The organism is Rhizobium sp. 21-4511-3d (genome assembly GCF_053522545.1).
On record NZ_JBNWCF010000009.1, the window covers coordinates 283,375 to 331,058 of the forward strand.

Below are 47,684 nucleotides of genomic sequence, written 5' to 3' on the forward strand. Positions count from 1 at the left end.
TCACCAAAGACAAGGCTGGCTGGGTCGAGAATGCCGCTCAGGAGCCGGCGCTGGTCGCCGCCATGAAGGGCGGACACTCGATGACGGTGACCGCCGTTTCGCGCAAGGGCACCGGTACCTCCTACGCCTATTCGCTGTCGGGCATCTCGGCAGCGCTGAAGCAGATCGAAAGCTGCAAGTAAGCTTCTCCGCTTCATCATGGAATTCAAAGGCCGGCCTTGCGCCGGCCTTTGCCGTTTCCATCTATAGTGACGTGCGGGGAAAATGATGATAAAGCCCGGCGCAACAGCGGAACGAATGCGGCCTTGATCGCAGCTCCGCATTCAACTTTCTGCGAACTGCCGATGCCGCCCGCCAAGTCTTCCGGCTTTCCGGGACGCGTCCAGTTTTGATTTCGGGATCGAAGAACTATGTCCGTCATGGATGCTATGGCCGTTACCAAGCCGCAGGCGCCGCGCGCTCCGATCGGCGATGAAAAGCCCTCGCTGATCGGCCTTTCGCGCGAGCAGATGGCCGAGGCGCTGCGCGAAAAGGGCGTGCCGGAAAAGCAGATCAAGATGCGCGTCAGCCAGTTGTGGAACTGGATCTATGTGCGCGGCGTCTCCGATTTCGATCACATGGCGAATATCTCCAAGGATATGCGCGAGACGCTGAAGCAGCATTTCACCATCGCGCGTCCGGAGATCGTCGAAGAACAGGTTTCCAACGACGGCACCCGCAAGTGGCTGCTGCGCTTTCCGCCGCGCGGTGCTGGCCGCCCCGTCGAGATCGAAGCCGTCTATATTCCCGAAGAGGGCCGCGGCACGCTCTGCATTTCCAGCCAGGTCGGCTGCACCCTCACCTGTTCCTTCTGTCACACCGGCACGCAGCGCCTGGTGCGCAACCTGACGGCAGAAGAGATCCTGTCGCAGCTGCTACTGGCGCGCGACCGGCTGGGCGATTTCCCGGACCGCGAGGCGCCGCAGGGCACGATCATGCCGGCCGAGGGCCGCAAGGTCTCCAACATCGTGATGATGGGCATGGGCGAGCCGCTCTACAATTTCGATAGCGTCAAGCAGGCACTGCTGATCGCTACCGATGGCGACGGCCTGTCGCTCTCGAAGCGCCGCGTCACGCTGTCCACATCCGGCGTCGTGCCTGAGATCTTCCGCACCGGCGACGAGATCGGCGTGATGCTGGCGATCTCGCTGCACGCGGTGCGCGACGACCTGCGCGACATCCTCGTGCCGATCAACAAGAAGTATCCGCTGAAGGAACTGATCGACGCCTGCCGGAAATATCCGGGTCTGTCGAATGCCCGCCGCATCACCTTCGAATATGTGATGCTGAAGGACGTCAACGACAGCCTGGAAGATGCCAAGGGGCTGATCCAGCTTCTGAAGGGCGTGCCGGCGAAGATCAACCTGATTCCGTTCAACCCCTGGCCGGGCACGAACTACCAGTGTTCCGACTGGGCGCAGATCGAGAAATTCGCCGACTTCATCAATTCGGCCGGCTATGCCTCGCCGATCCGCACGCCGCGCGGCCGCGACATTCTCGCCGCCTGCGGTCAGCTGAAGTCCGAATCCGAGCGTATGCGCAAGACCGAGCGTCTCGCCTTCGAGGCGATGATGATCGCCAATCACGGCGCGGACGACTGATCAGCAAGTTTGATCCTTGTAACAGTTCTTTGCGATTGATCGGGCGCTTCTCTTTTTCTAGAAGCGCCTTGATCATTTGATGGAGGACAAATATGCGTTCGATCTTGCTCGCCGTTGCGGCGACCCTCGCCCTTAACCTGCCTGCCAAGGCTGCAGACGTGACTGTTGCCGTGACGGCGATCGTCGAACATCCGGCGCTCGATGCCGTGCGCAAGGGCGTTCAGGACACGCTGGCGGCTGCCGGCTACAAGGAAGGCGAGAACCTCAAGTTCCTCTTCGAATCCGCGCAGGGCAACCCGGCGACCGCCGCGCAGATCGCCCGCCAGTTCGCTGGTGAAGATCCGAGCGTCATCGTTCCGATCTCCACGCCGTCGGCTCAGGCCGTGGTTTCCGCGACGCGCGACATTCCCGTCGTCTTCACCGCCGTTTCCGATCCGCTCGGCGCGCAGCTCGTCAAGAACATGGACAAGCCCGGCGGCAACGTCACCGGCCTCTCGGACATGTCGCCGGTTGCCGAGCATATCGCGCTCATCAAGGAAATCCTGCCGAACGTGAAGTCGATCGGCTATCTCTACAATTCGGGCGAAGCCAACTCCGTTTCGCTGCTCGCCGTCCTGAAGACGGAAGCAGCGAAGGCCGGTCTGACGGTTGTCGAGTCGGCTGCGACCAAGTCTGCCGAAGTTCAGGGTGCCGCCCGCGCGCTCGTCGGCCGTGCCGACGTCATCTACGTGCCGACCGACAACACGATCATCTCGGCTCTCGAAGGCGCGGTTGCCGTTGCCGAGGAAGCGAAGCTGCCGCTGTTCACCGCCGACACGGATTCCGTCAATCGCGGTTCGATCGCGGCTCTAGGCTTCAACTACTACGACGTCGGCAAGCAGACCGGCGATATCGTCGTTCGCATCCTGAAGGGTGAGAACCCCGGCGATATCGCGGTGAAGGTTGCTGCCGGCAGCGACCTCGTCGTCAACAAGAAGGCTGCGGAAAAGATGGGCGTGACGCTGCCGGAAAGCGTGCTGAAGCGCGCCAACCGCGTCGTCGAATAACGCTTATTCCACGCATCTGATATTGCGTTAAGCCGCCCCTGTTTCTAAACGGGGGCGGTTTGATATTTTAAGACCCGAGGAAACACGGGCACAAAGAAAGGCGGGGGCCTTGAGTCAGATTGCATTTTGGGGAGCCGTGGAGCTCGGGCTGGTCTATGCCTTCGTCGCTCTCGGCGTCTATCTCGCGTTCCGCGTTCTCGATTTCCCGGACCTGACGGTCGACGGTTCCTTTCCGCTCGGCGCTGCCGTCACGGCCGTGCTGATCACCGCCGGCGTCAATCCCTGGCTTGCCGCACTGGTCGCGATGATTGCGGGTTCGGCCGCCGGCATGGTGACGGCGCTGCTCAACGTCCGTTTCAAGATCCTCAATCTGCTCGCCTCGATCCTGACGATGATCGCGCTGTTCTCGGTCAACCTGCGCGTCATGGGCAAGCCGAATGTCGCGCTGATCAACGCCGATACGATGATCAGCCCGTTCTTCGGCCATGGACTTCGCGATTTCTACGTCCGGCCGCTCTTCGTCGGCGTGCTTGTCATTGTCGCCGTCATCGTCGTCTGGCGCTTCCTTGAGAGCGATGCGGGACTGGCAATGCGCGCGACGGGCGCCAATGCCCGCATGGCCCGCGCCCAGGGTGTCGATACCAATCGGCAGATCTACCTCGGCATGGCGATTTCCAATGCGCTTGTCGCCTTTGGCGGTGCGCTTTTTGCGCAGACCAACGGCTTCGCTGATGTCACCTCCGGTGTCGGCACCATCGTTGTCGGCCTTGCGGCCGTCATCATCGGCGAGACGCTGCTCGGACGGCGCGGTCTGCTGATCGCGCTGATCGGCTGCGTGCTCGGCTCGATCCTCTACCGCATCGCCATCCAGCTGGCGTTGTCGACCGATTTCATCGGCCTGCAGGCTTCCGATCTCAATTTCGTGACGGCGGTTCTCGTGACCTTCGCGCTCATCCTCCCCCGTCTTCGCCGCGGAGGAGCCGCATCGTGATCAGCGTCAAGGATGTAAAGGTCGTCTTCGGGAAGGGGACGCCGCTTGAAAAGAAGGCACTCAACGGCGTCAGCCTGACGATCGAGCAGGGTTCGTTCGTCACCGTCATCGGCTCCAACGGCGCCGGCAAATCGACGCTGCTTGGCGTGCTTGCCGGCGATGTGCTGGCCAGCGAAGGCAAGGTCACGATCGGCACCACCGATGTGACGCGCAAGCAGACGGCGGCGCGCGCCGGTCTCGTTGCCCGCGTCTTCCAGGATCCGCTGACTGGCAGCTGCGGCTCGCTTTCGATCGAAGAGAACCTCGCGCTTGCCGCCCGTCGCGGTGAACGCCGCGGTCTCGTTGCAGCACTTGGTCCGCGCCGCCGCGAACATTTTCGGGAGCGCATAAGCGAGCTCAATCTCGGGCTCGAGAACCGCATGGCCGACCGTATGGACCTGCTTTCGGGCGGCCAGCGGCAGGCGGTCTCGCTCGTCATGGCGACGCTTGCCGGTTCCGAGGTGCTCTTGCTCGACGAGCATACGGCAGCGCTCGACCCCGGCATGGCGGAATTCGTCATGGGGCTGACCGACAAGATCGTCTCCGAGCGCAAGCTGACGACGCTGATGGTGACGCATTCGATGCGCCAGGCGCTCGACTACGGCCATCGCACGATCATGCTGCATGGCGGCGAGATCGTGCTGGATGTCAGCGGCGACAGCCGCAAGGATCTCCAGGTCGAGGATCTGATCGCGATGTTCCGCAAGATGCGCGGCCAGACGCTCGACGATGATGCGCTGCTGATCGGCTGATCGCGGCGTCAGCGTCTTCCGAGAAATATTTCTGCGGCGATGTCGATCCGCTTGCATCGCGTTCGTTATCCGTCACCATCGCAATGGAGCGATGGAGATCTGAGGAGACGGACGATGAAATATATGGCGCTGATCTACATGGACCCGAGCACGCGCACGCCACCGGATTCTCCGGAATTCGGCAAGATGATGAGCGGCTATGCGACGGCGACCGAGACCTACAAGAGCGATGGCATCTGGGTTGCCGGCGATGCGCTGCAGCCGGTAACGACCGCGACCACCGTCAGGGTGCGCAACGGGAGGACCGAGACCATGGACGGCCCCTTCGCCGACACCAAGGAGCAGCTCGGCGGCTTCTACATCTTCGACTGCGACAATCTCGATGACGCCATCAAATATGCGGCGATGATCCCGCATGCGGCGATGGGCTGCGTCGAGGTGCGGCCGATCATGGTCTTCGACCGCTGATGAGCGAGGTTCCGGCCGCCGCTCCGATTGCCGAAGCGATCGACAGGATCGCCCGGCGCGACGGTGGCCGTCTCCTCTCCAGTCTGGTGGGGTCGCTGCGGGATTTCCAGCTGGCAGAGGACAGCCTGCAGGATGCGCTGGAATCGGCGCTCATCCACTGGAACCGGAACGGCCTGCCGGCCTCGCCGAATGCCTGGCTGGTGCAGGTGGCCCGCCGCAAGGCGATTGACCGGCTGCGGCGCTCGGCCAACTTCCGGCAGAAGTCGGCGGAGATCGCGCATCTGATTGAGCTTGAAAACACATCCTCTGTGGCGGATGAGACGGATCCGATCGGCGACGAGCGGCTGAAGCTGATCTTTGCCTGCTGCCACCCGGCGATCGACCGGAAGACCTGCGTGGCGCTGACCTTGCGTTCCGTTTGCGGACTGAAGACCGAGGAGATCGCCGATGCCTTTCTCGACCGGCATGATGCGATGGCGCAGCGGCTGGTGCGCGCCCGCGACAAGATCGCCAAGGCGGGCATAGCCTATGAGGTCCCGGGACCGGATGGCTGGGCGGCGCGGCTCGAAAGCGTGCTCGCCGTTGTCTATCTGATCTTCAATGAGGGCTATGCCTCCGGCAGCGGCAGTCATATTCGCGCCGATCTCTGCGACGAGGCGATCCGCCTCGGGCGGCTGCTGACGGCGCTGCGGCCGGATGAGCCGGAGATCGAGGGGCTGCTGTCGCTGATGCTCCTGCACCATGCCCGGCGTGCGGCGCGGATCGGTGAGGGTGGCGGGATACTCACGCTCGAAATGCAGGATCGCAGCTTGTGGGATCGCGCGGTCATAGACGAGGGTGTTGCGTTGATCGAGCGGGCGCTCAAGCGGGGCTGTCCGGGACCCTATCAGCTGCAGGCGGCGGTTATCGCCGTGCATGCGGAGGCGCGGAGTTTCGCAGACACGGATTGGCGGCAGATCGCCCTGCTCTATGGTGAGCTGGCCCACACCGCCGATAACCCGGTCTATGAACTGAACAGGATCGTCGCGCTTTCCTATCTTGAGGGGGCGGGTGCCGCGCTCGCCCGTCTTAAGCCGATCGCCATGGCGCTGGCGCAATATCAGCCCTTCCATGCCGTACAGGCGGATCTTTTAGCGCGCGATGGCCAGATCGACCAAGCGAGGCTTGCTTATGCGAGGGCCATCGAGCTCTCGCAGTCGGATGCAGAAAAGCTGTTCCTGAAACAGCGGCTGAGCGAGATCGCCTAGCGGCCCTGCGTCATGAAGATCTTCACGGCGAAGATCGAGAATACGCCGGCGAAAGTATAGTCCATGCCGCGCAGCACCTTCCTGTTGTTCTGCAGCCAGCTTGCCAGCCCGTCGGATGCGAGTACGACGAGCGCGTTCACCGGCATGCCGATCAGGATGAAGAAGAAGCCGAGGAATAGCAGCTTGTGGGTGACCGCGGGGTCGCCGGCGGTGACGAACTGCGGCAGGAAGGTCATGAAGAAGATGATGACCTTCGGGTTCAGCAGGTTCACCCAGAAGCCGCTGGAGATGTTGGAGAGCGGTGTGCCCTTGGCTTCATCGACCTTGCCGACGGTCAGCTTCGAGCCGAAACGGATCGCTTGGACGGCAAGCCAGAGAAGATAGGCGGCGCCACCGGTCTTGAGGATGAGGAAGGCGGTGGGCGAAGCGGTGATCAGCGCCGAGATGCCGAAGGCGACGAGCATGGTGTGGACGACAATGCCGAGGCTGGTGCCGAGGACGACGTAGAGCGCCGGCTTCTTGCCCTGCGACAGCGCGCGGCTGATCGAGAGCGTCATGTCAGGCCCCGGCGTTGCCGCCAGAAGCAGGCTCGCAGCGGAAAAGGCAAGAAGCGTCGGCAGGGTCGGAAGGAAGTCCATGGCACACTCTGAAAGCCGGAAAGGGAATTGCCTTTCTCTTACCCGGCTTTCAGGAAATTACCAATCAAACCTTCTGATGCGGCCGATCGCTTCGGCTTACTTGCCTTCAAGATAGGCCTTGAACTTGTCGGCATAATCCTTGTGCCAACGCGACAGCGGCGGGCGGTTTTCGATGATATCGCCGATCGCCCAGGCCATGCGCCGCTCGTCGACGGGGCGGGCAACATCGTTGTCGGGGCAGAGGATGTAGAAGTCGCCCTTCGCAAGGCTCTCGACCATGAAATCGACCGTCTGTTCCGGCGTCCAGGCCGCAGCCGGCTTTTCGGCGCGGTCGCCCTTGGTGAGGCCGGTGAAGACGAAGCCGGGGATCAGGAGGTGGGCCGAGATCTGCGAGCCTTCGGTGTTGCGCAGCTCATGTTCGAGGGCTTCAGTGAAGACCTTCACGGCGGCTTTCGAGACGTTATAGGCCGGATTGCCGGGCGGCGTGGTGATGCCCTGCTTGGAGCCGGTGTTGATAATCAGCCCGGGTTCGCCATGCTTGACCATGGCAGCGCCGAAAGCGCGGGTACCGTTGATCACGCCCATCATGTTGACGCCCAGGATGTTGTCCCAGCCGGCGTCGGCGCTGAAGATCGAGGTTTCCGGCCCGATGCCGGCATTGTTCATCAGAACGTGGACACGGCCGAAGCGCTGGATGACAGCACGCTCCAAGGCTTTAAGAGCCGCCTTGTCGGAAACGTCGGTCTCCGAGGCAAGCACATGTTCCTCACCGGCGATGGCTTCAAGCTCGGCACGCGCCTTGGCCAGTTTCTCCTGGCCGAGATCGGCGATCACGACGCTCATGCCCGCCTTGGCAAAATGCTTTGCGGCCGCCAGCCCGATACCGGAGGCGCCGCCGGTGATGACGGCAACGTTGGATGGTTTGATAATATTGGTGAGATCGGTCACGGCTCTGGCCTTTCGCCCGGGATTGTTCGCTCGCAGCCAGATATGGTAATCTCGGAACTCAAGTCAAACCCGCAGGAGCCTGGCATGGGCAGGTTGGAAACCATCCGCATCGACGAACAGATGGAAGCGTTCATCGACGCGCAGGTGCGCGACGGCAACTATGGTTCCGTCGAGGAGGTTGTCGGTGCGGCTCTGCGGGTGCTGAGGCATCAGGCCGAGCTGGAGGCAATCGAGGCGGCCATTGCTGAAGCCGAGGAATCCGGCCCTCCGCGGCCGTTTGATTTTGATGCTTTTATAGAAGCGAAACGAGCGCGACGCGCTCAATGACGAAGGAACTCGTCTTCAGCGATCCTGCGATCCGCGACATTGACGAGATATACGACTACACCGAAGATAATTGGGGTTTCGAGCAGGCAGAATACTATGTCTTCGCGTTGAGAGAACAATGTGTTTCGTTAGCGAATGGGACGCGAAGCGGACGAGCGCTCAAGTCCAGGAAAGAGGGCTACAAAGCGCTGACATTCAGGTCGCATTTCATCATCTACACCGAAAGCCTCGATGAACTTACTATCGTGCGCGTCCTGCACCGCCGCATGAACATCTCAAACCACCTCTAGTGACCGGGCTTCTTGGCCGCCTGCCCTTGCGTCGTGTGACAATCTCGCTAAAAGTGCCCGCGACAACGGGCTTTGCGGGTATGCCGCCGCCCATATGCAACGGACCTCATCATCATGGCATCTAAGAAAGACGTGAAGAAAGTCGTGCTTGCCTATTCGGGCGGCCTCGACACCTCGATCATCCTGAAGTGGCTGCAGACCGAGCTCGGCGCCGAAGTCGTGACCTTCACGGCCGATCTTGGCCAGGGCGAAGAGCTGGAGCCGGCGCGCAAGAAGGCCGAGATGCTCGGCATCAAGGAAATCTACATCGAGGACGTCCGCGAAGAATTCGTGAGAGACTTCGTCTTCCCGATGTTTCGCGCCAATGCCGTCTATGAAGGCGTCTATCTGCTCGGCACTTCGATCGCCCGTCCGCTGATCTCCAAGCATCTGATCGACATCGCCCGCAAGACCGGCGCCGATGCGATCGCCCATGGCGCCACCGGCAAGGGCAATGACCAGGTTCGTTTCGAACTCTCGGCCTATGCCCTGAACCCCGATATCAAGATCATCGCTCCGTGGCGCGACTGGAATTTCAAGAGCCGTACGGATCTGCTGGCCTTCGCTGAACAGCACCAGATCCCGGTTGCCAAGGACAAGAAGGGCGAAGCGCCGTTCTCGGTCGACGCCAATCTGCTGCACTCGTCGTCCGAGGGCAAGGTTCTGGAAGATCCGGCTCAGGAAGCGCCTGAATATGTGCACATGCGCACGATCTCGCCGGAAGCCGCTCCTGACAAGGCAACCGTCATCAAGGTCGGCTTCAAGAAGGGCGATGCCGTCTCGATCAACGGCGTTGCGATGTCGCCTGCGACCCTGCTCGCCGCGCTCAACAACTATGGCCGTGACAACGGCATCGGCCGTCTCGACCTCGTCGAAAACCGCTATGTCGGCATGAAGTCGCGCGGCGTCTATGAAACCCCCGGCGGCACGATCCTGCTGGCGGCACACCGCGCGATCGAGTCGATCACGCTCGACCGCGGCGCTGCGCATCTCAAGGACGAGATCATGCCGCGCTATGCCGAGCTGATCTATTACGGCTTCTGGTTCTCGCCGGAGCGCGAAATGCTGCAGGCCCTGATCGACAAGAGCCAGGAGCATGTCGAGGGCGAAGTGACGCTGAAGCTCTACAAGGGCAATGTCATGGTCATCGGCCGCGAGAGCGACAAGTCGCTCTATTCCGACAAGCTGGTCACCTTCGAGGACGACCAGGGCGCCTACGACCAGAAGGACGCGGCCGGCTTCATCAAGCTCAACGCGCTGCGTCTGCGCACGCTCGGCAAGCGCAATTTGAAGGGCTGATTGCAGCTCTACCGCTTTTCGAAAGGCCCGCCTTGTGCGGGCCTTTTTCGTTGGCGCGCCAGGCCCTTGACGGCATTGCGCTTTGGCATAGTCTGCGCACACCATCCGCGGAGCATTTCATGACGCAGTCGCTACTTCTCGGCGCCTTTCTGGCAGCCCTCTTCTATGTGCTCATTCCCGGTCCCGCGTTTCTGCAGCTGCTCGGTATCGGTGCCGGGCAGGGACGCAAGGCAGGCGCGTTTTTCCTGATGGGCCATCTGGTCGGCGACACGATCTGGTCTGCCCTGGCGCTGATCGCTATTGTCGGCGCGAAGATCATCGGCACCTTCGTTTTCGATCTTCTCGGCCTGCTCTGTGGCTTCTATCTCGCCTGGATCGGCTGGAGCGCCGTCAGTGCCAAGCCCAAGGCCGACGGTCAGGCGCTTGTCGTGGTCGAGCGTCCGTTCCGGCGCGGCCTGATTTTTGGCGTCACCAACCCAAAGGGTTATCCGGTCGCGCTGGCGACGTTCACCGCGCTTGTCGCGGGTTCGTCTGGCGCGCTGGATTTCGCCGCCCTGCCGCTGATGCTCTGTGTGTCCTTCGTCGGCTTTGTCACTGCCGACATCATCTTGGTGACGATCATCGGCGCCGGTGCCGTGCGACGGTTCTATCGCGCCCATGAGCGTCTGATCGTCCGTTGCTCGGGCGTGCTGTTCATGGGTTTTGCGGTGCAGGCCCTGTGGCATGCGACGCCTGGCCTGCTCGGCTGGCGGAAGGCCTGATCAATCAGCTTCCGATGAAATCGACGATCGACTGCAGCGTCTTCGCGCCATTGGAATCGCCGAGCGATTTCGCGATCTGCAGCTGATTGTCGTAATAGTCGCGGAAATTGAAAGCGGTGCCGTCGGTGATGCCTGTCAGATCCAGAATATTGCCCTGTGCATCGATAGCGTGCATCGGCAAGGGCTCGGAGATGGCCGCGTAGGTCTGCTGATCGAGCGCGCCCGAATCGTAGCTCTGGCGCGCATAGCTGCGCAATTCACCCGGGCTGACCGATGTGAAGTCAGGGCTATCTGCAGGTTTGTCGTCCTCCAGCCTGAAGCCGGTTTGTGCAGACGTACCAGTATCGAATTCAATATCAGAGGTCTTCGAAGACTTTGCGTTATTATCGCTGTTTTTAAAAAGCAAACTCTGAGAAGACCGCATAGAAAATATTTCCATGACCCATGTCCCCTTACGAAAAGAGTAAGAGGAAACTAGCCTTTGGGCCGCGGCGGTGCAATCGTTAACAATTGGTTAATTTTCGTCTATCAGTTCTTGTGGATCAATTCTTTGGTGGCCGGCAAAAGACGAATTTGATCAGCAACATACCAATGCCGCGATGGGTCACCTATATTGCCTTTCACCTGCCTTGCGTAAAAGGATCTCAGCATGCCTTCCACACCAGAATTCAATCCGGCGCTCGTCAACTGGAACGGGCATCACGGCCTGCCGCGCTTCGATGCGCTCAATGACGGCGATTTCGCCGCCGCCTTCGATGCGGCGCTTGCGTCTCATGAGAAGGAGATCGATGCGATCGCCGGGAATCCGGATGCGCCGACTTTCGAGAACACCATCGTGGCGCTTGAAATTGCCGGCGATGAGCTTTCGCGGGTCTCGGCACTGTTCTGGAACCGGGCGGGTGCTCATACCAATGAGGTCATCCAGGCGCTGGAGCGGGAAATATCGCCGAAGATGTCGCGGCACTATTCGAAGATCGGCATGAATGCCGCGCTTTTCGCCCGCATCGATGCACTCTGGGAAAAGCGCGAAGAGCTCGGCCTAACGCTCGAACAGACGCGCGTGCTGGAGCGGCATTGGAAGGGCTTCGTCAAGTCCGGTGCCAAGCTGCCGAAGCCGGAGCAGGAGAAGCTCGCCGGCATCAACGAGAAGCTGGCCGGCCTCGGCACCAATTTCGGTCAAAACGTGCTCGCCGACGAGAAGAGTTGGTCGCTCCTTCTCTCCGACGGGCCGGATCTTGATGGCCTGCCTGAATTCCTCAAGGATGCAATGGCGGCTGCAGCGCGCGAGCGCGGCGAAGAGGGCAAGTTTGCCGTCACGCTGTCGCGCTCGATCATCGAACCGTTCCTGACCTTCTCTGAAAAGCGCGATCTGCGCGAGCAGGCTTTCAAGGCCTGGGTCGCCCGTGGCGAGAATGCCGGTGCCACAGATAATCGCGGCATCATCAAGGAAACGCTGGCGCTTCGCAAGGAAATGGCCGCGCTTCTCGGCTACGGCAATTTCGCCGAATTGAAGCTCGACAACACGATGGCGAAGAAGCCCGAAGCCGTCGATGAGCTGCTGCGCGCCGTCTGGACGAAGGCTGTGGGGCGTGCCCGCGAGGAAGAGGCCGACATCGCCAAGCTGATTGCCGAGGATGGCAAGAACCATGAGGTGATGCCCTGGGACTGGCGCTTCTATGCGGAAAAGATCCGGGCACAGAAGTTCAATTTCTCCGAGACGGAGCTGAAGCCCTATCTGCAGCTCGAGAAGATCATCGAAGCCTGCTTCGATGTTGCGAACCGCCTCTTCGGCATCCGCGCGGTCGAGAAAAAGGGGATCGCCGCCTATCATCCGGATGTGCGCGTGTTCGAGATCCGCGATGCCGGTGACACGCTGGTGGCGCTGTTCCTCGGCGATTACTTTGCCCGCGGCTCGAAGCGCTCGGGCGCCTGGATGAGCTCGTTCCAGTCGCAGCACAAGCTGACGCTGAAGAACGGCAACAAGGGCGAACTGCCGATCATCTACAATGTCTGCAATTTCGCTAAGCCTGCCGAAGGCAAGCCCGCGCTGCTGTCGCTCGATGATGCCCGCACGCTGTTCCACGAATTCGGCCATGCGCTTCACGGCATGCTGTCCAACGTGACCTATCCGTCGGTCTCGGGCACTGGTGTTTCGCGCGATTTCGTCGAGCTCCCCTCGCAGCTTTACGAGCACTGGCTGACGGTGCCCGCGATCCTCAAGCAATATGCGGTGCATTTCGAAACCGGCGAGCCGATGCCGCAGGCGCTGCTCGACAAGGTTCTGGCGGCGCGCACCTTCAACGCTGGTTTCAACACGGTGGAGTTCACCTCCTCGGCGATCGTCGACATGGAATTCCATACGCGCGATGCGGTCGATGATCCGATGGCGGTCCAGGCCGAGGTGCTTGCCGAGCTCGGCATGCCGAAGTCGCTGGTCATGCGCCATGCCTCACCGCATTTCCAGCATATCTTCTCGGGCGGTTATTCGGCCGGCTACTATTCCTACATGTGGTCGGAAGTGCTCGATGCCGATGCTTTCTCCGCCTTCGAGGAAACCGGTGATGCCTTCAATCGCGAGATGGCGGCAAAGCTGAAGGACAACATCTATTCGACCGGCGGCTCGATCGATCCCGAGGATGCCTACAAAGGCTTCCGCGGCAAGCTGCCGACCCCGGACGCGATGCTGATCAAGAAGGGGCTTTCGACCTTCAAGGAATTGTCCGGCAGCGACGCGTAACAAAACTGTCGCTGAAGTTTCGGCAAACCGTCATGCGGTTTTCAAGAGACTGACATGACGGGTGCCCAAGGCTGGGGCGGGACGATTCGATCCCGCTCCTGAAGGGCCTTGGGATGATCTTGAAGCAAACGACGCGCCGCCGGTTCCTGACATCGGTGGGTGCAGTCGGCGGCTTTGCGGCGGCAAGCCTGGCAATGCCCTATTACGCCCGCGGCTCGTCGAGCCGGCCGGTCTTTACCTCGGGCGTGCAATCGGGCGATGTCGATGCGGCCTCGGGTGTCGTCTGGACGCGGGTCGACCGGCCGTCGCGGCTGTTCATCGAATATTCCACCACAGACAAGTTTGCCAACGCTGTGCGGCTCGCGCCCTTCGACGTGACGCCGGAGACCGATCTTGCCGGCAAGCTGCTGGTGACCGGTCTGCCGCCGGATCAGGAGATCTTCTATCGCTTCGTCGCGGCTGACCTGCAGGACATCAACAGCCGTTCCGAGCCCATTCGAGGCGAATTCCGCACGGCGCCGGTCTCCAGACGCAATCTCCGCTTCGTCTGGTCGGGCGATACGGCGGGGCAGGGCTGGGGCATCGATGACAAGGGGATGCGGACCTATCGGACGATCGCCTATCACCGGCCGGATTTCATGATCCATTCCGGTGATACCATCTATGCCGACAACCCAATCCCCGATGAGATCGCGCTCCGCGGCGGCGGGGTCTGGAAGAACCGGATCGTCACCGAGGAAAAGCGGACGATCGCCCAGACGCTGCCGGAGTTCCGCGGCCAATGGAAATATAATCTGCTCGACGAGCATGTGACCGCGCTCAATGCCATCTGCCCGGTCTTCCACCAGTGGGACGACCACGAGGTTCTCAACAACTGGTCGCCATCGACCGATCTCAGCGCCGATGACCGCTACAAGGAAAAGTCGGTCGCCGTGCTTGCGGTGCGCGCCAGCCGCGCCTTCCATGAGATGACGCCGATCCGCTATATCGCCGCGGAGCCCGGCCGCATCTACCGCAAGGTCTCCTATGGCCCGCTGCTCGATGTGTTCTTCGTCGATCTCCGCTCCTATCGCGGACCCAACACGCATGGTCTCGATGAAGAATTGACGCCGCAGTCGCGGATTTTCGGCGAGGCGCAGGTCGCGTGGCTGAAGCGCGAGCTGGCGCGATCGACAGCGACATGGAAGGTGATTTCCTGCGATCTGCCGATTGGATTGGTGATCTGGGACGACTACGGCAAGCGCCGGGGCAGCGAATCCATATCGAACGGCGATAACGGTGCACCGCTTGGCCGCGAGCTGGAATTTGCCGATCTGCTGCGTTTCATTCGCGACGCGGCGATCGGCAATATCGTCTGGCTGACGGCGGATGTGCATTACACGGCCGCCCATTATTACGATCCCGGCAGGGCGAAGTTCCAGGATTTCCTGCCATTTTGGGAGTTCGTATCCGGACCACTCCACTCCGGCACATACGGGCCTCAGGAGCTCGATGGCACGTTCGGGCCAGAAGTGCGCTTCATCAAGGCGGCACCCGGCGGCATCGAGTCGAACCTGCCACCATCGGCAGGGATGCAGTTCTTCGGCCTCGTCGATATCGACGGGGAAAGTGAGCAGATGACGGTGCGGCTGATGGACCGCGACGACAACGAATTGTGGCGGACTGTCATCGACCCGCAACGTGTGAGTTAACCTGGAATGGCGCTTCGGACCTCTTACCCCTTTCGCAATCGCGAAAAACACTGTATGAGCGCGCCAAACGTAATAGGCGCCTCCCTCCGACGTAGCGCCCCAGCCTCAGAGATTTGACACAATGGCACTTCGCAACATCGCGATTATCGCGCACGTTGACCATGGCAAGACGACACTGGTGGACGAGCTGCTCAAGCAGTCCGGCTCCTTCCGCGAGAACCAGCGCGTTGCAGAACGCGTCATGGACTCCAACGACCTCGAAAAAGAGCGTGGCATCACCATTCTCGCCAAGGCGACCTCGGTCGAGTGGAAGGGTGTCCGCATCAACATCGTCGACACCCCCGGCCACGCCGACTTCGGCGGTGAAGTCGAGCGTATTCTCTCGATGGTGGATGGCGCGATCGTTCTCGTCGACGCTTCCGAAGGCCCGATGCCGCAGACGAAGTTCGTCGTCGGCAAGGCGCTGAAAGTCGGCCTTCGCCCGATCGTCGCGATCAACAAGATCGACCGTCCGGATGGCCGCCACGAAGAAGTCATCAACGAAGTGTTCGACCTCTTCGCCAACCTCGACGCGACCGACGAGCAGCTCGATTTCCCGATCCTCTACGGTTCGGGCCGCGATGGCTGGATGAACGTCAACCCGGAAGGTCCGAAGGACCAGGGTCTCGCACCGCTTCTCGACCTCGTGCTCGAGCATGTTCCGGAGCCGACGGTTCACGAAGGCCCGTTCACGATGATCGGCACGATCCTCGAAGCCAACCCCTTCCTCGGCCGTATCATCACCGGCCGCGTCAATTCCGGCTCGATCAAACCGAACCAGGCCGTCAAGGTTCTGCATGCTGACGGCAAGACCATCGAAACCGGCCGTATTTCCAAGATTCTCGCATTCCGCGGCATCGAGCGTCAGCCGATCGAAGAAGCGCATGCAGGTGATATCGTCGCGATCGCCGGCCTCTCCAAGGGCACCGTCGCCGACACGTTCTGCGATCCGTCCGTCAGCCAGCCGCTGCAGGCTCAGCCGATCGACCCGCCGACCGTCACGATGTCCTTCATCGTCAACGACAGCCCTTACGCTGGCACCGAAGGCGACAAGGTCACCTCGCGCGTCATCCGCGACCGTCTGTTCAAGGAAGCCGAAGGCAACGTTGCGCTGAAGATCGAAGAGTCCTCCGAAAAGGATTCGTTCTTCGTTTCCGGCCGCGGCGAACTGCAGCTGGCCGTTCTCATCGAAACCATGCGCCGTGAAGGCTTCGAGCTTGCCGTTTCGCGTCCGCGCGTCGTCATGCACAAGGATGAAGCGACCGGCCAGATGCTCGAGCCGATCGAAGAAGTCGTCATCGACGTCGATGAAGAACATTCCGGCGTCGTCGTTCAGAAGATGTCTGAGCGCAAGGCTGAAATGACCGAGCTGCGTCCGTCGGGCGGCAACCGTATCCGTCTGAAGTTCCTCGCGCCGACGCGCGGCCTGATCGGCTACCAGTCGGAACTGCTGACCGACACGCGCGGTACGGCCGTCATGAACCGCCTGTTCCACGACTATCAGCCGTACAAGGGCGAAATCGGCGGCCGCGTTAACGGCGTTCTGCTCGCCAACGAAGCTGGCGAAGCCGTTGCCTACGCCCTGTTCAACCTCGAAGATCGCGGCCCGATGATCATCGACGCCGGTGAGAAGGTCTACATGGGTATGATCATCGGCATCCACAGCCGTGACAACGACCTCGAAGTCAACGTTCTCAAGGGCAAGAAGCTGACCAACATCCGCGCCGCCGGCAAGGATGAAGCCGTCAAGCTGACGCCGCCGATCCGCATGACGCTTGACCGCGCCCTCTCCTGGATCCAGGACGACGAGCTGGTCGAAGTGACGCCGAAGTCGATCCGTCTGCGCAAGATGTATCTCGACGCCAACGACCGCAAGCGGTTCGAAAAGTCGAAGGCAGCGCTCTAAGCCCTGCTCAAACACATCAAACCCCGGCCTTGCGCCGGGGTTTTTTTATGTGTGGTCCGCCGATTCCGGCTTGTGACAATGGTTAAAAAAGCGTTAAATTTTTTCCATCGTCCACATGTTAAGTCTGTGGGCAATCAGCCAAGGCGCGTGATGGCGTATGGTTAATTGTCCGCTGAAGGACCAGAGTAGCGTTATGAAGACGTTGTCGATCGATGTTCGGCGGGCTGAGCCGCATGATGCCCGCGCCATATCGGAGGCGCATCGCCTTGCGTGGCAGCACACATATGCCGGCATCATTCCTCACCGTGCTCTGACACAAATGATCGAACGCCGCGGCGAAGGCTGGTGGCGCAAGGCCACCAGAGGCCCGGCAACGCTGCTGGTTCTCGATGTGGCCGGAACGGTCGCCGGTTACGCGACGCTCGGCCTCAACCGTGCCCGTGCTCTTCCCCAGGAAGGCGAAATATACGAGCTTTATCTCCGCCCGGAATATCAGGGCATCGGTCTCGGCCGGATGCTGTTCGGCGAAGCGCGCCGGTTGCTGAAGTCGCTCGGCTGCAATGGCCTGGTCGTCTGGTGCCTGGAAGATAACGAGAATGCCAGCCGCTTCTATCGCGGCCATGGCGGGCTCGACTTTTGCGAAGGCATGGAAAACTTCGACCACAAGCAGCTTAAGAAGATCGGCTTCATCTGGAACTAGCGGTGCTGCCGGTTATGGCAGCCTCGCTGCCTGGCCACGGATCACTCCGTCGGCATCGGTCAATTGCCATACCGTCACGTTTGCGATCGGAAAGCGCTTGCCCGATTTGCTGATCCTGATCCCCTCGTAATTGTCGACATAGCCCTTCTCGGCAACCTGCCGCAGGAAGTTCTCCCGTGCGGCGCGTTCGGGCGCTTCGGCGGACAGTCTCGACGGCAGCGCGGTCAGTTCGTCCCAGCTATACTCGAAGCGTCGCTGCGCGTTCCTGTTGCCATAGACGAAGACCGGATCGGGTGCGGTGTCATGTGCTAGCAGGCCAAACGGCGCGTCCTCGTAGAGCCAGCGGGTGCCTTCCTGTCTGGTCAGTTCCGGCGGCACGAGATCCTTGCCGGTGATGCGGCGGTAGCTGCCGGTAAGGAGATCGAAAAAGTCGTCGCTTTCGTAAAGATACATGGCCATCTGCTTGCAATATGAGATCTGAAAAGCCCAACTAATCCCGACAATGCGACCGGTTTGTGGCCTCGCCGGTCATTGCCTCTGGTGATCCCGAACTTCGCTGTTGGTGGCGAACTCTATTAGCCAAAACGACGGAAGATGCGGCCTGACATGTTGCGTTGCGAAGAGATTCTGATTATCTGGCAGCCGGAAACCATCCTATATTAGGGGACACTGATGCGCATCGACGCCATTTCCATCGGCAACAACCCACCGGAAGATGTCAACGTTATCGTTGAGGTTCCGGTCGGCGGCCATCCCATCAAGTACGAAATGGACAAGGACGCCGGCACGCTCGTCGTCGACCGCTTCCTGTACACGCCGATGACCTATCCGGGTAACTACGGCTTCGTGCCGCACACGCTGTCGGAAGATGGCGACCCGATCGACGTACTGATCGCCAGCACCCGTCCGCTCGTTCCGGGCTGTGTCATCAACGTACGCCCGATCGGCGTTCTGATGATGGAAGACAATTCCGGCAAGGACGAGAAAATCATTGCCGTTCCGTCGCCGAAGCTGACGCTGCGCTACGAGAAGGTGAAGGAATATACCGATCTTCCCGACATCACGCTGAAGCAGATCGAGCACTTCTTCGAGCACTACAAGGATCTGGAGCCCGGCAAGTGGGTGAAGATTTTCGGCTGGAAGGGTTCGAAGGAAGCCGGCGAACTCATTCTCGAAGCCGTCGAGCGCGCCAAGAAGGCAAAGTAAGCTCAGGCTTTCGTAAAGGCTTTCAGCTTTTCGATCAGATCCTCCGTATCGCCTTCGATGCGGAGGATTTTTTTGCGCGATGTTTCGCCGGAAATGAAGGCGACGGCCGATTTCGGCACGCGCAGAGATTTGGCGAGAAGGGCGATCAGCGCCTTGTTCGCCTTGCCGTCTTCGGGCACGGCGCTGACGCGCGCCTTCAGCTGTCCCTCGCCGTCCAATCCATCGATCGCGTCGCGGCCGCCATTCGGGGTCAGCCGCACCGTCAGCCTGAGATGACCGTCATGAACGGTCCAGGCGGAGCTCACGCCACCAGCGGGAAAATGGTGTTCCACATGAAGGAGCGCAGGAAGAAGATAATCAGCAGCAGGATGATCGGCGAGATGTCGATGCCGCCGAGATTCGGCAGCACGCGGCGGATCGGGCGCAGCACCGGTTCGGTGACATTGTAGAGGAACATCCCAACCGAGTTGACGAACTGGTTGCTGGAATTGATGACGTTGAAGGCGTAGAGCCAGGAGAAAATGGCACTCGCAATAAGCACCCAGGTGTAAAGATTCAAAGCCAAATCAATGGTTTGAAAAAGGGCAATCATCGTCGTCTCCAGTTCGTTGTTGACAGACATGTAGCTATTGGCGACTAAACGGGCAAGTGCCGTGTCTTAACGCGCGGTGAATCATGTTTAATGGGCGCGTTTGAACTGTACCGCGCGGCCCGATTTCCTTGGTTGCCCCCAATGTCTTTCTCGTCCACCGGAGACCGTTTTGCCGCGTTCCGGCATTCTTCCTACACCCGGTTCTTCTTCGCGAAGTTTCTGCTTTCCTTTTCGCAGCAGATCCTCAGTGTCGCGGTCGGCTGGCAGATGTATGACCAGACGCGGAGCGCCATCTATCTCGGCCTGATCGGCCTGGTGCAGTTCCTGCCGTCGCTGCTGTTGATCCTGGTCACGGGATCGGTCGCCGATCGCTACAATCGCCGTGCCATCGCTTCGATCTGCTCGCTGGTCAGCGCTCTCTGCACGCTGGCACTGCTGATCATGACCGTGACGGGCACTTTCTCGCCGATGCCGGTTTTCATCGTGCTGTTGGTTTTCGGCATCGAGCGCGCCTTTGCAGCACCTGCCGTGCAGTCGCTGGCGCCGAACCTGGTGCCGGAGAAGGATCTCTCCAACGCGATAGCCTGGAACTCCTCCTCCTGGCAGCTGGCGGCGATCACCGGTCCGGTGCTCGGAGGCCTGCTCTACGGCGTCGGCGCGACGACGGCCTACACGGTCTCGGTCATCTTCGCGGTGCTCGGCGCCATCCTGCTCTTCATGATCCCGAAGCCAGCACAGCACAGCGCCGGCGAAGCAAAGAGCTGGGACATGATCCTCGGCGGCTTCCGCTTCATCAAGGCGGACAAGGTGGTGCTCGGCGCGATCTCGCTCGACCTGTTCGCTGTGCTGCTCGGCGGCGCTACGGCACTGATGCCGATCTATGCGCGCGATATCCTGACACTCGGCCCCTGGGGGCTCGGTCTTCTGCGCTCGGCGCCCGGCGTCGGCGCGATCGTGATGGCGCTGTTCCTGGCCGCCTATCCGATGAAACACCGGGCTGGATTCTATATGTTCATGGGCGTCGGCCTGTTTGGTATCGCGACGATCGTCTTCGGCGTCTCGACCCACACCTGGACCTCGATCGCCGCGCTGGCGATCATGGGGGCCGCAGACATGATCTCGGTCTATGTGCGCGAGAGCCTGATCGCCCTCTGGACGCCGGACGAACTGCGTGGCCGCGTCAACGCCGTCAACATGGTCTTCGTCGGTGCATCGAACGAGCTCGGCGAGTTCCGGGCAGGCACGATGGCGCATACCTTCGGCGCGGTGCCTGCCGTCGTCATTGGCGGACTTGGGACGCTCGCGGTCTCTGTCATCTGGGCGATGAGCTTCCGCCAGCTGCGGCAGATCGATACGCTCGATGCGCCTATGCGCTCAGCGTCGCCGGCATAGAGAGCGGCGCGCCTTTCGCCGTCTTGCCCTCGAAGACGATATCGAGGAACTCGTTCAGCCACGCCTTCAGCGGCGCATCAAAAAGCATGCGCCCCTCAAGGTGCTCGCGGCCCTGCTGGGCGTTCGGCAGGATAAAGCGGTGGGCGCCGTGGACGACCCAGCGGTGCATCATCACCCGCGTCAGCTCGGCATGGAACTGCAGCGCCCAGGCGTTCTTGTTGTAGCGGAAAGCCTGGTTCGGATAGGCATCACCTTCTGCCAGCAACTCGGCGCCACGCGGCAGATCGAAGCCTTCGCGGTGGAAGTGATAGACCATCTTCGGCCAGTGCATCAGCAGCCGGCCCTTCTCCGTCGGGCGCGGCGGATACCAGCCGATCTCCGTCGAACCATCGGGGTTTGATTGCACCTTGCCGCCGAGATGGCGCACCAGCATTTGCGCGCCGAGGCAGATGCCTAGAAACGGACGATTTTCCTTGAGCGGCACGTCGAGCCAGTTGATCTCCGCCTTGACGAAATCTTCCGGATCATTGGCGCTCATCGGGCCGCCGAACACGACGGCGCCTGCATGCCCGTCTAGCGTCGTCGGCAGCTTGTCGCCGAGAACCGGGCGGCGCATGTCGAGGCTGTAGCCCTTCTCGACCAGCAGCTGGCCGACGCGGCCGGGGCTGGATTGTTCCTGATGCAGGACGATCAGGACAGGCCGCTTGTCGCGTTTTACCGGGCGCTCAATCTGCATCGTCTTGAACCACGACCGTATCGGTCACCCGGGCGGCGGCCTCCTGGCGCTTCTGGATGCGCTCGCGGGAGGAGACGCCGAGCAGATCGGCGATCCGCCAGATGACGTGATCTTCCATCTCGCTGCGCTCGCCATCGGCATAGACGATGTCCCAGAGGATGCCGATCAGCTCGAGCCGCTGCTCGGTGTTCAGATGGCGTTTCAGGTCGGAGGTGAAGCGATAGTAGTCGACGGCGCTGCTTTCGGCCTCGAGCCCGGCGGCGATCACGGCATCGAGCTGCTTGCCGTCGAGCCCGTATTGCTCCTTCAGCAGCTTGCGCAGACGCTTCTTTTCGCTGTCCTTGATCTGGCCGTCGGCTTCCATGACCTGCATGCAGAGCGCGGCAACGGCAATGCGCGGGTCATCGGGATCGAAACCCTTCCTGCTCCCGTCTGCCGTGAGGTTGTGGAAGAATGCCTGAAAGCGTTCGAACATGCGGTTTTCGTTCCATCTCAGAAAAGGCGGAGCCGTGTCTTGGGTTCCGTATCCACCTTGGTGTCGCGAACGCCTGGATCATCAGGCATTCCATAATATGGTTTCGGTTCGGGCGGGCGTGTAGGGGAGGCCGCCTCGGCAGGCTTGGGCGCCGGAGCGGGCTTCGGAGGTGCCGCGGGTGCCGGAGCCGGGCGAACGGCTTCGGCGATTGTTGCTGCGCGTTCCAGCTCGATGATGCGGTGATCGCTCGCCGGTGCTTCCTGGCGATGTTCGCGAACCGGCGGCAATGTTTTGAGTGCCGTGTCGATCGACGTGGCAGAGCCTTCCTCGACCGGGCCTTCCAGCTGGCCGAACGGTGCCTTCCATTCGAAGGCGTCGAGACGGCCGGTGACTGGTGAGAGCGGCAGCCACTTGTCGGAAACGAAGCCATCGGCCACCCAGGCCGGATCACGCGGCGCCTTCAGCGCCTGCGCCAGCCAATGGCGCACACGGCCCTGATCGCCGGTCTCGGCCTCCTCGATATCGGCAAGCAGCAGGAAAGCGGCTTCGCGTGGCTGCATGCGGGCGGCTGCTTCCGCCTTGGCGCGGGCCTTGGCGAAGTTTTGCGCGTCGAGAGCGGCTTGCGCGACGACCAGCAGCGACTCCACATTGTTCGGGCGGATGGCTTCCAGCTTGTCAGCACGTTTCAGCCGGTCGATCACGGAATCACCGCTGCGGGCCAGCACATAGACGCGGCCGATCTCGGGATGGGGGTTGGTCTTCCACGCCTGTTCAAGGATCGAGGCGGCCTTGCGCAGCTTGTCTTCGCGGAAAAGCGCCTTTGCGGCGATGATCGCGGCCGGTTCGAAATCGGCGATCAGCTTCAGCGCATGCAGGGCATCGTCGCGGGCGCCTGCCGGATCGCGGTCGAGCTTGTCGCCGGCGCGTGCCGTCAAAAGCACGGCGCGCAGGCGGTCGCCGTCATGCTTGTCGACGACACGGGCGGCTTTCTGCTGGTCGAGCAGGCGGATCGCATCGTCCCAGCGTCCGGCCTGGCTGCGGGATTCCAACGTCGCCTGCGCGGCCCAGGGGAGATAGGGCGCGTTGTCAGCAGCCTTCTCGGCATATTGGCGGGCAGCTTCGTTGGCGCCAAGGCGCTTGGCTTCGAGATAGAGGCCGCGGAGGCCGAGCTCGCGGGTCTCGGGATCGTTGGCCATGGCTTCGAACTTGGCGCGGGCCTCGTCGTGGCGGCCTTCGATCAATGCTGCCTGTGCTTCCAGGAGATTGATAAGCGGTTCCTGATCGGCGCGGATCAGGCCGCGCGAACGGGCCGCCATCTTGCGGGCGAGAAGCGCATTGCCAGCGCCGGCGGCAATCAGGCCGGTCGAGAGCGCCTGATAGCCGCGGTCACGCTTGCGGGCGCGGAAATAGCGGGTGACGGAATGCGGCGAGGTCCAGATCGTGCGGATCAGCCACCAGCCGATCATCACGAGAGCAATGAGCGCGATCAGGCCGCTGGCGGCAACGATCAGCTTGGTCTGGTAGAGCTGTCCTTCCCAGATCAGCGACAGGTCGCCGGGACGATCGGCAAGCCAGGAGAAGCCGTAGCCAAGGACGAGAACGAGCAGGGCGAAGATGACGAGCTTGATCATCGGTCAGCCCTCCTTGCCGGCGCGGGATACGGCCTTCGATAGCGCTCCGCTGACGAGGTCTTCGACACGGATACGGGCTTCGAGCGACTGCTTGAATGCGGCCGAAGCCTGCTTGGCCGCAGGCGGCAGGTCGTTCCATTCGTTGGCGGCGCCCGGCAGGTCACCGTTCTTCACCTTGTCTTCCATGCGGGCGGCGATCGCCTCGACGCTTTCACCCTCGATGTTGCCGACGGGGCGGACGCTGACCAGCGACTTGGCGCTCGACATCAGCCGGTCGGACCAGCTCTGATCCGGGTTCGCCTGGTTTACGGCCTCAACAGCCGACGTAGCGACATCGGGAACCTGGCGGATCAGCTCGGCACGCGAGGGAACGCCTGTCTGCGCGAAGTTGCGCAGATCCTTGACGGCGGGATCGTCAGGCGCGACGCCCGCGAATGTATCGAGTTCGGCGGTGAACGGTCCGCCGCGGTCGATCGCCGCCTTCAGCGCTGCTGCGGCGATTGCCTGCGCGACGGCCACATCCTGGCGCGGTTCGTTGAGCTTCTTCTCGGCTTCGTCGAGACGCTTGGTGATGTCGGCGCCGTTTGACGCCTGCTGTTCGGAGGCCTGGGTGAGCGAACTCTGCAGCTGTGCCACCTCAGCGGTGAGATCGGCGATCTTCTGGTTGAGAGCCTCGGTCGCAGCCGGATCGCCGGGCTGGGCAGCCGCGGGCGTCTTGGCGGCGGCTTCCAGGGCGGCGATGCGCTTGTCGAGAGCGTCGTCATCAGGGTTAGGCGCGGCCGCGAGATTGGCGATCGACTGCTTCAGGCCGTCGATCTCGGCCGAAAGCTCGCTGTTCTGTTCCGTCTGCGCCGGTTGCTGCGCGGAGCCGGGGAGATAGCCCGCATATTGGATGGCGCCGGCTCCCGCGAGCGCAACGAGGCCGCCGAAAATGCCGGCGGCGATCATGCCCGAGGTCTTGCCGCCGCGCTGTTGTTGGGGCGGCGGCGACATGGTCGATTCGGTGTGGCGGGGCGCTGGTTCTTCGGCCGGAGCTTCGGGTGCCGATGGCTCTTCGGTGTGTACCGGTTCTTCTACCGCAGCTGCGGCCGATGCGTCTTCCGAAGGCGTCGCTTCCAGCGTTTCCTTCAGCTCATTTGCCGCCTGCTCTTCGGTATCGGCTGCGGCATCGGCAGGGGTGGAGGCCGTATCCTCCTGCTTGGCAAATTCCTGCGCTTCCAGATCGATGGTGACCGGCTTGTCGGTTCTCTTCGAATGGCGTGGCGGGTTTCCCGATACCATGAGGCCCTCATATTTCCTGCATTGCAACGAAACTAGTCAGTGATCCCAGTTAAGGAAAGAGGTTAGATCAAATTTGGGCGGCTAACGCCTTCAAAGAAGCGACAAAAGACTTTGCTCATCCGGCATTGCCGCAATGCGAAGATTTTTCTGCAGCCCGGCTGGAACGGCGGCTGCAACGGCCTCACTGAGGCAGAGAATGCGGGCGGTGGTCAGCCACTCCGGTAAGGGATTGAAAAGGCCGAACAAGGCGATTGCCGTCTCGCGGGAATAGAGGAGGATGGCATCTGGCGGCGAGTGCTGAAGCACCTCGCGGGCATCGCTGCCGGGGGCAATCTGCTCCATGCGATAGCATTCGACGGTGGTCAGCTTGAGGCCGACCTCGGCGGCGCGCTTTTCGAAGGTTTCCGCCCGCGGTCTTCCGGCGAGATAGGTGACTGTGCCGGTGGTCTCGGCCGCGATCAATTCTGCGAGATCGCCGCCATCGCCGGAGGCTGCTTTCACCGTCACGAAGCCTGCAGCGATTGCCGCTTCGGCCGTGGCGTTGCCGACGGCATAGAGAGGGCGACGGAGGTGGGGTGCCAGAGATGCGGCTTGATCCGAGAGCGCCCTGATGGCTTCGGCGCTGGTGATGGCAATCGGGGCCGTCGTCTGCGCAAGAGCCGCCATTGCCGCCGCGTCATGCACCGGTCCGGAGAGCGGCATCATCACGGCCTCATGGCCGCGTTCGCGCAATCGCCGTGCCGTTCGTTCCCCCTGACGCTGCGGGCGGGTGACGAGCACGCGCATGGAGGACTAGCTCCAGTCGTCGAAGAAGGTGGTTCCGGCGCGGGCGCGGACGTCCTGCCCGGCGCGGGTGCCGAGGGCCGTTGCGTCGCGGCGGTTGCCGTCGATTGAGATCGCATGCTGGTGGCGGCCGTCCGGGGTGATGATCAGGCCGGAGAACTTGATCTGGTCGCCCTCGCAGATCGCGTATCCGCCGATCGGCGTCCGACAGGAGCCGTCGAGGGCGCCGAGGAAGGCGCGCTCGCAGGAGACGGCGTCGAATGTGGCGGGATCGTTGATTGCGGCCAACAGATTGTCCATGCGCTCGTCGCCGATGCGGCTTTCGATCGCGATCGCGCCCTGCGCGGGGGCCGGCGGAAAGGTGTCGGGATCGAGAATGTCGGTCAGCACGTCGACCTTGCCGAGGCGCTTGAGGCCGGCCAGCGCCAAAAGCGTTGCATCGACCTGGCCTTCGGCGAGCTTGCGCAAGCGGGTATCGACAAGGCCACGGAAGGTAATGACGTTGATATCGGGCCGCATGCGGCGGATCAGCGCCTGGCGGCGGAGCGACGAGGAGCCGACGGTGGCGCCGTGCGGCAGGTCGATCAGTTTCGCGGCGGTGCGGCCAACCACGGCATCGCGGATGTCTTCGCGCGGCATATAGGCGGAAAGATAAAGGCCCTCGGGCAGAACGGTCGGCATGTCCTTGGCGGAATGAACGGCGAAATCCAGTTCGCCGAGTGCCAGCTTTTCTTCCAGTTCCTGGGTGAAAAGCCCCTTGCCGCCGATCTCGGCGAGAGAGCGGTCGGTGATGCGGTCGCCTGTCGTCGTCAGCACGACGATCTCGAACATTTCCTCCGGCAGGCCATGCGCAGCCATCAGCCGATCGCGGGCTTCATGGGCCTGGGCAAGCGCCAGCGGGCTGCCCCGCGTGCCGATCCGGAAAGGTTTTGTTTGCATCCGCTTTGATCCGTTGTTACCGGAAGTCTCGTAACCGGGTTTCTTACCCATCGCAATCAACGATCAGGTTTCATGGCTTCCTTTCTACGCATCCTCGGCATCGAAACAAGCTGCGACGAGACCGCAGCAGCGGTGGTCGAACGCGATGCGGACGGCCGCTCGAATGTGCTTTCCGACGTTGTGCTGAGCCAGCTTGACGAGCATAGCGCCTATGGCGGCGTGGTGCCGGAGATTGCTGCGCGCGCCCATGTGGAGGCGCTCGACACGCTGATCGACGAAGCGCTGCAGCGCGCCAATGTGTCGCTGGCCGATGTCGATGCGATCGCCGCGACATCGGGGCCAGGGCTGATCGGCGGGCTGCTGGTCGGCCTGATGACCGGCAAGGCGATCGCCAAGGCAGCGGGCAAGCCGCTCTACGCGGTCAATCATCTCGAGGGTCATGCGCTGACGGCGCGGCTGACGGATGGACTTTCTTTTCCCTATCTGATGCTGCTGGTCTCCGGCGGCCATACGCAGCTCATTCTGGTGCGTGGCATCGGCGAGTATGAGCGTTGGGGCACGACGATCGACGATGCGCTCGGTGAGGCCTTCGACAAGACGGCCAAGCTTCTCGGCCTTCCCTATCCCGGCGGGCCGGAAGTGGAAAAGGCTGCTGCGAAGGGCAATCCCGACCGCTTTAATTTTCCGCGCCCGCTGGTCGGCGAGGCCCGGCTCGACTTCTCCTTCTCCGGGCTGAAGACCGCCGTACGTCAGGCCGCAACAGAGATCGCGCCGGTTTCCCAGCAGGACATCGCCGATATCTGCGCCTCGTTCCAGAAGGCGATTTCGCGCACGTTGAAGGATCGTATCGGCCGCGGGCTGCAGCGCTTCAAGGCGGAATTTCCGGATCTGGACGGCAGCCCGGCGCTGGTGGTGGCCGGCGGCGTTGCGGCAAACCAGGAGGTTCGCGGCACGCTGCAGGCACTCTGCGACAAGCACGGCTTCCGCTTTATCGCGCCGCCGCTGAGGCTTTGCACCGACAATGCGGTGATGATTGCCTGGGCGGGGCTGGAGCGCATGGCACTCGGTGTCGCGCCTGATGATCTCGATGTGCAGCCACGCTCACGCTGGCCGCTGGATTCCAATGCCGAGGCGCTAATTAACTACGGAAAACGAGGAGCCAAGGCGTGAGCGAGCGGATTGCAGTCATCGGTGCCGGTGCGTTCGGAACGGCGCTTGCCGCGGTCATCGCGCTCGCCGGGCGCAGCGCCGTGACGCTGATCGGCCGCGATCCGGCTCTGATGGCCGATCTTGCTTCAGAGCGGCTGCATGACGCCGTGCTGCCGGGTATTGCCCTGCCTGAGGCGCTGGAATTCTCCGCCGAGCCCGATGCGATCCGCCGGGCAGGCATCGTGCTGTTCGCCATGCCGTCGCAGGCGCAGGCGGATGCGGCGCGACACTATGGTCCTTATCTGGCTCACGATGCTGTCGTCGTTACCTGCGCCAAGGGGATCGAACGCTCTACCGGTACGCTCTTGACGGATATGCTGGAACGCGAGCTGCCCAATCATCATGTGGCAGTGCTTTCCGGTCCAGGCTTTGCCGCAGATATCGCCAAGGGGCTACCGACGGCGATGGCGATTGCGGCTGCTGATATGGATGTCGCCGAGCGGCTGGCGCAGGCAATTTCGGGCCGCACCTTCCGGCTCTATGCGTCCGATGACCGCACGGGCGTCCAGCTGGGCGGTGCGCTGAAGAATGTTCTCGCGATTGCCTGCGGCATCGTCGAAGGCTGCGGCATAGGCGATTCCGCCCGTGCAGCGCTGATTGCCCGTGGCCTGGCCGAAATGTCCCGGCTCGTTGCGGCAAAGGGCGGGCAGGCGGATACGGTGCGGGGGCTTTCCGGCCTTGGCGATCTGGTGCTGACGGCAACCAGCCATCAGTCGCGCAATCTGCGCTTCGGCATCGCGCTCGGGCGCGGAGACAAGGCTGATCCCTCGCATGGCGAGCTGGTCGAGGGCGCTTTCGCGGCCGCCGTCGCGTCGCGGCTCGCGAGAGAGCTCGGCATCGAGATGCCGATCACCGATGCCGTCTCGGCGATCATCGAGGGCAAGCTCGGTATTGCCGAGGCAATCGAACAATTGATGACACGTCCGATCACCACCGAATAGGAGACTGACATGCTTTTCGCCCTTCTCTGCAAGGACAAGCCGGGACATCTGAACGTGCGCATGGAAACGCGCCCAACGCATGTCGAGTATCTCAACAAGCTCAATGCCGAGGGCAAGCTGGCGATCGCCGGCCCGTTCCTTGACGCTGACGGCAAGCCGAATGGCAGCCTGGTGATCGTCAAGGCCGACAGCATTGAAGCCGCCAAGGCACTCGGCGAGGCCGATCCCTATGCAAAGGCCGGCCTGTTCGAGAGCGTCGAGGTGAAGCCCTATAACTGGGTCTTCAACAATCCGGAGGCCTGAGATGGCGCATTGGCTTTACAAGTCCGAGCCTGAATCCTGGTCGTGGGAGCAGCAGAAGGCTGCCGGAGAAAAGGGCACGGAATGGACCGGCGTTCGCAACTATCTGGCGCGCAACAACATGCGGGCCATGCAGATCGGCGACAAGGGCTTCTTCTACCATTCGAATGAGGGGTTGGAGATCGTCGGTATCGTCGAAGTCTGCGCTCTCTCGCATCCCGATTCCAGCGCCAAAGGCGATCCCAAATGGGATTGCGTCGATATCCGCGCGGTGATGGACATGCCGAAGCCGGTGACGCTGAAGGATGTCAAGGCGAGCGAGAAACTGTCGAAGATGTCGCTGGTCACCTCCATGCGCCTCTCCGTGCAGCCCGTGACCGATGACGAGTGGCTGGAAGTCTGCCGCATGGGCGGGCTCGACAACCCGCCGCGCTGACAGCCTTTGAAGACCGATCCCGAACTCTTCATCCGCGCCAATACCAGCTTGATGGCGCCGCCGCATGTGCCGGAGATCCGGCTGCATCTGGCGAGCGAAGCCCATGAGCTCTGGCTGAAGACGGAAGAGGAGCTTGCCGAGATCGGTCTGCCGCCGCCATTCTGGGCTTTCGCTTGGGCGGGCGGGCAGGGGCTGGCGCGTTACGTGCTCGATCATCCGGAGCATCTGCGCGGCAAGAGCGTCCTGGATTTTGCGACGGGATCCGGTCTCGTAGCGATCGCCGCCCGCATGGCGGGTGCGGAGAAGGTGCTTGCGGCCGATATCGATCCATGGACGGAAACCGCGGTCTGGCTGAACGCCGCGGCGAATGGCGTTTCGATCGAATTCGAGGGTGCGGACCTGATCGGCTCGATGATCGCTCCCGACGTGCTGCTTGCCGGTGACGTCTTCTATGATCGCGGCTTTGCCGATGCGCTGCTGCCGTGGTTTCAGCGCCTGGCGGCCGGAGGCAAGGATATTCTGGTCGGCGATCCGGGCCGTGCTTATCTGCCGAAAGACAGGCTGGAATTCTGCGCGGTCTATGAAGTGCCAGTCACCCGGGCGCTCGAGGATAGCGAAGTCAAGAAGACGACCGTCTGGCGCTTCAGGGCCTGATCACGCAGACATTGGCCTCGTATTCGCAAGGGTCGTCCTGCACGGCGACGTCGATGATCTTTGCCTTGGGAGCGACGGTCGCGGTCTGCGGCGCGCCATAGATCGTATAACCGCTGGCGCCGATATAGGTGCCGCCATCGACGTCATAGGCGTAGGAACCGGCATAGGTGCCGTTGTATGCAGGGCCTGTCACCTGCGGGGCGGCCGCATTGAAGCTGCGGATGCTGTAGCCGTTGGCAACCGGGGAGAACTGGCGAAGGCGGACATAGCGGTTGTGGCCATGGCCGCGATCGCGATCGCCATACCATTGATTGCCGCCCGTCCAGTGAACTATGCCGCGATCACGATGCGGGAAACGTTCGCCCGCGGCGGCAGGCAGCGCCATCAGGGCGCCGAGCATGAGCGGAATGACTTTCGAAAAACGCGTGACCATCGGATGTCTTCCTCGCAAAATGCGATCGTTAACAAATCGTTAACGGCAGCTTGCGTCAAAACTTTCTGCATGTCCACTTGAGCGATGAAAAATCAGGATAAAATCTGAGCGGCGCGGGCCAGTTTTGCTCTGCAGCAACTTCCCGGTAACGCGAATCGATTAAATTAAAAAGCGGACAGCAATTGTGCTTGTCGTCCGGGGTTTCGGTGATTAAACGTCGCCATTGATGCAACGCACACAGACAATTTTGTCATTCCTGTGGTTGCCTTGATATGCTCCGAATTCCGGAAGCGCAGAGAAGACGCCGCGAGGTTCTGATGGCGAATGTGACAAATAACCGGCCCCTGTCGCCGCATTTGCAAATTTACAAACCAATCCCCACCATGGTCATGTCGATCGTTCACCGCATTACCGGTGGCGCTCTCTATGTCGGCACGCTGCTGATAGCCTGGTGGCTGATTGCAGCCGCGACCGGCCAGTCAAATTACGACTGGGCCAACTGGGTGCTCGGCAGCATCATCGGCAAGCTCGTGCTGCTCGGCTACACCTGGGCGCTGATCCACCACATGCTCGGCGGCTTCCGCCACTTCATGTGGGACCTCGGCCACGGCTTCGGCAAGGAATTCTCCACCAAGCTCGCCATCGCCAATCTGATCGGATCGCTCTGTCTGACCGCGCTGGTCTGGGTGATCGGCTTCATCGTTCGTTAAAGGTCGCTCTCATGGATATGCGTACCCCCCTGGGTAAGGTTCGCGGCCTCGGCTCCGCCAAGGATGGCACCGATCATTTCTGGCGCCAGCGTGTGACCGCGGTCGCCAACGTGCCGCTGTTTCTGTTCTTCATCATCTTCATGCTGGTGCACGCCGGCCAGCCCTATGCGGAAGTGGTTCACGCCCTGTCGAACCCGTTCGTCGCCGTCATCATGGGCCTGATGATCATCTCGGGCGTCATTCACATGAAGCTCGGCATGCAGGTCATCATCGAAGACTATGTTCACTCCGAATGGCTGAAGATCATCAGCCTGATGCTGAACACCTTCTTCTCGATCCTGATCGCCGGCCTCTGTCTCTTCGCCATTCTGAAAATTGCATTCGTAGGATAACCGTATCATGGCACCCTCTTCACCCGCTCAGAATGGGAAGGCCTACAAGTACGTCGACCACTCTTATGATGTGATCGTCGTCGGCGCCGGTGGCGCTGGTCTGCGCGCCACGCTCGGCATGGCCGAGCAGGGTTTCCGCACCGCTTGCATCACCAAGGTTTTCCCGACGCGTTCGCACACGGTTGCCGCCCAGGGCGGTATCGCCGCCTCGCTGCAGAACATGACGCCGGACAGCTGGCAGTGGCACCTCTACGACACCGTCAAGGGTTCCGACTGGCTCGGCGACGTCGATGCCATGCAGTATCTCACCATGGAAGCGCCGAAGGCGGTCTATGAGCTCGAGCATTACGGCGTGCCGTTCTCGCGCAACGAGGAAGGCAAGATCTACCAGCGCCCCTTCGGCGGCCACATGCAGAATTTCGGCGAGGGACCGCCGGTACAGCGTACCTGCGCCGTCGCCGACCGCACCGGCCACGCCATCCTGCACACGCTCTATGGCCAGTCGCTGCGCAACAATGCTGAATTCTTCATCGAGTATTTCGCGCTCGATCTGATCATGTCGGAAGACGGCAGCCGCTGCACCGGCGTCGTTGCCTGGAACCTCGATGACGGCACGATCCATCGCTTCGCCGCCAAGATGGTGGTGCTGGCGACCGGCGGTTACGGCCGCGCCTATTTCTCGGCAACGTCGGCCCATACGTGCACCGGCGACGGTGGCGGCATGGTTGCCCGCGCCGGCCTGCCGCTGCAGGACATGGAATTCGTTCAGTTCCACCCGACCGGCATCTACGGTTCCGGCTGTCTGATCACGGAAGGCGCGCGCGGCGAAGGCGGCTACCTAGTGAACTCCGAAGGCGAGCGCTTCATGGAGCGTTACGCGCCGTCGGCCAAGGACCTTGCCTCGCGCGACGTCGTTTCGCGCTGCATGACGCTGGAGATCCGCGAAGGCCGCGGCGTCGGCAAGAACAAGGACCACATCTTCCTGCATCTCGACCATCTCGATCCGGCCGTTCTGCATGAGCGCCTGCCGGGCATTTCCGAGAGCGCCAAGATTTTCGCCGGCGTCGACGTGACGCGCGAGCCGATCCCGGTTCTGCCGACCGTCCACTACAACATGGGCGGCATTCCGACCAACTACTGGGGCGAAGTGCTGAATGCCGACAGCAATAACCCTGAGCGGATCATTCCGGGCCTGATGGCTGTCGGTGAAGCGGGCTGCGCCTCGGTGCACGGCGCCAACCGTCTCGGCTCCAACTCGCTGATCGACCTCGTGGTCTTCGGCCGCGCCGCCGCAATCCGCGCCGGCGAGGTCATCGACCGCGCAGCGCCCGTCCCGCATCTCAACGTCGCTGCCTGCGACAAGATCATGGACCGCTTCGACGGCCTGCGCCACGCCAGCGGCGGTACGCCGACGGCGGTGCTGCGTGAAAAGATGCAGCGCGCCATGCAGGAAGACGCCGCCGTCTTCCGCACGCAGGAATCGCTGGAATCCGGTTGCCAGCGCATTTCGGCGATCTGGGGCGAGATGAAGGACATCAAGGTCACCGACCGCTCGATGATCTGGAACTCCGACCTCGTCGAAACGCTCGAGCTGCAGAACCTGATGGCCAACGCCATCACGACGATCTACGGCGCCGAGGCCCGCAAGGAGAGCCGCGGTTCGCATGCGCGCGAAGACTATACGGAAGGCGCATTCGCCGGCCGCGACGACGTCAACTGGCGCAAGCACACGCTTGCCTGGGTCAACGAGGCAGGCGACGTCAAGCTCGACTACCGCCCGGTTCACACCGAGCTGATTGCAGACGGCATCGATCCCAAGAAGATCGCGCCGAAGGCTCGCGTGTATTAAGAGGAACTGGACATGGTTGAACTCGCTCTCCCCAAGAACTCCCAGATGCGCGAAGGCAAGGTGTGGCCGAAGCCTGCCGGTGCCAAGAACACCCGCGAATTCCGCGTCTATCGCTGGAGCCCGGATGACGGCCAGACGCCGTCGATCGATACGTTCTATATCGATATCGACGATTGCGGCCCGATGGTGCTCGACGGTCTGCTCTACATCAAGAACAAGATCGACCCGACGCTGACGCTGCGCCGCTCCTGCCGCGAAGGTATCTGCGGTTCCTGCGCCATGAATATCGACGGCACGAATACGCTCGCCTGCACCAAGGGTCTCGACGACATCAAGGGCACGGTGAAGATCTATCCGCTGCCGCATATGCCTGTCGTCAAGGACCTGGTTCCGGACCTTTCCAACTTCTATGCCCAGCACCGCTCGATCGAGCCGTGGCTGAAGACGGTATCGCCGACGCCGGCCAAGGAATGGAAGCAGAGCCACGAGGACCGCCAGAAGCTGGACGGCCTCTACGAGTGCATTCTCTGCGCCTGCTGCTCGACCTCCTGTCCGAGCTACTGGTGGAACGGCGACCGTTATCTCGGTCCGGCTGTTCTGCTGCAGGCCTATCGCTGGCTGATCGACAGCCGCGACGAAGCGACCGGCGAGCGCCTCGACAATCTCGAGGATCCGTTCCGCCTGTATCGCTGCCACACGATCATGAACTGCGCGCAGACCTGCCCGAAGGGCCTGAACCCGGCAAAGGCGATTGCCGAGATCAAGAAGATGATGGTCGAGCGCCGCGTCTGACGGCAAATCGAACGGCGCCGCTTGCGGCGCCGTTTTTCTTCCGGTGGCCGGTCAAACCGGGGAAGAATGCGCGGTCATCACCTTGATGACAAATTCTGCCTTCAGAAGTCCTTCCGCACGGCTTGAATTGCCTCTGTTCCGGCTTAGGTCCTGTCACGGGCAATTTACGGCTGTGCCGACTTGATTAACCAAAGTGAAATACGTTAATTCGAAAATTAGTCCGATGACTATTTTTGATGCGGCAAAGCGAATATTCGGGAGCCTCAAGATGCAGTTGCGATATGCGATGACAGGTGTGGCGGTTGTTCTGTCACTCGCTGGCTGCCAGCGTACGGCCTATGACAATGCGAGTTACAGCAGCCAGCCGGCGCCGCTGACGGCGCAGCCCGTGCCGTCGGTGCAGGGCGGCCAGCTGCCCCCTCCGGGCGGCGCATCGCAGTTCCCGGCCGCACCGAGCGCGGCGCCTGCCGCTCCGGCAGCCCCGGGCGCCATGGCCGCAAACGCTCTCGATGTCACCAAAGAATCGATGGTCGGCAGCTGGCGCGTCAACGGCAGCTGCGACATGTTCCTGACGCTGACCAACCTCGGCAGCGGCTCGCGCGGCGGTACGCGCGGTTGCGCCGGCGAACTGACGGCGATGGGTTCCTGGGAAGTGTCCGGCAAGCAGGTTCTGCTCAAGGACCGCAGCGGCAACCAGATCGGCAGCGTTTACAAGACCGCCGACAACAGCTTCTCCGGCCAGACCAGCGGCGGCCAGGCAATCACCCTCAGCCGGTAATTCATCCGGCGGCGGGTCCGCCGGCCACGCATAGGCGGATTTGCTCTCATGCAGCCAATGCCAGACTACGCCCTGAGCGTCAGCGAACAATTGAAGTCGCTGACGGCCAACGGTGATTTGCAGGTCGATTCCGCACAGATGGACGTGGCGAAAAATCTGGACCGGGTTCTTTCGCAGCTGAAGCAGCGCCGCCCCGCCGCCAAGTCCAGCGCCCTCGGCTGGCTGTTTGCTTCCAAGAAGAAGGCCGAGCAGGGGATCAAGGGTCTCTACATCCATGGCAGCGTCGGCCGCGGCAAGACGATGCTGATGGACATGTTCTTCGGCATGGCGCCCTGCAAAAAGAAACGCCGGGCGCATTTCCACGAATTCATGGCCGATGTGCATAACCGCATCGCGGCGCACCGCCAGAAGCTGAAGGACGGCGAAACCAAGCAGGCGGATCCGATGCCGCCGGTCGCAGCCTCGCTCTTTGAGGAGGCCGAACTCCTCTGCTTCGACGAGTTCACCGTCACCGATATTGCCGATGCGATGATCCTGTCGCGGCTGTTCTCGGAGCTGTTCGCCAAGGGCTGCGTGCTGATCGCGACGTCGAATGTCGAGCCCGACAATCTCTACAAGGATGGTCTCAATCGCGGCCTTTTCCTGCCCTTCGTCGAGCTTCTGAAGAAGAATGTCGACGTCGTGACGCTCGACTCCCCGACCGATTACCGGATGGAGAAGCTGAACAGCCAGCCCGTCTATCTGACGCCGATCGACGAGCGGACGGATATGGCAATGGATGCGTCCTGGACGCAGATGCTGCATGGGCGCAAGGCGCAGCCGCTCGAAATTCCGATGAAGGGCCGGTCGATCCATGTGCCGCTCGCCGTCGACCGGATGGCGCGCTTCGCCTTCAGCGATCTCTGCGACAAGCCGCTTGGCGCTGCCGACTTTCTGGCGATCACCGCGCGTTTCGACACGATTTTCATCGACCGCATTCCGCTGCTTGGTCCCGACAAGCGAAATCAGTCCAAGCGCTTCATCATTCTAGTCGATACCCTATATGACCATGGCGTGCGGCTTCATGCTTCCGCCGCGGCCATGCCCGAGGATCTGCTGACCGAACGCAGGGGCACCGAGGGGTTCGAATTCGATCGTACGGCATCGCGTCTCTTCGAGATGCGGAGCGCGGAATATCTTGCGCTGCATCATCAGAAGACCGCCGCCGAGTAACACTTTAGTGACAAATTATCTTACGTTTACGTAAGAATTTTGATATCTAAACGATTGAAAATGCTACACCAAAAATAACACGTTGCCATTTTTTGGCTTTAGGTCTATGCGATTGCGGCATTGGACGACGCCGCCGCGCGCCGCCCGACCGATTATATTCGCAAAGGAAAAGCGAAATGGCGCGTAATAAGATCGCACTCATTGGTTCTGGCATGATTGGTGGCACGCTGGCGCATCTCGCCGGTCTCAAGGAGCTCGGCGACATCGTTCTGTTCGACATTGCCGACGGCATTCCGCAGGGCAAGGGCCTCGACATCTCCCAGTCGTCTCCGGTCGAAGGCTTCGACGTCAACCTGACCGGTGCCAGCGATTACTCGGCGATCGAAGGTGCTGACGTCTGCATCGTCACCGCAGGTGTCGCCCGCAAGCCGGGCATGAGCCGCGACGATCTTCTCGGCATCAACCTGAAGGTCATGGAGCAGGTCGGCGCCGGCATCAAGAAGTATGCCCCGAACGCTTTCGTCATCTGCATCACCAACCCGCTCGACGCGATGGTCTGGGCCCTGCAGAAGTTCTCCGGCCTGCCGGCCAACAAGGTCGTTGGCATGGCCGGCGTTCTGGATAGCTCGCGCTTCCGCCTGTTCCTCTCGAAGGAATTCAACGTTTCCGTTCAGGACGTCACCGCATTCGTTCTCGGCGGCCACGGCGACACGATGGTGCCGCTCGCTCGCTACTCGACCGTCGGCGGCATCCCGCTGACCGACCTCGTCACCATGGGTTGGGTCACCAAGGAGCGCCTCGAAGAAATCATCCAGCGCACCCGTGACGGCGGCGCCGAAATCGTCGGCCTGCTGAAGACCGGCTCGGCCTACTACGCTCCGGCCGCTTCGGCGATCGAAATGGCTGAATCCTACCTCAAGGACAAGAAGCGCGTACTGCCTTGCGCAGCGCAGCTCACCGGCCAGTACGGCGTCAAGGACATGTATGTCGGCGTTCCCACGGTCATCGGTGCCGGCGGCGTCGAGCGCGTCATCGAAATCGACCTGAACAAGGCCGAAAAGGAAGCCTTCGACAAGTCGGTCGCTGCTGTCGCCGGCCTTTGCGAAGCCTGCATCAACATTGCGCCTGCGCTGAAGTAATTCCCGCGCGCCCCCACGCAATTCAAACAGGAATAGATCCATGAATATTCATGAATATCAGGCCAAGGCTCTCTTGAAGGGCTACGGCGCGCCGGTCGCAAGTGGCGTGCCGATCCTCAAGGTCGAGGAAGCCGAAGCGGCTGCAAAGTCGCTTCCGGGCCCGCTCTACGTCGTCAAGAGCCAGATCCATGCTGGCGGCCGCGGCAAGGGCAAGTTCAAGGAACTCGGCCCTGACGCAAAGGGTGGTGTTCGCCTTGCCAAGTCGATCGACGAAGTCGTCGCTCACGCCAAGGAAATGCTCGGCAACACGCTGGTAACGGCGCAGACGGGCGAAGCCGGCAAGCAGGTCAACCGTCTCTACATCGAAGACGGCGCCGACATTGCCCGCGAACTCTATTGCTCGCTGCTCGTCGATCGCTCGGTCGGTCAGGTTGCCTTCGTCGTTTCGACCGAAGGCGGCATGGACATCGAGGCTGTCGCTCATGACACGCCCGAGAAGATCCACACGATCGCCATCAACCCGGAAACCGGTGTGACGGCTGCCGACGTGGCTGCGATCTCCAAGGCCCTGCAGCTCGACGGCGCTGCCGCCGAAGATGCGAAGTCGCTGTTCCCGGCGCTTTACAAGGCCTTCAACGAGAAGGACATGGCTCTCCTCGAGGTCAACCCGCTGATCGTCATGAAGGACGGTCATCTGCGCGTTCTCGACGCCAAGATGTCCTTCGACGGCAACGCGCTGTTCCGCCATGACGACGTCAAGGCGCTGCGCGACGAGACCGAAGAAGACGCCAAGGAAATCGAAGCCTCCAAGTGGGACCTCGCCTACGTTGCCCTCGACGGCAACATCGGCTGCATGGTCAACGGCGCAGGCCTCGCCATGGCGACAATGGACATCATCAAGCTGTACGGCAAGGAGCCGGCAAACTTCTGCGACGTCGGCGGTGGCGCCGGCAAGGAGAAGGTGGCTGCAGCCTTCAAGATCATCACTGCCGACCCCAAGGTCGAAGGCATTCTCGTCAACATCTTCGGCGGCATCATGAAGTGCGATGTCATCGCTGAAGGCGTCGTGGCTGCCGTGCAGGAAGTCGGCCTCAAGGTTCCGCTCGTCGTTCGCCTCGAAGGCACCAATGTCGAGCTCGGCAAGAAGATCCTGAACGAGTCGGGTCTGGCGATCACGGCGGCTGACGATCTCGACGATGCCGCGAAGAAGATCGTCGCGGCGATCAACGCCTAATTTGAGGACCTGATAGATGTCTATTCTCGTAAACAAGAATACCAAGGTTCTCGTTCAGGGCCTGACCGGCAAGACCGGTACCTTCCACACCGAACAGGCCCTCGCCTACTACGGCACGCAGATGGTCGGCGGTATCCACCCGAAGAAGGGTGGCGAAACCTGGACCGGCTCGAAGGGCGAAAGCCTGCCGATCTTCGCTTCCGTCGCCGAAGGCCGTGAGAAGACCGGCGCTGACGCGTCCGTCATCTACGTTCCGCCGGCAGGCGCTGCAGACGCGATCATCGAAGCGATCGACGCCGAGATCCCGTTCATCACCTGCATCACCGAAGGCATCCCGGTCATGGACATGGTCCGCGTCAAGGCTCGCCTCGACCGCTCCAAGTCGCGTCTGCTCGGCCCGAACTGCCCGGGTATCCTGACGCCGGAAGAATGCAAGATCGGCATCATGCCGGGCTCGATCTTCCGCAAGGGTTCGGTCGGTATCGTTTCGCGCTCCGGCACGCTGACCTACGAAGCCGTCTTCCAGACCTCGAACGAAGGCCTCGGCCAGACGACGGCTGTCGGCATCGGCGGCGACCCGGTCAAGGGCACCGAGTTCATCGACGTGCTCGAGATGTTCCTGGCCGACCCGGCCACGACCTCGATCATCATGATCGGCGAAATCGGTGGCTCGGCTGAAGAAGATGCGGCGCAGTTCCTCAAGGACGAAGCCAAGAAGGGCCGCAAGAAGCCGATGGCCGGCTTCATCGCGGGCCGTACCGCGCCGAAGGGCCGCACCATGGGCCATGCCGGTGCAGTCGTTTCCGGCGGCAAGGGCGATGCTGAATCGAAGATCGCTGCCATGGAATCGGCAGGCATCAAGGTGTCGCCTTCTCCGGCTCGCCTCGGCAAGACGCTGGTTGAAGTCCTCAAGGGCTGATCCGACATAAGACCCGGGCGGCGGACTGCATCTGCCTCCTCCGCCCGGCTGACCTTTCGAATGCAGATGTGCCGCGGACAGGCGGCAAATGGAAATGCGGCAGCCGGCGAGATGGCCGGCAAACTCATCTTAGTCAGGAGGCGGGCGGAAGCGTCCGCATAACACCATGGCACGGCAAGAAGCCAACGAGCAGTTTCAGATCACTTCGTTTCTGGATGGCGCAAACGCTGCTTATATCGAGCAGCTCTACGCCCGTTATGAAGACGATCCGTCATCGGTCGACGAACAGTGGCGCACTTTCTTCAAGGCGCTCGACGACGATCCCGCTGATGTGAAGAAGGCGGCCAAGGGTGCATCCTGGCGCAAGAAGCACTGGCCGATCCCGGCCGGCGGCGATCTCGTCTCGGCGCTCGACGGCGACTGGGGTATCGTCGAGAAGGTTATCGAGACCAAGGTGAAGGCGAAGGCCGAAGCCGCAGGCAAGCCGGCGGAAGCCGCCGATGTCCTGCAGGCGACGCGCGATTCCGTCCGCGCCATCATGATGATCCGCGCCTACCGCATGCGCGGCCATCTGCATGCCAAGCTCGACCCGCTCGGTATCGCTGCTCCGGTTGAAGATTACCACGAGCTGTCGCCCGAAAATTACGGCTTCACGGCCGCCGATTACGATCGCAAGATCTTCATCGACAACGTTCTGGGCCTCGAATACGCGACCATCCGCGAGATGATCGAGATCCTCGAGCGCACCTATTGCTCGACGCTCGGCGTCGAATTCATGCACATCTCCAATCCGGAAGAGAAGGCCTGGATCCAGGAACGTATCGAAGGTCCGGACAAGGGCGTGGCGTTCACCCCCGAAGGCAAGAAGGCGATCCTGCAGAAGGTCATCGAAGCCGAAGGTTACGAGCAGTTCCTCGACGTCAAGTTCAAGGGCACCAAGCGTTTCGGCCTCGACGGCGGTGAATCGCTGATCCCGGCTCTTGAGCAGATCCTGAAGCGCGGCGGCTCGCTCGGCCTCAAGGAAGCCGTGTTCGGCATGGCCCACCGCGGCCGTCTGAACGTGCTTTCCCAGGTCATGGGCAAGCCGCACCGCGCCATCTTCCACGAGTTCAAGGGCGGCTCCTACGCGCCTGACGAAGTCGAAGGTTCCGGCGACGTGAAGTACCATCTCGGCGCTTCCTCCGACCGCGAATTCGACGGCAACAAGGTTCACGTTTCGCTGACGGCAAACCCGTCGCATCTCGAAATCGTCGACCCTGTTGTCATGGGCAAGGCCCGCGCCAAGCAGGACATGGGCGCCACCGTATGGGACGGCGACACCATTCCGCTGTCCGAGCGCTCCAAGGTTCTGCCGCTGCTGATCCACGGTGACGCGGCCTTCGCCGGCCAGGGCGTCATCGCCGAAATCCTCGGCCTTTCCGGCCTGCGCGGTCACCGCGTTGCCGGTACGATGCATGTCATCATCAACAACCAGATCGGCTTCACCACGAACCCGGCCTTCTCGCGTTCGTCGCCCTATCCGTCCGACGTCGCCAAGATGATCGAGGCGCCGATCCTGCACGTCAACGGCGACGATCCGGAAGCGGTCGTCTACGGCGCCAAGGTTGCCATGGAATTTCGCATGAAGTTCCACAAGCCTGTCGTCCTCGACATGTTCTGCTACCGCCGGTACGGCCACAACGAAGGCGACGAGCCGTCCTTCACGCAGCCGAAGATGTACAAGGTCATCCGCGGCCACAAGACCGTGCTGCAGATCTACGCCGAGCGTCTGATCGGCGAAGGCCTGCTGACCGAAGGCGAAGTCGAAAAGATGAAGGCCGACTGGCGCGCCCATCTCGAGCAGGAGTTCGAGGCTGGCCAGAGCTACAAGCCGAACAAGGCCGACTGGCTGGACGGCGAGTGGTCGGGCCTGCGCACGGCCGACAATGCCGATGAACAGCGCCGCGGCAAGACTGCCGTTCCGATGAAGCAGCTGAAGGAAATCGGCCGCAAGCTCTCCGAAATTCCGGAAGGCTTCCATGCGCACCGCACCATCCAGCGCTTCATGGAAAACCGCGCCAACATGATCCAGACGGGTGAAAACCTCGACTGGGCAATGGCGGAAGCGCTGGCATTCGGCTCGCTGGTCACGGAAGGCCACAAGATCCGCCTGTCGGGCCAGGATTGCGAACGCGGCACCTTCTCGCAGCGTCACTCGGTTCTCTACGATCAGGAAACGGAAGAGCGCTACATCCCGCTCGCCAACCTGTCGCCGACCCAGGCCCGCTACGAAGTCATCAACTCGATGCTTTCGGAAGAAGCGGTTCTCGGCTTCGAATACGGCTACTCGCTGGCTCGCCCGAATGCGCTGACCCTCTGGGAAGCCCAGTTCGGCGACTTCGCCAACGGTGCACAGGTCGTCTTCGACCAGTTCATCTCGTCGGGCGAACGCAAGTGGCTGCGCATGTCCGGTCTCGTCTGCCTTCTGCCGCATGGCTACGAAGGTCAGGGTCCGGAGCACTCCTCGGCACGTCTGGAGCGCTTCCTCCAGCTCTGCGCCGAAGACAACATGCAGGTCGCCAACGTCACGACGCCGTCGAACTACTTCCACATCCTCCGCCGTCAGCTGAAGCGCGACTTCCGCAAGCCGCTCGTGCTGATGACGCCGAAGTCGCTGCTGCGCCACAAGCGCGCGGTTTCGACCCTGGCTGAGATGGCCGGCGAGTCCTCCTTCCACCGTCTCCTGTGGGACGATGCCGAAGTCATCAAGGACGGTCCGATCAAGCTCCAGAAGGATGCCAAGATCCGCCGCGTCGTGCTTTGCACCGGCAAGGTCTATTACGACCTGCTCGAAGAGCGCGAAAAGCGCGGCATCGACGACATCTACCTGCTGCGCGTCGAACAGCTCTACCCGTTCCCGGCAAAGGCGCTCATCAACGAGCTCAGCCGTTTCCGGAATGCGGAAATGGTCTGGTGCCAGGAAGAGCCGAAGAACATGGGTGCATGGTCGTTCATAGACCCGTATCTGGAATGGGTTCTCGCCCATATCGATGCGAAGTATCAGCGCGTCCGTTACACGGGCCGCCCGGCCGCCGCTTCGCCGGCAACGGGCCTGATGTCCAAGCACCTGTCGCAGCTTGCCGCATTCCTTGAGGATGCGCTGGGCGGCTGACCCTCGAAACGAACAACGATCGAAACAAACTGATCAACGGAAACTAAAATCATGGCCACAGAAATCCGCGTTCCAACTCTTGGTGAGTCCGTCAGCGAGGCGACAGTCGGCACCTGGTTCAAGAAGGTCGGCGATGCCATCAAGGCAGACGAGCCGATCCTCGAGCTTGAAACCGACAAGGTGACCATCGAAGTCCCGGCTCCGGCTTCCGGCACGCTGTCCGAAATCGTTGCCCAGGCTGGTGAAACCGTCGGCCTCGGCGCGCTGCTCGGCCAGATCGCCGAAGGTGCCGCCGCTGCAGCCCCGGCCGCTGCGCCTGCTGCTGCCGCTCCGGCCAAGGTTGCCGAGCCGGCTGCTGCTGCACCGGCCGCTCCAGCCGCCGCACCGTCCTCCATGCCGCCGGCTCCGGCTGCTGCGAAGATGCTGGCTGAAAACAACATCTCGGCCGAGCAGGTCGATGGTTCTGGCAAGCGTGGCCAGGTCCTGAAGGGCGATGTCATCGCTGCCGTTGCCAAGGGTGTATCGGCTCCGGCTGCTGCACCGGCCGCCCCGGTTGCCGCCCGCGCACCTTCAACCGTCGAAGACGCCGGCCGCGAAGAGCGCGTGAAGATGACGCGCCTGCGCCAGACGATCGCGAAGCGCCTGAAGGACGCCCAGAACACGGCTGCCATGCTGACCACCTATAACGAGGTGGACATGAAGGCTGTCATGGACCTGCGCGCCAAGTACAAGGACGTCTTCGAAAAGAAGCATGGCGTGAAGCTCGGCTTCATGGGCTTCTTCACCAAGGCCGTGACCCACGCGCTGAAGGAACTCCCGGCCGTCAACGCCGAGATCGACGGCACCGACATCATCTACAAGAACTTCTGCCACGTCGGCATGGCTGTCGGCACTGACAAGGGTCTTGTCGTTCCGGTTATCCGTGACGCCGACCAGATGTCGATCGCCGAGATCGAAAAGGAACTCGGCCGTCTTGCAAAGTCTGCACGCGACGGTTCGCTGTCGATGGCCGACATGCAGGGTGGCACGTTCACGATCACCAACGGTGGCGTCTACGGCTCGCTGATGTCCTCGCCGATCCTGAACGCTCCGCAGTCGGGCATCCTCGGCATGCACAAGATTCAGGACCGTCCGGTTGTCGTCGGCGGCCAGATCGTCATCCGTCCGATGATGTATCTCGCGCTCTCCTATGATCACCGCATCGTCGACGGCAAGGAAGCAGTCACCTTCCTCGTCCGCGTCAAGGAAAGCCTGGAAGATCCGGAGCGTCTGGTTCTCGATCTCTAAGCGGAGCAAATCCGATGCGGAACCGGATCAAGCAGGCGGCATTGGCGCTTTTGTGCGCAGCCGCAGTGCATCTTCCGGTTCCGGCTTCCGCTGGCGCCTGGGATATCTCCAAGGCGAGCAGCAATTTCGACCTGGTCTCCCTGGATGATGCAGCACTTGCCGAGCGCAAGATCACCACGGTGAAGATGGGCGATGTGCAGCTGACATCCGGCCGTATCATCGCCGCCGATCCGCTGGCCCAGCCTGACCGTCCTGCCTTTGTCAGGACCGTGCCTCCGGGCAATTATCCCGTGACCCTCTATCAGGCCTTCGGCCGTGTCGCCGCCGCAAGCATGCGCTTCGGTGACGGCAAGCCGGTTCGCTGGGAGATGGCGGCGATCCCCGGGCAGGACCCGGCGAGCCTGAAGGACGACGAGATCTTCGGCTATCCTGTCGATGCCGGCCTCGGTTCCTACATGGATGCCGATACACTGAAGCTTCTTGAAGAGCGGGCGGAAGCAGCACAGGCGGCAAAGCCGGACGAAGATGTGAATTATTACGACGTCATCGCGCCTGAACTGAATGCCAATGGCGGCCGCTTCGCGCTTCACTCGCCTGTCGCAGGCAAGCCCGGCAATGTCGCGATCTTCTGGAGCGGCTGGGGCGACGGCTTCTATCCGGTTTTCTGGGGACTGGCCGAAGACGGTCATCCGCTGGTTATGCTGACGGATTTTTATGTGATCGAGAATTCTGACGGGCGGAAGGAGCCGGTGGCGCAATGAGCAAGAAAGCTAGCCTTGCAGCCCTGTTTGCGGTCTCTGCCCTGATCCTGCCTGATATCGCGGCTGCGGCCGATTGCCTGCAGTCGCATGCCGTCTATGCCGATCGTGACGGTATCTATCAGCTGAAGTTCCAGCCGCTGAATTCCGATGCGGCCGCTGCCAACAATCAGTTCAAAATGACGGTGAAAGATAGCGATGCGGTTCTCGATGGCTATGTCATGCCCTCCGAAGATCCGACGCGGACGATCGGCATGGTGATGTTCAATTGCCCGGATGGCGATGCGACGGGTGCCGATCTCGACGCCTGCACGATCTGGCAGGGACCGGTCTACGGCGTCGACGCCAAGGGCGTGATCGACAATCTGCCGGCCGAGAAGGCGAATGCCGTCGACAGCATCGTGCTTCCGGCAATTGGTCCGGCGCTTCGCGATTCCACTATTCTCGGTGAAGGCAAGCAGGTTGCTGCGCCCTGGGATGTCTTTGCCTTCAAGGAATGCACGAAATGAGCGGCGCACCTGTTCTCCTCGTCACCGGCGGAAGCCGTGGCATCGGTGCCGCGGTCTGCAGGCTTGCTGCAAGCCAGGGATGGCGCGTGGCCGTCAACTACGCATCGAACAGGGACGCTGCCGATGCTGTTGTTAGTGACATCGTCAGCCAGGGCGGCGAAGCCTTTGCCGTCAAGGGCGATGTCGGCAATGCGGCCGATATCACCGCAATGTTCGCAGCCGTCGACAAGCATTTCGGCCGGCTCGACGGTCTCGTCAACAATGCCGGTATCGTCGATCAGCCGCAGCGCGTCGACGAGATGGGCGTCGAGCGCATCGAGCGGATGATGCGCATCAATATCACTGGTTCGGTTCTCTGCGCTGCAGAGGCTGTGCGCCGCATGTCCACCCGTCACGGCGGCAAGGGCGGCTCGATCGTCAATATCTCCTCGATGGCGGCGATCATCGGTTCGCCGTCGCAATATGTCGACTATGCAGCTTCGAAGGCTGCGATCGACACCTTCACGATCGGTCTGGCGCGCGAAGTCGCGACGGAGGGCGTGCGCGTGAATGCGATCCGGCCGGGTATCATCGACACCGATATTCATGCATCCGGCGGCCTGCCGGATCGCGCCAAGGACATGGCGCCTTCCATTCCGATGCAACGGCCGGGAACGGCCGGTGAGGTCGCGGATGCGGTGCTTTATCTTCTCTCTTCGAATTCTTCCTATGTGACCGGCGCCATCATGAATGTGAGCGGCGGGCGCTAGGCATTTCCATTTCCTGACCAACGGACAAACAAAAGGAAAAGAACAATGGCTTACGATGTGATCGTTATCGGAACCGGCCCTGGCGGTTATGTCGCGGCAATCAAGGCTGCGCAGCTCGGCCTGAAGGTTGCGGTCGTCGAAAAGCGTGCGACCTACGGCGGCACCTGCCTCAATGTCGGCTGCATTCCGTCCAAGGCGCTGCTGCATGCCTCCGAGATGTTCCATCAGGCCGCGCACGGCATGGACGCCCTCGGCATCGAGGTCGCGGCTCCGAAGCTCAATCTCGAAAAGATGCTGGCGCATAAGGATGCGACCGTGAAGTCGAACGTCGATGGCGTCGCCTTCCTCTTCAAGAAGAACAAGATCGATGCCTTCCAGGGCACCGGCAAGATCGTCTCCGCCGGCAAGGTTTCCGTCACCGCCGAAGACGGCAAGGTGCAGGAACTCGAAGCCAAGAATATCGTCATCGCCACCGGCTCCGACGTCGCAGGCATCCCGGGCGTCAAGGTCGATATCGACGAGAAGATCATCGTCTCCTCGACCGGCGCGATCGCGCTGGACAAGGTGCCGGAGACGATGATCGTCGTCGGCGGCGGCGTCATCGGCCTCGAGCTCGGTTCTGTCTGGTCGCGCCTCGGCGCCAAGGTCACCGTCATCGAATATCTCGACAAGATCCTCGGCGCGATGGATGGCGACGTTTCCAAGCAGTTCCAGCGCATGCTCGGCAAGCAGGGCATCGAGATCAATCTCAGCGCCAAGGTTACCGGCGTCGAGAAGGGCGGCAAGGGCGCGAAGGTTACCTTCGAACCGGTCAAGGGTGGCGACGCCCAGACCGTTGAAGCCGATGTCGTGCTGATCTCCACCGGCCGCGTACCGTACACCGCTGGCCTCGGCCTCGAAGAAGCCGGCGTCAAGCTCGACAACCGCGGCCGCGTCGAAATCGACGGCCACTTCAAGACCAATGTCGATGGCATCTATGCGATCGGCGACGTCGTCAAGGGTCCGATGCTGGCGCACAAGGCTGAAGACGAAGGTGTCGCGCTCGCCGAAATCCTCGCCGGTCAGCACGGCCATGTGAACTACGACGTCATCCCGAGCGTCGTCTACACGCAGCCGGAAGTCGCTTCCGTCGGCAAGACCGAGGAAGAACTGAAGGCTGCAGGCATCGCCTACAAGACCGGCAAGTTCCCCTTCACCGCCAACGGCCGCGCCCGCGCCATGCTGGCGACCGACGGCTTCGTGAAGATCCTGTCGGACAAGGAAACCGACCGCGTGCTCGGCGGCCATATCGTCGGCTTCGGCGCCGGCGAGATGATCCACGAGATCGCCGTTCTCATGGAATTCGGCGGCTCCGCCGAAGACCTCGGCCGCACCTGCCATGCGCATCCGACGATGTCGGAAGCCGTGAAGGAAGCTGCACTGGCAGCGTTCTTCAAGCCGATCCATATGTGAGATCGGTAGCTGGTTAGTATGAAGCCGCGGTCTGAGAGGGCCGCGGCTTTTTTGTGCCCGGCGTTTTGGGCCTTAGCCGGCAGCTCGAGCCCGGAGCCCCCTCACCCTACCCTCTCCCCGAGGGGAGAGCGACTGTCTTCTGCGTCAAGCGTCTTGCCATGGTTTGTTGTCCCTGATGATGGCGTTG

50 protein-coding genes (1 of these 50 running past the window's edge) are annotated in these 47,684 nt (G+C 61.8%); 37 read left to right on the top strand and 13 right to left on the bottom strand.

What is annotated here, in order from left to right; genetic code table 11:
* From ACQZ5H_RS20965 to ACQZ5H_RS20995, 7 genes are all read left to right on the top strand, one after another.
* Positions 1-182, top strand: partial view of an invasion associated locus B family protein gene (locus tag ACQZ5H_RS20965; RefSeq protein WP_112385816.1) — the 3' portion only. The gene continues 337 nt to the left of window position 1, outside the view; 182 of the gene's 519 nt are visible here — the last part of the coding sequence; its start codon lies beyond the left edge, outside the window; the stop codon is at positions 180-182.
* A gap of 228 nt (positions 183-410) precedes the next feature.
* Positions 411-1,640, top strand: a complete 1,230-nt coding sequence (rlmN, locus tag ACQZ5H_RS20970) for a 23S rRNA (adenine(2503)-C(2))-methyltransferase RlmN (RefSeq protein ID WP_449098946.1) — start codon at positions 411-413, stop codon at positions 1,638-1,640.
* A 92-nt stretch (positions 1,641-1,732) separates the two neighbouring features.
* Positions 1,733-2,686, top strand: a complete 954-nt coding sequence (locus ACQZ5H_RS20975; protein ID WP_449098947.1) for an ABC transporter substrate-binding protein — start codon at positions 1,733-1,735, stop codon at positions 2,684-2,686.
* A 109-nt stretch (positions 2,687-2,795) separates the two neighbouring features.
* The gene (locus ACQZ5H_RS20980; RefSeq protein ID WP_449098948.1) at positions 2,796-3,677 is read left to right on the top strand and encodes an ABC transporter permease; all 882 of its coding nucleotides are present in this window, start codon (positions 2,796-2,798) and stop codon (positions 3,675-3,677) included.
* Entirely contained in the window at positions 3,674-4,468 is a 795-nt protein-coding gene (locus ACQZ5H_RS20985) for an ABC transporter ATP-binding protein (RefSeq protein ID WP_449098949.1), read from the top strand. The genes ACQZ5H_RS20980 and ACQZ5H_RS20985 overlap by 4 nt, the downstream gene beginning before the upstream one ends.
* A gap of 114 nt (positions 4,469-4,582) precedes the next feature.
* Positions 4,583-4,936, top strand: a complete 354-nt coding sequence (locus ACQZ5H_RS20990) for a YciI family protein (RefSeq protein ID WP_203427772.1) — start codon at positions 4,583-4,585, stop codon at positions 4,934-4,936.
* Positions 4,936-6,183 (top strand): RNA polymerase sigma factor, encoded by a 1,248-nt coding sequence (locus tag ACQZ5H_RS20995; protein WP_449098950.1) that lies wholly within the window; start codon positions 4,936-4,938, stop codon positions 6,181-6,183. Before ACQZ5H_RS20990 ends, ACQZ5H_RS20995 begins: the two co-directional genes overlap by 1 nt.
* Here the strand turns inward: ACQZ5H_RS20995 and ACQZ5H_RS21000 are convergent.
* Entirely contained in the window at positions 6,180-6,821 is a 642-nt protein-coding gene (locus tag ACQZ5H_RS21000) for a LysE family translocator (RefSeq protein WP_199627889.1), read from the bottom strand. The two genes, ACQZ5H_RS20995 and ACQZ5H_RS21000, sit on opposite strands and share 4 nt — an antisense overlap.
* A gap of 96 nt (positions 6,822-6,917) precedes the next feature.
* The gene (locus ACQZ5H_RS21005) at positions 6,918-7,769 is read right to left on the bottom strand and encodes an SDR family NAD(P)-dependent oxidoreductase (protein WP_449098951.1); all 852 of its coding nucleotides are present in this window, start codon (positions 7,767-7,769) and stop codon (positions 6,918-6,920) included.
* An 84-nt stretch (positions 7,770-7,853) separates the two neighbouring features.
* Here ACQZ5H_RS21005 and ACQZ5H_RS21010 point away from each other — a divergent pair, with 84 nt between their 5' ends.
* The 4 genes from ACQZ5H_RS21010 to ACQZ5H_RS21025 all read left to right on the top strand — a co-directional run bounded on the left by ACQZ5H_RS21010 (position 7,854) and on the right by ACQZ5H_RS21025 (position 10,485).
* A complete protein-coding gene (locus ACQZ5H_RS21010) occupies positions 7,854-8,096 on the top strand; it encodes a type II toxin-antitoxin system ParD family antitoxin (RefSeq protein WP_449098952.1) in 243 nt (80 codons plus the stop codon).
* Complete coding sequence (locus ACQZ5H_RS21015) at positions 8,093-8,386, top strand: type II toxin-antitoxin system RelE/ParE family toxin (protein ID WP_449098953.1); 294 nt, start codon at positions 8,093-8,095, stop codon at positions 8,384-8,386. The genes ACQZ5H_RS21010 and ACQZ5H_RS21015 overlap by 4 nt, the downstream gene beginning before the upstream one ends.
* A gap of 114 nt (positions 8,387-8,500) precedes the next feature.
* Positions 8,501-9,724, top strand: a complete 1,224-nt coding sequence (locus ACQZ5H_RS21020; protein ID WP_199627885.1) for an argininosuccinate synthase — start codon at positions 8,501-8,503, stop codon at positions 9,722-9,724.
* A 119-nt stretch (positions 9,725-9,843) separates the two neighbouring features.
* The gene (locus ACQZ5H_RS21025) at positions 9,844-10,485 is read left to right on the top strand and encodes a LysE family translocator (RefSeq protein ID WP_112718431.1); all 642 of its coding nucleotides are present in this window, start codon (positions 9,844-9,846) and stop codon (positions 10,483-10,485) included.
* Between the two features lie 4 nt (positions 10,486-10,489).
* Here ACQZ5H_RS21025 and ACQZ5H_RS21030 read toward each other — a convergent pair whose 3' ends face one another.
* Positions 10,490-10,924, bottom strand: coding sequence for a hypothetical protein (locus tag ACQZ5H_RS21030; protein WP_449098954.1), 435 nt, complete (start codon positions 10,922-10,924; stop codon positions 10,490-10,492).
* Between the two features lie 210 nt (positions 10,925-11,134).
* Here ACQZ5H_RS21030 and ACQZ5H_RS21035 point away from each other — a divergent pair, with 210 nt between their 5' ends.
* The 4 genes from ACQZ5H_RS21035 (at position 11,135) to ACQZ5H_RS21050 (ending at position 17,558) form a co-directional block, all read left to right on the top strand.
* Positions 11,135-13,222 (top strand): M3 family metallopeptidase, encoded by a 2,088-nt coding sequence (locus tag ACQZ5H_RS21035; RefSeq protein WP_449098955.1) that lies wholly within the window; start codon positions 11,135-11,137, stop codon positions 13,220-13,222.
* Between the two features lie 113 nt (positions 13,223-13,335).
* Complete coding sequence (locus tag ACQZ5H_RS21040) at positions 13,336-14,913, top strand: alkaline phosphatase D family protein (protein WP_449098956.1); 1,578 nt, start codon at positions 13,336-13,338, stop codon at positions 14,911-14,913.
* A gap of 121 nt (positions 14,914-15,034) precedes the next feature.
* Positions 15,035-16,858, top strand: coding sequence for a translational GTPase TypA (gene typA / locus ACQZ5H_RS21045; RefSeq protein ID WP_112718439.1), 1,824 nt, complete (start codon positions 15,035-15,037; stop codon positions 16,856-16,858).
* A gap of 193 nt (positions 16,859-17,051) precedes the next feature.
* Positions 17,052-17,558: a GNAT family N-acetyltransferase gene (locus ACQZ5H_RS21050; protein WP_112718441.1), complete on the top strand. Its 507-nt coding sequence runs from the start codon at positions 17,052-17,054 to the stop codon at positions 17,556-17,558.
* A 12-nt stretch (positions 17,559-17,570) separates the two neighbouring features.
* On the opposite strand, the gene ACQZ5H_RS21055 is transcribed toward ACQZ5H_RS21050, so the two are convergent.
* Positions 17,571-18,011, bottom strand: a complete 441-nt coding sequence (locus ACQZ5H_RS21055) for an MEKHLA domain-containing protein (RefSeq protein ID WP_449098957.1) — start codon at positions 18,009-18,011, stop codon at positions 17,571-17,573.
* 219 nt (positions 18,012-18,230) lie between these two features.
* Here ACQZ5H_RS21055 and ppa point away from each other — a divergent pair, with 219 nt between their 5' ends.
* On the top strand, positions 18,231-18,764 hold the full coding sequence (gene ppa, locus ACQZ5H_RS21060; RefSeq protein WP_112718445.1) for an inorganic diphosphatase: 534 nt from the start codon (positions 18,231-18,233) through the stop codon (positions 18,762-18,764).
* Between the two features lie 2 nt (positions 18,765-18,766).
* On the opposite strand, the gene ACQZ5H_RS21065 is transcribed toward ppa, so the two are convergent.
* Both ACQZ5H_RS21065 and ACQZ5H_RS21070 read right to left on the bottom strand, forming a co-directional pair.
* The gene (locus tag ACQZ5H_RS21065) at positions 18,767-19,069 is read right to left on the bottom strand and encodes a DUF167 domain-containing protein (RefSeq protein ID WP_130283257.1); all 303 of its coding nucleotides are present in this window, start codon (positions 19,067-19,069) and stop codon (positions 18,767-18,769) included.
* Positions 19,066-19,356, bottom strand: coding sequence for a YggT family protein (locus ACQZ5H_RS21070; RefSeq protein ID WP_112718505.1), 291 nt, complete (start codon positions 19,354-19,356; stop codon positions 19,066-19,068). Before ACQZ5H_RS21070 ends, ACQZ5H_RS21065 begins: the two co-directional genes overlap by 4 nt.
* 141 nt (positions 19,357-19,497) lie before the next feature.
* Here ACQZ5H_RS21070 and ACQZ5H_RS21075 point away from each other — a divergent pair, with 141 nt between their 5' ends.
* Complete coding sequence (locus tag ACQZ5H_RS21075; RefSeq protein ID WP_449098958.1) at positions 19,498-20,748, top strand: MFS transporter; 1,251 nt, start codon at positions 19,498-19,500, stop codon at positions 20,746-20,748.
* Here the strand turns inward: ACQZ5H_RS21075 and ACQZ5H_RS21080 are convergent.
* From ACQZ5H_RS21080 to hemC, 6 genes are all read right to left on the bottom strand, one after another.
* Positions 20,723-21,484 (bottom strand): glutamine amidotransferase, encoded by a 762-nt coding sequence (locus ACQZ5H_RS21080; RefSeq protein ID WP_449098959.1) that lies wholly within the window; start codon positions 21,482-21,484, stop codon positions 20,723-20,725. The genes ACQZ5H_RS21075 and ACQZ5H_RS21080 overlap by 26 nt on opposite strands.
* A complete protein-coding gene (locus ACQZ5H_RS21085) occupies positions 21,474-21,959 on the bottom strand; it encodes a tellurite resistance TerB family protein (protein WP_112718453.1) in 486 nt (161 codons plus the stop codon). Before ACQZ5H_RS21085 ends, ACQZ5H_RS21080 begins: the two co-directional genes overlap by 11 nt.
* A gap of 17 nt (positions 21,960-21,976) precedes the next feature.
* Complete coding sequence (locus ACQZ5H_RS21090; protein WP_112718455.1) at positions 21,977-23,590, bottom strand: heme biosynthesis protein HemY; 1,614 nt, start codon at positions 23,588-23,590, stop codon at positions 21,977-21,979.
* Positions 23,591-23,593: 3 nt separating this feature from the next.
* The gene (locus ACQZ5H_RS21095; RefSeq protein WP_449098960.1) at positions 23,594-24,871 is read right to left on the bottom strand and encodes a COG4223 family protein; all 1,278 of its coding nucleotides are present in this window, start codon (positions 24,869-24,871) and stop codon (positions 23,594-23,596) included.
* 90 nt (positions 24,872-24,961) lie between these two features.
* Positions 24,962-25,657: a uroporphyrinogen-III synthase gene (locus tag ACQZ5H_RS21100; protein ID WP_449098961.1), complete on the bottom strand. Its 696-nt coding sequence runs from the start codon at positions 25,655-25,657 to the stop codon at positions 24,962-24,964.
* Between the two features lie 6 nt (positions 25,658-25,663).
* On the bottom strand, positions 25,664-26,593 hold the full coding sequence (gene hemC / locus ACQZ5H_RS21105) for a hydroxymethylbilane synthase (RefSeq protein ID WP_449098962.1): 930 nt from the start codon (positions 26,591-26,593) through the stop codon (positions 25,664-25,666).
* A gap of 72 nt (positions 26,594-26,665) precedes the next feature.
* Here hemC and tsaD point away from each other — a divergent pair, with 72 nt between their 5' ends.
* The 5 genes from tsaD to ACQZ5H_RS21130 are packed head-to-tail and all read left to right on the top strand — an operon-like array spanning position 26,666 to position 30,133.
* Positions 26,666-27,763, top strand: coding sequence for a tRNA (adenosine(37)-N6)-threonylcarbamoyltransferase complex transferase subunit TsaD (gene tsaD / locus ACQZ5H_RS21110; RefSeq protein ID WP_449098963.1), 1,098 nt, complete (start codon positions 26,666-26,668; stop codon positions 27,761-27,763).
* Positions 27,760-28,743: an NAD(P)H-dependent glycerol-3-phosphate dehydrogenase gene (locus ACQZ5H_RS21115; protein WP_112718465.1), complete on the top strand. Its 984-nt coding sequence runs from the start codon at positions 27,760-27,762 to the stop codon at positions 28,741-28,743. The genes tsaD and ACQZ5H_RS21115 overlap by 4 nt, the downstream gene beginning before the upstream one ends.
* 9 nt (positions 28,744-28,752) lie before the next feature.
* Positions 28,753-29,046 (top strand): YciI-like protein, encoded by a 294-nt coding sequence (locus ACQZ5H_RS21120; RefSeq protein WP_130283271.1) that lies wholly within the window; start codon positions 28,753-28,755, stop codon positions 29,044-29,046.
* A gap of 1 nt (position 29,047) precedes the next feature.
* The gene (locus tag ACQZ5H_RS21125) at positions 29,048-29,479 is read left to right on the top strand and encodes an EVE domain-containing protein (protein WP_130283273.1); all 432 of its coding nucleotides are present in this window, start codon (positions 29,048-29,050) and stop codon (positions 29,477-29,479) included.
* A gap of 6 nt (positions 29,480-29,485) precedes the next feature.
* Positions 29,486-30,133 (top strand): class I SAM-dependent methyltransferase, encoded by a 648-nt coding sequence (locus tag ACQZ5H_RS21130; protein WP_449098964.1) that lies wholly within the window; start codon positions 29,486-29,488, stop codon positions 30,131-30,133.
* On the opposite strand, the gene ACQZ5H_RS21135 is transcribed toward ACQZ5H_RS21130, so the two are convergent.
* Positions 30,123-30,566, bottom strand: a complete 444-nt coding sequence (locus ACQZ5H_RS21135; RefSeq protein ID WP_449098965.1) for a hypothetical protein — start codon at positions 30,564-30,566, stop codon at positions 30,123-30,125. The two genes, ACQZ5H_RS21130 and ACQZ5H_RS21135, sit on opposite strands and share 11 nt — an antisense overlap.
* Positions 30,567-30,883: 317 nt before the next feature.
* Between ACQZ5H_RS21135 and sdhC the strand changes: the two genes are divergently transcribed.
* The 15 genes from sdhC (at position 30,884) to lpdA (ending at position 47,497) form a co-directional block, all read left to right on the top strand.
* The gene (gene sdhC / locus ACQZ5H_RS21140; protein ID WP_130283279.1) at positions 30,884-31,276 is read left to right on the top strand and encodes a succinate dehydrogenase, cytochrome b556 subunit; all 393 of its coding nucleotides are present in this window, start codon (positions 30,884-30,886) and stop codon (positions 31,274-31,276) included.
* A gap of 11 nt (positions 31,277-31,287) precedes the next feature.
* Positions 31,288-31,668: a succinate dehydrogenase, hydrophobic membrane anchor protein gene (gene sdhD / locus ACQZ5H_RS21145; protein WP_112717916.1), complete on the top strand. Its 381-nt coding sequence runs from the start codon at positions 31,288-31,290 to the stop codon at positions 31,666-31,668.
* Between the two features lie 7 nt (positions 31,669-31,675).
* Positions 31,676-33,517: a succinate dehydrogenase flavoprotein subunit gene (gene sdhA / locus ACQZ5H_RS21150; RefSeq protein WP_130283281.1), complete on the top strand. Its 1,842-nt coding sequence runs from the start codon at positions 31,676-31,678 to the stop codon at positions 33,515-33,517.
* A 12-nt stretch (positions 33,518-33,529) separates the two neighbouring features.
* Positions 33,530-34,309 (top strand): succinate dehydrogenase iron-sulfur subunit, encoded by a 780-nt coding sequence (locus ACQZ5H_RS21155; RefSeq protein ID WP_112517747.1) that lies wholly within the window; start codon positions 33,530-33,532, stop codon positions 34,307-34,309.
* Positions 34,310-34,577: 268 nt separating this feature from the next.
* Positions 34,578-35,087: a protease inhibitor Inh/omp19 family protein gene (locus ACQZ5H_RS21160; protein WP_199627870.1), complete on the top strand. Its 510-nt coding sequence runs from the start codon at positions 34,578-34,580 to the stop codon at positions 35,085-35,087.
* Between the two features lie 48 nt (positions 35,088-35,135).
* A complete protein-coding gene (gene zapE, locus ACQZ5H_RS21165; protein WP_449098966.1) occupies positions 35,136-36,299 on the top strand; it encodes a cell division protein ZapE in 1,164 nt (387 codons plus the stop codon).
* 176 nt (positions 36,300-36,475) lie between these two features.
* The gene (mdh, locus tag ACQZ5H_RS21170) at positions 36,476-37,438 is read left to right on the top strand and encodes a malate dehydrogenase (RefSeq protein WP_112385778.1); all 963 of its coding nucleotides are present in this window, start codon (positions 36,476-36,478) and stop codon (positions 37,436-37,438) included.
* A 40-nt stretch (positions 37,439-37,478) separates the two neighbouring features.
* A complete protein-coding gene (gene sucC / locus ACQZ5H_RS21175; RefSeq protein WP_112717924.1) occupies positions 37,479-38,672 on the top strand; it encodes an ADP-forming succinate--CoA ligase subunit beta in 1,194 nt (397 codons plus the stop codon).
* A 16-nt stretch (positions 38,673-38,688) separates the two neighbouring features.
* Entirely contained in the window at positions 38,689-39,591 is a 903-nt protein-coding gene (gene sucD, locus ACQZ5H_RS21180) for a succinate--CoA ligase subunit alpha (RefSeq protein WP_130283291.1), read from the top strand.
* Positions 39,592-39,757: 166 nt separating this feature from the next.
* Positions 39,758-42,742, top strand: coding sequence for a 2-oxoglutarate dehydrogenase E1 component (locus tag ACQZ5H_RS21185; protein WP_130283293.1), 2,985 nt, complete (start codon positions 39,758-39,760; stop codon positions 42,740-42,742).
* 51 nt (positions 42,743-42,793) lie between these two features.
* The gene (odhB, locus tag ACQZ5H_RS21190) at positions 42,794-44,029 is read left to right on the top strand and encodes a 2-oxoglutarate dehydrogenase complex dihydrolipoyllysine-residue succinyltransferase (protein WP_449098967.1); all 1,236 of its coding nucleotides are present in this window, start codon (positions 42,794-42,796) and stop codon (positions 44,027-44,029) included.
* 14 nt (positions 44,030-44,043) lie between these two features.
* Entirely contained in the window at positions 44,044-44,790 is a 747-nt protein-coding gene (locus ACQZ5H_RS21195; RefSeq protein ID WP_449098968.1) for a DUF4241 domain-containing protein, read from the top strand.
* Positions 44,787-45,296, top strand: a complete 510-nt coding sequence (locus tag ACQZ5H_RS21200) for a hypothetical protein (protein ID WP_449098969.1) — start codon at positions 44,787-44,789, stop codon at positions 45,294-45,296. The genes ACQZ5H_RS21195 and ACQZ5H_RS21200 overlap by 4 nt, the downstream gene beginning before the upstream one ends.
* A complete protein-coding gene (locus ACQZ5H_RS21205; protein ID WP_449098970.1) occupies positions 45,293-46,045 on the top strand; it encodes an SDR family oxidoreductase in 753 nt (250 codons plus the stop codon). The genes ACQZ5H_RS21200 and ACQZ5H_RS21205 overlap by 4 nt, the downstream gene beginning before the upstream one ends.
* A 45-nt stretch (positions 46,046-46,090) precedes the next feature.
* Positions 46,091-47,497: a dihydrolipoyl dehydrogenase gene (gene lpdA, locus ACQZ5H_RS21210; RefSeq protein ID WP_130283303.1), complete on the top strand. Its 1,407-nt coding sequence runs from the start codon at positions 46,091-46,093 to the stop codon at positions 47,495-47,497.
* Positions 47,498-47,684: the final 187 nt, after the last annotated feature.

Excerpts from the sequence above, each read along its gene's own strand:
- rlmN (WP_449098946.1), top strand. The coding sequence starts at position 411 with ATGTCCGTCATGGATGCTATGGCCGTTACCAAGCCGCAGGCGCCGCGC.
- ACQZ5H_RS20975 (WP_449098947.1), top strand. The coding sequence starts at position 1,733 with ATGCGTTCGATCTTGCTCGCCGTTGCGGCGACCCTCGCCCTTAACCTG.
- ACQZ5H_RS20990 (WP_203427772.1), top strand. The coding sequence starts at position 4,583 with ATGAAATATATGGCGCTGATCTACATGGACCCGAGCACGCGCACGCCA.
- ACQZ5H_RS20995 (WP_449098950.1), top strand. The coding sequence starts at position 4,936 with ATGAGCGAGGTTCCGGCCGCCGCTCCGATTGCCGAAGCGATCGACAGG.
- ACQZ5H_RS21000 (WP_199627889.1), bottom strand. The coding sequence starts at position 6,821 with ATGGACTTCCTTCCGACCCTGCCGACGCTTCTTGCCTTTTCCGCTGCG.
- ACQZ5H_RS21010 (WP_449098952.1), top strand. The coding sequence starts at position 7,854 with ATGGGCAGGTTGGAAACCATCCGCATCGACGAACAGATGGAAGCGTTC.
- ACQZ5H_RS21015 (WP_449098953.1), top strand. The coding sequence starts at position 8,093 with ATGACGAAGGAACTCGTCTTCAGCGATCCTGCGATCCGCGACATTGAC.
- ACQZ5H_RS21020 (WP_199627885.1), top strand. The coding sequence starts at position 8,501 with ATGGCATCTAAGAAAGACGTGAAGAAAGTCGTGCTTGCCTATTCGGGC.
- ACQZ5H_RS21025 (WP_112718431.1), top strand. The coding sequence starts at position 9,844 with ATGACGCAGTCGCTACTTCTCGGCGCCTTTCTGGCAGCCCTCTTCTAT.
- ACQZ5H_RS21030 (WP_449098954.1), bottom strand. The coding sequence starts at position 10,924 with ATGGAAATATTTTCTATGCGGTCTTCTCAGAGTTTGCTTTTTAAAAAC.
- ACQZ5H_RS21035 (WP_449098955.1), top strand. The coding sequence starts at position 11,135 with ATGCCTTCCACACCAGAATTCAATCCGGCGCTCGTCAACTGGAACGGG.
- ACQZ5H_RS21040 (WP_449098956.1), top strand. The coding sequence starts at position 13,336 with ATGATCTTGAAGCAAACGACGCGCCGCCGGTTCCTGACATCGGTGGGT.
- typA (WP_112718439.1), top strand. The coding sequence starts at position 15,035 with ATGGCACTTCGCAACATCGCGATTATCGCGCACGTTGACCATGGCAAG.
- ACQZ5H_RS21050 (WP_112718441.1), top strand. The coding sequence starts at position 17,052 with ATGAAGACGTTGTCGATCGATGTTCGGCGGGCTGAGCCGCATGATGCC.
- ACQZ5H_RS21055 (WP_449098957.1), bottom strand. The coding sequence starts at position 18,011 with ATGTATCTTTACGAAAGCGACGACTTTTTCGATCTCCTTACCGGCAGC.
- ppa (WP_112718445.1), top strand. The coding sequence starts at position 18,231 with ATGCGCATCGACGCCATTTCCATCGGCAACAACCCACCGGAAGATGTC.
- ACQZ5H_RS21070 (WP_112718505.1), bottom strand. The coding sequence starts at position 19,356 with ATGATTGCCCTTTTTCAAACCATTGATTTGGCTTTGAATCTTTACACC.
- ACQZ5H_RS21075 (WP_449098958.1), top strand. The coding sequence starts at position 19,498 with ATGTCTTTCTCGTCCACCGGAGACCGTTTTGCCGCGTTCCGGCATTCT.
- ACQZ5H_RS21080 (WP_449098959.1), bottom strand. The coding sequence starts at position 21,484 with ATGCAGATTGAGCGCCCGGTAAAACGCGACAAGCGGCCTGTCCTGATC.
- ACQZ5H_RS21085 (WP_112718453.1), bottom strand. The coding sequence starts at position 21,959 with ATGTTCGAACGCTTTCAGGCATTCTTCCACAACCTCACGGCAGACGGG.
- ACQZ5H_RS21090 (WP_112718455.1), bottom strand. The coding sequence starts at position 23,590 with ATGATCAAGCTCGTCATCTTCGCCCTGCTCGTTCTCGTCCTTGGCTAC.
- ACQZ5H_RS21095 (WP_449098960.1), bottom strand. The coding sequence starts at position 24,871 with ATGGTATCGGGAAACCCGCCACGCCATTCGAAGAGAACCGACAAGCCG.
- ACQZ5H_RS21100 (WP_449098961.1), bottom strand. The coding sequence starts at position 25,657 with ATGCGCGTGCTCGTCACCCGCCCGCAGCGTCAGGGGGAACGAACGGCA.
- hemC (WP_449098962.1), bottom strand. The coding sequence starts at position 26,593 with ATGCAAACAAAACCTTTCCGGATCGGCACGCGGGGCAGCCCGCTGGCG.
- tsaD (WP_449098963.1), top strand. The coding sequence starts at position 26,666 with ATGGCTTCCTTTCTACGCATCCTCGGCATCGAAACAAGCTGCGACGAG.
- ACQZ5H_RS21120 (WP_130283271.1), top strand. The coding sequence starts at position 28,753 with ATGCTTTTCGCCCTTCTCTGCAAGGACAAGCCGGGACATCTGAACGTG.
- ACQZ5H_RS21125 (WP_130283273.1), top strand. The coding sequence starts at position 29,048 with ATGGCGCATTGGCTTTACAAGTCCGAGCCTGAATCCTGGTCGTGGGAG.
- ACQZ5H_RS21135 (WP_449098965.1), bottom strand. The coding sequence starts at position 30,566 with ATGGTCACGCGTTTTTCGAAAGTCATTCCGCTCATGCTCGGCGCCCTG.
- sdhC (WP_130283279.1), top strand. The coding sequence starts at position 30,884 with ATGGCGAATGTGACAAATAACCGGCCCCTGTCGCCGCATTTGCAAATT.
- sdhD (WP_112717916.1), top strand. The coding sequence starts at position 31,288 with ATGGATATGCGTACCCCCCTGGGTAAGGTTCGCGGCCTCGGCTCCGCC.
- sdhA (WP_130283281.1), top strand. The coding sequence starts at position 31,676 with ATGGCACCCTCTTCACCCGCTCAGAATGGGAAGGCCTACAAGTACGTC.
- ACQZ5H_RS21155 (WP_112517747.1), top strand. The coding sequence starts at position 33,530 with ATGGTTGAACTCGCTCTCCCCAAGAACTCCCAGATGCGCGAAGGCAAG.
- ACQZ5H_RS21160 (WP_199627870.1), top strand. The coding sequence starts at position 34,578 with ATGCAGTTGCGATATGCGATGACAGGTGTGGCGGTTGTTCTGTCACTC.
- zapE (WP_449098966.1), top strand. The coding sequence starts at position 35,136 with ATGCAGCCAATGCCAGACTACGCCCTGAGCGTCAGCGAACAATTGAAG.
- mdh (WP_112385778.1), top strand. The coding sequence starts at position 36,476 with ATGGCGCGTAATAAGATCGCACTCATTGGTTCTGGCATGATTGGTGGC.
- sucC (WP_112717924.1), top strand. The coding sequence starts at position 37,479 with ATGAATATTCATGAATATCAGGCCAAGGCTCTCTTGAAGGGCTACGGC.
- sucD (WP_130283291.1), top strand. The coding sequence starts at position 38,689 with ATGTCTATTCTCGTAAACAAGAATACCAAGGTTCTCGTTCAGGGCCTG.
- ACQZ5H_RS21185 (WP_130283293.1), top strand. The coding sequence starts at position 39,758 with ATGGCACGGCAAGAAGCCAACGAGCAGTTTCAGATCACTTCGTTTCTG.
- odhB (WP_449098967.1), top strand. The coding sequence starts at position 42,794 with ATGGCCACAGAAATCCGCGTTCCAACTCTTGGTGAGTCCGTCAGCGAG.
- ACQZ5H_RS21195 (WP_449098968.1), top strand. The coding sequence starts at position 44,044 with ATGCGGAACCGGATCAAGCAGGCGGCATTGGCGCTTTTGTGCGCAGCC.
- ACQZ5H_RS21200 (WP_449098969.1), top strand. The coding sequence starts at position 44,787 with ATGAGCAAGAAAGCTAGCCTTGCAGCCCTGTTTGCGGTCTCTGCCCTG.
- ACQZ5H_RS21205 (WP_449098970.1), top strand. The coding sequence starts at position 45,293 with ATGAGCGGCGCACCTGTTCTCCTCGTCACCGGCGGAAGCCGTGGCATC.
- lpdA (WP_130283303.1), top strand. The coding sequence starts at position 46,091 with ATGGCTTACGATGTGATCGTTATCGGAACCGGCCCTGGCGGTTATGTC.